43 protein-coding genes, 1 tRNA gene and 3 pseudogenes are annotated in these 52,437 nt (G+C 67.4%); 28 read left to right on the top strand and 19 right to left on the bottom strand.

Going from position 1 to position 52,437, the window contains the following annotated elements; all coding sequences use genetic code 11:
* From BN3906_RS13595 to BN3906_RS13575, 5 genes are all read right to left on the bottom strand, one after another.
* A partial coding sequence (locus BN3906_RS13595; RefSeq protein WP_147593024.1) for a DEAD/DEAH box helicase occupies window positions 1-2,711 on the bottom strand: 2,711 nt, incomplete at its 3' end.
* A 9-nt stretch (window positions 2,712-2,720) separates the two neighbouring features.
* Window positions 2,721-4,373, bottom strand: a complete 1,653-nt coding sequence (locus tag BN3906_RS13590) for a glycosyltransferase family protein (protein ID WP_066590156.1) — start codon at window positions 4,371-4,373, stop codon at window positions 2,721-2,723.
* Window positions 4,373-5,815 (bottom strand): glycosyltransferase, encoded by a 1,443-nt coding sequence (locus tag BN3906_RS13585; protein WP_066590155.1) that lies wholly within the window; start codon window positions 5,813-5,815, stop codon window positions 4,373-4,375. Before BN3906_RS13585 ends, BN3906_RS13590 begins: the two co-directional genes overlap by 1 nt.
* Window positions 5,812-7,326: a hypothetical protein gene (locus tag BN3906_RS13580; RefSeq protein WP_066590154.1), complete on the bottom strand. Its 1,515-nt coding sequence runs from the start codon at window positions 7,324-7,326 to the stop codon at window positions 5,812-5,814. Before BN3906_RS13580 ends, BN3906_RS13585 begins: the two co-directional genes overlap by 4 nt.
* Window positions 7,323-9,356, bottom strand: coding sequence for a cellulose biosynthesis cyclic di-GMP-binding regulatory protein BcsB (locus BN3906_RS13575; RefSeq protein WP_066590153.1), 2,034 nt, complete (start codon window positions 9,354-9,356; stop codon window positions 7,323-7,325). The genes BN3906_RS13580 and BN3906_RS13575 overlap by 4 nt, the downstream gene beginning before the upstream one ends.
* Before the next feature lie 233 nt (window positions 9,357-9,589).
* On the opposite strand from BN3906_RS13575, the gene BN3906_RS13570 reads away from it, so the two are divergent.
* The 3 genes from BN3906_RS13570 (at window position 9,590) to BN3906_RS13560 (ending at window position 11,769) form a co-directional block, all read left to right on the top strand.
* On the top strand, window positions 9,590-10,360 hold the full coding sequence (locus BN3906_RS13570; RefSeq protein WP_066590151.1) for a 3'(2'),5'-bisphosphate nucleotidase CysQ: 771 nt from the start codon (window positions 9,590-9,592) through the stop codon (window positions 10,358-10,360).
* Window positions 10,361-10,540: 180 nt separating this feature from the next.
* The gene (locus tag BN3906_RS13565) at window positions 10,541-11,152 is read left to right on the top strand and encodes a TetR/AcrR family transcriptional regulator (RefSeq protein ID WP_078057542.1); all 612 of its coding nucleotides are present in this window, start codon (window positions 10,541-10,543) and stop codon (window positions 11,150-11,152) included.
* A complete protein-coding gene (locus BN3906_RS13560; protein WP_066590147.1) occupies window positions 11,149-11,769 on the top strand; it encodes a DUF2020 domain-containing protein in 621 nt (206 codons plus the stop codon). The genes BN3906_RS13565 and BN3906_RS13560 overlap by 4 nt, the downstream gene beginning before the upstream one ends.
* Window positions 11,770-12,052: 283 nt before the next feature.
* Here BN3906_RS13560 and BN3906_RS13555 read toward each other — a convergent pair whose 3' ends face one another.
* Window positions 12,053-14,701 (bottom strand): collagen-binding domain-containing protein, encoded by a 2,649-nt coding sequence (locus BN3906_RS13555; protein ID WP_187119952.1) that lies wholly within the window; start codon window positions 14,699-14,701, stop codon window positions 12,053-12,055.
* 240 nt (window positions 14,702-14,941) lie between these two features.
* Window positions 14,942-15,778 (bottom strand): class E sortase, encoded by an 837-nt coding sequence (locus BN3906_RS13550; protein ID WP_066590216.1) that lies wholly within the window; start codon window positions 15,776-15,778, stop codon window positions 14,942-14,944.
* A gap of 801 nt (window positions 15,779-16,579) precedes the next feature.
* Here BN3906_RS13550 and BN3906_RS13545 point away from each other — a divergent pair.
* From BN3906_RS13545 to BN3906_RS13515, 7 genes are all read left to right on the top strand, one after another.
* Window positions 16,580-17,266, top strand: a complete 687-nt coding sequence (locus BN3906_RS13545; RefSeq protein ID WP_078057540.1) for a TetR/AcrR family transcriptional regulator — start codon at window positions 16,580-16,582, stop codon at window positions 17,264-17,266.
* A 98-nt stretch (window positions 17,267-17,364) separates the two neighbouring features.
* Window positions 17,365-18,201 carry a thymidylate synthase gene (locus BN3906_RS13540; RefSeq protein WP_066590144.1) on the top strand — a complete coding sequence of 279 codons (837 nt, stop codon included), beginning with the start codon at window positions 17,365-17,367 and terminating at the stop codon, window positions 18,199-18,201.
* Window positions 18,202-18,233: 32 nt separating this feature from the next.
* Window positions 18,234-18,869, top strand: coding sequence for a dihydrofolate reductase (locus BN3906_RS13535; RefSeq protein ID WP_390620354.1), 636 nt, complete (start codon window positions 18,234-18,236; stop codon window positions 18,867-18,869).
* 11 nt (window positions 18,870-18,880) lie between these two features.
* Window positions 18,881-19,159, top strand: coding sequence for a mycoredoxin (locus BN3906_RS13530; protein WP_066590142.1), 279 nt, complete (start codon window positions 18,881-18,883; stop codon window positions 19,157-19,159).
* Between the two features lie 421 nt (window positions 19,160-19,580).
* On the top strand, window positions 19,581-19,943 hold the full coding sequence (locus BN3906_RS13525) for a DUF485 domain-containing protein (protein ID WP_066590140.1): 363 nt from the start codon (window positions 19,581-19,583) through the stop codon (window positions 19,941-19,943).
* 9 nt (window positions 19,944-19,952) lie between these two features.
* Entirely contained in the window at window positions 19,953-21,569 is a 1,617-nt protein-coding gene (locus tag BN3906_RS13520) for a monocarboxylic acid transporter (RefSeq protein ID WP_066590137.1), read from the top strand.
* Between the two features lie 80 nt (window positions 21,570-21,649).
* Window positions 21,650-21,722 (top strand) — tRNA-Arg (locus BN3906_RS13515).
* 22 nt (window positions 21,723-21,744) lie between these two features.
* Here BN3906_RS13515 and BN3906_RS13510 read toward each other — a convergent pair.
* The 5 genes from BN3906_RS13510 to BN3906_RS13490 all read right to left on the bottom strand — a co-directional run bounded on the left by BN3906_RS13510 (window position 21,745) and on the right by BN3906_RS13490 (window position 27,880).
* Window positions 21,745-22,452 carry a CE1759 family FMN reductase gene (locus BN3906_RS13510; RefSeq protein WP_066590135.1) on the bottom strand — a complete coding sequence of 236 codons (708 nt, stop codon included), beginning with the start codon at window positions 22,450-22,452 and terminating at the stop codon, window positions 21,745-21,747.
* Window positions 22,452-23,630 carry a CE1758 family FMN-dependent luciferase-like monooxygenase gene (locus tag BN3906_RS13505; protein ID WP_066590132.1) on the bottom strand — a complete coding sequence of 393 codons (1,179 nt, stop codon included), beginning with the start codon at window positions 23,628-23,630 and terminating at the stop codon, window positions 22,452-22,454. Before BN3906_RS13505 ends, BN3906_RS13510 begins: the two co-directional genes overlap by 1 nt.
* A 35-nt stretch (window positions 23,631-23,665) precedes the next feature.
* Window positions 23,666-26,104, bottom strand: a complete 2,439-nt coding sequence (locus BN3906_RS13500) for an HAD-IC family P-type ATPase (protein WP_078057538.1) — start codon at window positions 26,102-26,104, stop codon at window positions 23,666-23,668.
* Between the two features lie 5 nt (window positions 26,105-26,109).
* Entirely contained in the window at window positions 26,110-26,835 is a 726-nt protein-coding gene (locus BN3906_RS13495; RefSeq protein WP_261797046.1) for an enoyl-CoA hydratase, read from the bottom strand.
* Window positions 26,836-27,013: 178 nt separating this feature from the next.
* Window positions 27,014-27,880 carry an aldo/keto reductase gene (locus BN3906_RS13490; RefSeq protein WP_066590127.1) on the bottom strand — a complete coding sequence of 289 codons (867 nt, stop codon included), beginning with the start codon at window positions 27,878-27,880 and terminating at the stop codon, window positions 27,014-27,016.
* A 154-nt stretch (window positions 27,881-28,034) separates the two neighbouring features.
* Between BN3906_RS13490 and BN3906_RS13485 the strand changes: the two genes are divergently transcribed.
* The 5 genes from BN3906_RS13485 to BN3906_RS13465 all read left to right on the top strand — a co-directional run bounded on the left by BN3906_RS13485 (window position 28,035) and on the right by BN3906_RS13465 (window position 31,793).
* A complete protein-coding gene (locus BN3906_RS13485; RefSeq protein WP_066590125.1) occupies window positions 28,035-28,310 on the top strand; it encodes a helix-turn-helix transcriptional regulator in 276 nt (91 codons plus the stop codon).
* Complete coding sequence (locus BN3906_RS13480) at window positions 28,307-28,936, top strand: hypothetical protein (RefSeq protein WP_066590124.1); 630 nt, start codon at window positions 28,307-28,309, stop codon at window positions 28,934-28,936. The genes BN3906_RS13485 and BN3906_RS13480 overlap by 4 nt, the downstream gene beginning before the upstream one ends.
* Entirely contained in the window at window positions 28,936-29,853 is a 918-nt protein-coding gene (locus tag BN3906_RS13475) for an ABC transporter ATP-binding protein (RefSeq protein WP_066590119.1), read from the top strand. The genes BN3906_RS13480 and BN3906_RS13475 overlap by 1 nt, the downstream gene beginning before the upstream one ends.
* Window positions 29,850-31,031, top strand: coding sequence for an ABC transporter permease (locus BN3906_RS13470; protein WP_066590117.1), 1,182 nt, complete (start codon window positions 29,850-29,852; stop codon window positions 31,029-31,031). Before BN3906_RS13475 ends, BN3906_RS13470 begins: the two co-directional genes overlap by 4 nt.
* A gap of 198 nt (window positions 31,032-31,229) precedes the next feature.
* On the top strand, window positions 31,230-31,793 hold the full coding sequence (locus BN3906_RS13465) for a 2-oxo-4-hydroxy-4-carboxy-5-ureidoimidazoline decarboxylase (protein WP_066590115.1): 564 nt from the start codon (window positions 31,230-31,232) through the stop codon (window positions 31,791-31,793).
* 76 nt (window positions 31,794-31,869) lie between these two features.
* Here the strand turns inward: BN3906_RS13465 and BN3906_RS13460 are convergent, their stop codons facing one another.
* Together BN3906_RS13460 and BN3906_RS13455 are read right to left on the bottom strand one after the other, a co-directional pair.
* Window positions 31,870-32,229 (bottom strand): FKBP-type peptidyl-prolyl cis-trans isomerase, encoded by a 360-nt coding sequence (locus tag BN3906_RS13460; RefSeq protein ID WP_066590210.1) that lies wholly within the window; start codon window positions 32,227-32,229, stop codon window positions 31,870-31,872.
* Window positions 32,230-32,525: 296 nt separating this feature from the next.
* Window positions 32,526-33,821 carry a citrate synthase gene (locus tag BN3906_RS13455; protein ID WP_066590113.1) on the bottom strand — a complete coding sequence of 432 codons (1,296 nt, stop codon included), beginning with the start codon at window positions 33,819-33,821 and terminating at the stop codon, window positions 32,526-32,528.
* A 386-nt stretch (window positions 33,822-34,207) separates the two neighbouring features.
* On the opposite strand from BN3906_RS13455, the gene serC reads away from it, so the two are divergent.
* From serC to BN3906_RS15545, 3 genes and pseudogenes are all read left to right on the top strand, one after another.
* Complete coding sequence (serC, locus tag BN3906_RS13450) at window positions 34,208-35,341, top strand: phosphoserine transaminase (RefSeq protein ID WP_066590111.1); 1,134 nt, start codon at window positions 34,208-34,210, stop codon at window positions 35,339-35,341.
* A gap of 128 nt (window positions 35,342-35,469) precedes the next feature.
* On the top strand, window positions 35,470-36,519 hold the full coding sequence (sepH, locus tag BN3906_RS13445; RefSeq protein ID WP_066590109.1) for a septation protein SepH: 1,050 nt from the start codon (window positions 35,470-35,472) through the stop codon (window positions 36,517-36,519).
* A 3-nt stretch (window positions 36,520-36,522) separates the two neighbouring features.
* A pseudogene (locus BN3906_RS15545) lies at window positions 36,523-37,077 on the top strand (DUF6928 family protein); the annotation flags it as partial.
* 228 nt (window positions 37,078-37,305) lie between these two features.
* Here the strand turns inward: BN3906_RS15545 and BN3906_RS13435 are convergent.
* The 3 genes and pseudogenes from BN3906_RS13435 to BN3906_RS13425 form a co-directional block, all read right to left on the bottom strand.
* A pseudogene (locus BN3906_RS13435) lies at window positions 37,306-37,998 on the bottom strand (TrmH family RNA methyltransferase); the annotation flags it as partial.
* Between the two features lie 67 nt (window positions 37,999-38,065).
* The gene (locus tag BN3906_RS13430; protein ID WP_066590103.1) at window positions 38,066-39,547 is read right to left on the bottom strand and encodes an NCS2 family permease; all 1,482 of its coding nucleotides are present in this window, start codon (window positions 39,545-39,547) and stop codon (window positions 38,066-38,068) included.
* Window positions 39,548-39,738: 191 nt separating this feature from the next.
* The gene (locus BN3906_RS13425; RefSeq protein ID WP_066590209.1) at window positions 39,739-40,578 is read right to left on the bottom strand and encodes a DUF3027 domain-containing protein; all 840 of its coding nucleotides are present in this window, start codon (window positions 40,576-40,578) and stop codon (window positions 39,739-39,741) included.
* An 18-nt stretch (window positions 40,579-40,596) separates the two neighbouring features.
* Between BN3906_RS13425 and BN3906_RS13420 the strand changes: the two genes are divergently transcribed.
* From BN3906_RS13420 to BN3906_RS13410, 3 genes are read left to right on the top strand one after another with little or no spacing between them, the layout of a single operon-like run.
* Window positions 40,597-41,496 carry a glutaminyl-peptide cyclotransferase gene (locus BN3906_RS13420; RefSeq protein ID WP_066590101.1) on the top strand — a complete coding sequence of 300 codons (900 nt, stop codon included), beginning with the start codon at window positions 40,597-40,599 and terminating at the stop codon, window positions 41,494-41,496.
* Window positions 41,493-42,899, top strand: coding sequence for an MFS transporter (locus BN3906_RS13415; RefSeq protein WP_261797045.1), 1,407 nt, complete (start codon window positions 41,493-41,495; stop codon window positions 42,897-42,899). The genes BN3906_RS13420 and BN3906_RS13415 overlap by 4 nt, the downstream gene beginning before the upstream one ends.
* Window positions 42,900-42,928: 29 nt before the next feature.
* Window positions 42,929-43,537, top strand: coding sequence for a DUF2771 domain-containing protein (locus tag BN3906_RS13410; protein ID WP_066590089.1), 609 nt, complete (start codon window positions 42,929-42,931; stop codon window positions 43,535-43,537).
* 60 nt (window positions 43,538-43,597) lie between these two features.
* Here BN3906_RS13410 and BN3906_RS13405 read toward each other — a convergent pair whose 3' ends face one another.
* A complete protein-coding gene (locus tag BN3906_RS13405) occupies window positions 43,598-43,987 on the bottom strand; it encodes a cold-shock protein (RefSeq protein ID WP_066590088.1) in 390 nt (129 codons plus the stop codon).
* Window positions 43,988-44,509: 522 nt separating this feature from the next.
* On the opposite strand from BN3906_RS13405, the gene BN3906_RS13400 reads away from it, so the two are divergent.
* Window positions 44,510-45,085, top strand: a complete 576-nt coding sequence (locus BN3906_RS13400) for a resuscitation-promoting factor Rpf1 domain-containing protein (RefSeq protein WP_066590087.1) — start codon at window positions 44,510-44,512, stop codon at window positions 45,083-45,085.
* Window positions 45,086-45,209: 124 nt separating this feature from the next.
* Here BN3906_RS13400 and BN3906_RS13395 read toward each other — a convergent pair whose 3' ends face one another.
* On the bottom strand, window positions 45,210-45,404 hold the full coding sequence (locus tag BN3906_RS13395; protein ID WP_066590205.1) for a hypothetical protein: 195 nt from the start codon (window positions 45,402-45,404) through the stop codon (window positions 45,210-45,212).
* Window positions 45,405-45,505: 101 nt separating this feature from the next.
* Here BN3906_RS13395 and BN3906_RS13390 point away from each other — a divergent pair, with 101 nt between their 5' ends.
* The 6 genes and pseudogenes from BN3906_RS13390 to BN3906_RS13370 all read left to right on the top strand — a co-directional run.
* Window positions 45,506-47,929 carry a helicase-associated domain-containing protein gene (locus BN3906_RS13390; protein ID WP_066590202.1) on the top strand — a complete coding sequence of 808 codons (2,424 nt, stop codon included), beginning with the start codon at window positions 45,506-45,508 and terminating at the stop codon, window positions 47,927-47,929.
* Between the two features lie 145 nt (window positions 47,930-48,074).
* A pseudogene (locus BN3906_RS15540) lies at window positions 48,075-48,320 on the top strand (helicase-associated domain-containing protein); the annotation flags it as partial.
* Window positions 48,321-48,329: 9 nt separating this feature from the next.
* Complete coding sequence (locus tag BN3906_RS13385; RefSeq protein WP_066590199.1) at window positions 48,330-49,976, top strand: DNA repair helicase XPB; 1,647 nt, start codon at window positions 48,330-48,332, stop codon at window positions 49,974-49,976.
* 9 nt (window positions 49,977-49,985) lie between these two features.
* The gene (locus BN3906_RS13380; protein ID WP_066590083.1) at window positions 49,986-50,624 is read left to right on the top strand and encodes a DUF3239 domain-containing protein; all 639 of its coding nucleotides are present in this window, start codon (window positions 49,986-49,988) and stop codon (window positions 50,622-50,624) included.
* Between the two features lie 130 nt (window positions 50,625-50,754).
* Window positions 50,755-51,513 (top strand): LamB/YcsF family protein, encoded by a 759-nt coding sequence (locus BN3906_RS13375; protein ID WP_066590082.1) that lies wholly within the window; start codon window positions 50,755-50,757, stop codon window positions 51,511-51,513.
* Window positions 51,510-52,437, top strand: a 928-nt coding sequence (locus BN3906_RS13370) for a 5-oxoprolinase subunit B family protein (protein WP_147593013.1), incomplete at its 3' end; no start/stop codon positions are given. The genes BN3906_RS13375 and BN3906_RS13370, both read left to right, overlap by 4 nt.

Raw genomic sequence — 52,437 nt, 5'->3', positions numbered from 1 at the left:
CACAGCGGCTGGCGGCGGCCCGGGTTGCGCCGCGGCAGGAGCAGTGACCGGGCGGCGCACTCGCGGAAACGTCCGGCGAACAGGGCGGAGGAGCCTACGGCGTCGATGACCTCGTGGACCACCTCTTCCGCAGGACCGGACAGGTCAGGACCTCCGGAGCCGGTCACCCCGGGGGCCCCGGCCGGCCGCCGGGGTACCACCGGGTCCGCCCCCTCACCGGTGAGCAGTTCGGCGCCGGGCGGGTTCTCGCTGTACGGCAGGCGCAGGACAATGCCGTCGTCACCGGCGACCGCCATCGCGTCGATACCGGACCGTCGGTTGAGTTCCGCACCGATCGCCAACGCCCAGGGAGCGTTGACAGACCTCCCCCACGGGGAATGCACGACAACCCTCCAGTCCCCCACCTCGTCGTGGAACCGTTCGATCAGTACGGTCCTCTCGTCGGGGAGTACCCGGGTCGCCTCCCGTTGCTCACGGTAGAACATGTCGATGTTGGCCCGGGTGTTGTCGTCGAGGAAGGACGCCGACCTCAGGTCCCCGTCACCACCGGTTCCCCATGACCTGCGCGCCGCCCCGATCACCGGTGCGAGTTCGGCCGGGCGCCCCTCAGCGTCCCCCACCCAGAACGGCAGTCGGCCGGTGTGGCCGGCGGCCGGGGTGACGATGACCTGGTCACGGGTGATCTCGGCGATCCGCCAGGAGGACGCCCCCAGTGTGAAGACGTCCCCCACACGCGATTCGTAGACCATCTCCTCGTCCAGTTCCCCGACACGGCGTCCCCCCGCGGTGCTGTCACCGTCGGCGGGGAGGAACACCCCGAAAAGCCCACGGTCCGGGATTGTCCCCCCGCTGGTCACGGCGATACGGCGGGCCCCGGGGCGGGCGGTGAGCTGCCCGGTGACCGCATCGTAGACCAGCATCGGCCGGAGGTCGGCGAAGTCTGTGGAGGGGTAGCGTCCGCTGACCAGGTCGATGACCCCGTCGAAGGCCTCTCTCGGCAGGGCGGCGTACGGGTGGGCCCGCCGTACCGTCCGGAACCACTCCTCGACGTCCACACCCTCCTCCCCCGCTGACTCTGCCTGCACGGCCCGCGCCACGGTCTGCTGTGCCAGCACGTCGAGGGCGTTGGTCACCACGTGCAACGGTTCGAGGTCACCGGCAAGCATGCGGTCGACGATGACGGTGGCGATCTCGGCGTCCGCCCGGTGCAGCGGATACACCGTCGACCTGGACACCGCGCCCACGGAGTGTCCGGCACGCCCGGCGCGCTGCACCGCCGAGGACACCCCGGGTGGTGCCCCGACCTGGATCACGTGGTCGACCAGTCCCATGTCGATGCCGAGCTCGAGTGATGATGTCGCCACCACGCACCGCAGGGTGCCTTCCTTCAGCCCCGCCTCGATGTCCGCCCGCTCATCCCTGGACACCGACCCGTGGTGGGCACGGGCGATGACCGCGGGCGCACCGGGCACGGCGGCGGACTGTGCCATGACCTGTGCGGGATCCCTGCGGGTGGGGGCGGCCAGGGACTCCGGGTCGTGTTCCCGGGCCCACATTTCGTTGAGGGCACCGGTGAGCCGTTCGGCGGTGCGGCGGGAGTTGACGAAGACCAGGGTCGAACGGTCCGCCATGACCTGTTCGTACACCGCGCGCTGGACGTGCGGCCATACGGACTTCTGCTGCGGCAGTGCGGATTCGCGGTCCAGTCCGGGGGCGACGCGTCGCCCGGATCCTGCGTCGGTGCCTCCTCCTGTCCCTCCCCCGGTGAGCACCGGCCCGACCGGGGCGTCGTCGCCCGGTGCCTGTCCTCCCCCGCCGTGACCGGGCACGTCACCGTCGGGGTCACCGTCGGGGTCACCGGCGGGGGTCTCCGGGGATTCGGGGGCTTCGGGCGGGTCACGGAAGTCCGGGACCACGGACCGTATCCGCACGTCCCCCAGTTTGTGCACGGGAGGGGCCACCACCGTCACCGGCCTGTCGCCGCCGAGGAAGGACGCCACGGTGTCCACCGGGTTCACCGTCGCAGACAGGCCGATCCTCTGCACCTGCCCACCGGTGCCTCCGGCACTACCGGCACGACCGTCACTACCGGCACCGGCGACGAGAGCGTCGAGGCGTTCCAGGCTCAGTGCCAGGTGCGCACCACGTTTGGTTCCGGCTACCGCGTGAACCTCGTCGACGATGACCGTGTCGACGTTGACCAGGGTTCCTGCAGCTTTCGAGGTGAGCATGAGGTACAGGGACTCAGGGGTGGTGATCAGCACGTCGGGCGGGGTGCGCAGCAGTTTCGCCCGTTCATTCTGCGGTGTGTCGCCGCTGCGCACCCCCACGGTCACCGGGGAGATGTCCGTCCCCCCGGCCGCCGCGGTCCGTGCGATCCCCGCCAACGGGACCCGGAGGTTGCGTTCGACATCCACTCCGAGAGCTTTCAGGGGTGAGATGTAGAGGACCCGGGTGCCGGCCGGTTCCCCGTCACCGCGCATCAGCCCGCGGGAGGTCAACCTGGACAGTGCCCAGAGGAAGGCCGCGAGTGTCTTACCCGACCCGGTGGGGGCGACGACGAGCGCGTGCTCTCCCCTGCTGACGGCATCCCAGGCGCGGGACTGGACGACGGTCGGCTCCCCGAACACCTCCCGGAACCAGGACGCGACCGGGGCGAAGAAACGGTCCAGGGGATCGTCCCCGGGTTCTGTGGCACGAACGTCGGTCATGGACACCAGTCAACCACGCGGGTTCTCCCGGACCCGGTAGAGGCGGAAGTCCGGCTGACCGACACCGTCGTTCGGCACGTCCAGTTCCAGGGTGGCGACTCCCGCCCCGTCCTCCCAGATGGTGGGGTACCGCAGGTTCACGGCGTCCTGTGCCCCACGGCCCTCGGGCGGGACGGTGAGCACGTAGCGCACCCCGCTGTTCCACAGGTCGTCCAGCGAGGTGACGAAATCCGGGTCCGAGGGCACGGTGAACACCGAGGGGTCCCGGGAGAACAGCACCACCGGGAAACCGAAGGCCACGTCAAGCAGGACGCTGCCCTCCGGCAGGTCCCGGGAGTCCAGGTACCCGGCGATCCGCCGCTCGGTCCCCCAGGTCCGCAGCACGGCCCGGCGGTCCTCGAGGTCCTTGGCGTCCATACCGGACGCCAGGGGCGTCGCCGCCGCGAGCGCGTACTCCTGCGGTGCGTAGGTACGCGAGGTCATCCCCCACGCTGTGGTGACCGTACCGGTGAGCGCGAGGACGACCACCCCGGTCGCCGCGAGCACCGGGTGTCCTGTCAGCGGGTGGTCACCCCTGGCCGTGGGACGCAGACCGGGACGCCGCGGGACGACCTCCCCCACCGGGTCCGGCACGAGCATCCCCAGGACGGTGGCGAGAAGAAGCGCGACGAGGAAGAACCTCAGCAGTCCGAAGGTCGCACCCGTGACCGCGGTGAGCAACTGGAACACCAGCACTGCGCCGAGGACGGCGACCGGCGCCCACATTTCCGGGGAACGCCGACGGTGCCCGAGGAGTGCCACGACGGCGACCAGGACCGGAAGCCCGGGGGCGAGCATGAGGATGCGCACCAGTGAATCCGTCGCCGCGGGGACGCCGGACCCTGTCGCGCCACTGGCCTCCAGGATCGCGGCGTTGCCGTACACCCCGCTGGTCTGCACACTCAACGTCCCGGTGGTCAGCCAGGAGGTGCCGAACCACACCAGCACCGCGACCCCGACCGGGAAGGTGAAGACCACCACGTCGGTTACCGCCCTCGCCAGGCGCCTGTCACCCCGGGTGCGCAGGTAGGTCACGGTCCCGACGAACACACCGGCCACCGCGGCGGAGACCAGTCCGTCGTAGCGGGCGAGGAAGGACAGTGCCACGGCGATACCTGCGGCGGTCAGGTCGTGGACGTCATCGGTCCGGGAGAACCGCATGAGCCGGCGGGTCGCCCACGCCACGGCGAAGAGGAACGGGGCCTCGCTCATGCCGTTGGCCCCGTACAGCACGACCATGGGGTTGACGGCGAAGATGACGGTGAGGACCACCTGCAGTGACGTCCGCAGGCCACGGTCGGCACCGGTCCGCCACACCTGCAGGACCGCTCCCGCCATGAACAGTGCGGAGACGATGACTCCAGCCAGGGCCCTGTCGCTCATCGCCGGTATCCACGGTGTCAGCGCGACCAGCGGCAGTTCCAGGAGAGTGCTCAGCGGAGTGAAGACGAAACCGATGTCCACCAGTGCCGGGGTCCGGCTGAACAGGACCGCCGCGGCGGACTGCACACGGCTGAGGGCGTCGCCGAAGAACACCCCGTCGAAGGCCGCGACGGTCCCTGCGACGAGGTAGACCACCGCTGCCGCGGTGAAGACGACCGTGTCAGAGGATCGTGCGCGCATCACTCCTCCAGTCCGTGGGCGGTCTTCTCCCAGTAGGAGGGGCGGAACACCAGCTGCCACATGCCCTTCACCGCGGCGATGCTCATCAGCAGCCAGTACGCCGGGTAGGTGAACACGGCGACCAGCGGAGCCGGTTCACGCCCTTCCCGGGCACCGACCAGGTTCATGTACATCGTCAGCGCGTTCCCGGCGACGAGGCACACCAGCGAAGGGTAGAAGACGACCGGGGGGAACAGTTCGGCGACGAAGGTGGGCTGGCCCATGATCCAGAGCAGGAACAGGTACCAGAACATCAGGTTGATCACCGCGGTGACCGGGGTGGACGCCATGAGCAGTGTGAACCTCAGGGCCGGCAGCCACCCGATCTCGCGGAGGAACCAGCCGGGACGGCGCATGTACACCAGCCAGGTCTGCAGGTACCCCTTGTACCAGCGGGAGCGTTGGCGCAGCCAGTTGATCGTGTCACTGTTGGCCTCCTCCAGGGTTTCGGAGTCCAGCACGGCCGTCCGGTAGCCGTGGGCGGCGATACGCACCCCGAGGTCGGCGTCCTCGGTGACGTTGAACGGGTCCCATGCCCCGAGTTTCTGCAGTACAGGACGCCGGAAGTGGTTGGAGGTGCCGCCGAGCGGCACGGGGGCGTTCATCTTCATGATCCCGGGGAGCATGAGTTTGAACCACACGTCGTACTCCACGGTGAACCAGGCGGTCAGCAGGTTCTGACGGACGTTGCGGAAGGACAGCCTGGACTGGATGCACACCACCTCGGGGCCCAGTCGCCGGAAGGCGGCGACCACGCGGCGCAGCTGCAGGGGGTCGGGGGTGTCCTCGGCGTCGTAGATGGTGACGATGTCACCGGTGGCGTAGTGCAGTCCGTAGTTGCAGGCCTTCGGTTTGGTCCGGGGCTCGGCGGCGGGGACCTCCACCACGGTGACCGTGGATCCTGCGTCCGGGTCCTGCGCCACGGCGGCCCGGGCGGCGGTGATGGTCGGGGCGTCGTCCTCCTCCAGCAGCAGCAGGACCTGGAGTTTGTCCGCGGGGTACTCCAGGGATCTCACCGCGCCGATGAGCTGGCCGACGACTTCGGGTTCACCGTAGGCGGGGACCAGCACCGTGTAGGAGGGCAGGTCGGCGGCGGGGAGGGCCATGGCCTCACGGTCGTCGACCCGGAGGATGGCGTCGCCGCGCAGTCCCCGTCGGAACATGATGAACCGGTCGATGAGTGCGGCGGCGTACCAGGCGACGGACAGTCCGCTGAGGATGACGAGTGTCGTCGACCTGGCGACGATGACGCCCGTGACGACCACCGCCAGCAGGACGACGACCGCCACTTTCTGTGCCCGGGTGAAGACCACCGAGGCGGAGAACTCCGGGGTACGCTCCCGCAGTCCGTGGACGGCGTCGTGCAGCGCCGCGCGGGACCGTTCGTCAGTGGTGGCGGTCATGCCGTTTCCTCTCCCTGGTTCCCCTGCCCGTTATGCCCGGTCTGCCCGGCCTGTTCCGCCGGGCCCGACTGTTTCCACCGGGCGTCGATGATGCCCCGCCCGACGGCAGCCACGACGTCGAGGTCCTTGGCCCCGGTCACGGTGCTCTGTGTCGCCGCGCCACCGCGCAGCAGCACGGTCACGATCCGTCCCGCCAGCCCGGTAAGACTGTCGGTGACCAGGGGAAACGCCGCGCCGGGCCGGTGGTCGTCGACGGCGAGGACGGACACGTGACGGACTCTGCCGTCGGGTCCGTCGTCGCGCCAGCTGAACCGGAGGAACGTCGTCGTCAGGTAGGCGTCCTCGTCGAGGACGGTGTGTACCCGTCCGGTCACACCGTGGCCGAGATCGATGTCGTACGCCGGTGACCGTCGCCCGTTGACGGAGCTGTAGAACTCCTCCTCACCGAAACGGCCGGAGGTGTCCTCGTCACCGGGGACGAGGGTGTCGACCATGACCTCCCGGTGGCGTCCCTCCCGGTCCCACGCGGGGATGACCGTGGTGGCCCGCAGCTGCTGACGGAGGTAGGTCGTTCCCGCACCGAAGTAGCGGGACGCCCAGCCGAAGGAGGTCTCACCGGTCTGTTCCCAGCCGTAGGGCAGGGGAACTCCGGCGGCGACGGCCGTCGTCCCGGGCGCGTCCTCGGTCACGGAGGTCACCGGTGGTCGCGGCAGTGGTGCGACGGCCAGGACGGCGGCGGCGACGAGCACGGGCAGGCCCGCCAGCCGTGCGGCGGGGACGGAGGGCAGACGTCTCCTGATCCTGGGCCTGGCGTGGCGGACCCGGATCTCGGTGAGGGACGCCACCACGGCCCCGGCCAGTCCCGGAAGGCAGGTCAGCACGGCGACGGCAGTATCTGCGCCACGCGTGCCTGCCCCGGGGAGCAGCTGCCCGATCAGACAGAGCAGCGCGCCGACGCCGAAGGAGATGCCGCCGACGACGGTGCGTCGACGGGCGGACCCGTCGTTGACGGCGACGAGGGCCACGGTGACCCCCAGGGTCGTGGCCAGCGCCGATCCTGCCCATCCGCCACCGCACAGCAGGGTGACCAGGGCATACACCGGGCCGTTGTAGATCACGAGGACGGCCCACGCCGCACCGAACCGGAGTGTCGACCGGCTGCCGAACAGGAGGGCCGATGCGCCGAAGGTGAACACGATGAGGCTGAGAACGTCCAGTCTCAGCAGGTCGGACCATTCGATGAGCCGGGGGGCGAGCATGGTCCGCAGACTCACCGCGAGGATGAGTGCCATGACGCCGACGATCCAGTCGACCTCCCTGTCGTGGATCGGGAGGTCCGGTCGCCTGCGCAGTTCCACGCCGAGGAACATGACCACGGCCATGGACGCGGCGGCGACCGTGTAGGCGATGCCGGTGGGAGACCCTGTCGCGAGGAGCTGGCCGACACTGTTGGCGTATCCGGTGACGCAGAGTACGAGCAGCACCAGCCAGCGCCACAGGTACCTGATCACGGACGACGCCTCCGGACGGCCACGCCCACGGCGACGAGCAGGGCGGCGACGACGACAGCTGCGACGACGGCGGCCAGGGTCGCGTTACCGGAACGGGTGGAACTGTCTGCCTGGTCGGCGGCCGGGGCGGGACGGTCGTCGGGGACGCCGATCTCGTGGACGCCACCGTCGTCCTGGCTGACCACGGCGGTGCCGCGCAGGTCGGCCCACCCGGTGCCCCGGCCGGTGTCGGTGGCCCGGTCGAGGTCGTCGATCAGCTGGTCGAGGAGTTCGGGGGAACCGGTCGACCCTGCGATGACGCTCATGCGGTGACGGTCATGGTCCCATCTGGTCTGCAGGACGCCGAGGTCGGTGGAGGTTTCCGCCTGGAGACCGTCGGCGGTGAGGACGCCGTCGGTGAAGGTGACGGGCAGCGCCTCACCGGTGGTGAGGTCTCCGCCGTCACCGTCGGCGTCGACGACGAGGAGGGGTCGCCCGGAGTCCCGGGTGCTTCCGGCGTCCTGCGGGGCGACGGGCACGGGCCGCACCCGGGCTCCGGTGGTGGACTGGAACCCGGAGAGGATCCGTGCGGCGCGGTCGACGTCCGTGGCGTCACCGTCGGTCAGGATGACGTCGACCTCGGGGAGGAGGGCGGCGGGAAGTGCCTGGAATCCGTGGGTGAGGCGGGTGGGATCCTCGGCGGCTGTACTGGTCACCGTAGTTTCAGGGTCCACCCGGAGGGTCAGGGGCGCGGTGGTTCCGCATCCCTGCACCCCGGAACCGCTGAAGGTGAGGGTGACTGAGTTGTAACGGGTCAGCAGGTCCGCGGGGATGTCCACCTCGCGGTCGAGTACTCCGGAGGCGAGGGTGCTGTCGCCGGTGGTTGTCGTCCGGTCGACGACGGTGCCGTTGACCGCGACGGTGAGCTCTCCCGGCGCATCTGCCGGCAGGGGGCTGACGCTGCCGCTGAGGTGGAGTTTCACCGAGCCTGCGAGCCTGCCGAGTTCACCCTGTCCGATGTCGAGGACGACCTGTGCGGATCCTGTACCGGTGGCGGTGAGGGCGGTGGCGCCGAGGTCGGCCAGGGTTTCTGCCCGGGGGGACAGTTCCACGGGGATGTCGCGGGCGTGCGCGTCGGTGCTGTCGAGCAGTCCTGTCAGCCCGGTGTCGGGGTCTCCTGAGGTCAGTAGCCGGGCCTGGTCGAGCAGGTCTTCGCCGGTGCCGTGGAGCACCACGGTCGCCTCGGGCGTGCCCGGGTGTTCGAGGGTGATGCCGTGCCCGTTGTCTCCGGGGATGTCGATGCGTCTGGTGAGGGCGGCGTCCTGAACCCCGGTACCGTCGGCTGCGGTGCCGTCAGCTGCGTTACCGTCGGCTGCGGTTGCGCCGGCACGGTCCCGTTCCACGACGCGGATCTCCGGCGCCTGGGAGCGGTACATCGCGGCGACCGCGGTGGTGGTCTCAAGGGCTGCCGCGGTGACGCTGGCGTCCGGCTGCGCCGGGACGGTGACGGTGAGGGACCCGAGGACGGGGGGAAGCGCTTCGGCGAGGGTGGCCGGCGGACGTGTGGTCCCGTCGTAGCTGACCGAGGCGTCACGCAGGACGGAGGTGACCGTGTCCAGTGGATCGTGGCACCAGGTTTCGTCGACAGGGTCCAGAGTGGTCCGCAGCTGGACGGTGGCCCCGTCGCCGGTGACGTCGATTCCGTCGAGCGGCAGGGTGACGGGGATGTCACCGCGGTTCTGCCCTGATTCCACGGTCGCCCGCCCGAGGACCCGGTTGTCCTGGACAACTTCCATGACCCCACGGGAGTAGGCGGCGGGGACCTGCAGCGTTCCCCGCAGCGCGGTGGGGGTCAGTCCTGTGGGGACGGGCAGCGTGACGGTCACTGTCGCGGTGCGTCCGGGGAACTGTTCCTGTTCGGGGACGCCGAGGTCGCGGAAGCTGATCCTCGGGTCAGTTGCCGCGGACGCGGGTGCGGCGACAAGGGCGGGGGTCGTGAGCAGTGCGGCGGCCGTGACAAGGGCGGCGGCGCGGGAAATTCTGGATGACATGAGCGGCTTTCGATGATGTCGCCGGCGTCTGCGGGTGGTGCCGGACCGCGGAATACTAACACCCCACCACTTTCGGACGGTAAGCGTGCACTGTTTCTCCCCCCGCCGCAACCCCCGCCGGAAAATCCGTGCGCGCTCAGCGCCGCTCCGGGGTCAGTTCCGGTACAGAACGGACAGAACTCACGGTGATCAGGACCCCGCAACTGCACTCCGCCCGGTTAGACTGTTGACCTATGACGTCCACCATCGACGACGAAACACTCGCACACCGCCTTGCCCAGGGCACCGGCGAGATCCTCAAGGGTGTCCGGAATGTCGGTCTGCTGCGTGACGGCGAACTGGGGGACGCCGGGGACTCGATCGCCCAGGAGTGGATAGCCAGGGCACTGGCGGTGCACCGGCCGGAGGACGCCGTGCTCTCGGAGGAGGCCGGTGACGATCTGGTCCGCCTGGAGCGCGAACGGGTGTGGATCATCGACCCGCTCGACGGGACCCGGGAATACGCGGGGGTGCGGCAGGACTGGGCGGTCCACATCGCTCTCGCCGTCAACGGGACGGTCACCACCGCCGCTGTCGGCATGCCTGACCTTGGGCAGGTTTTCACCACCGGGGAGGCGCGGGCGGTGCCCGGCCATCTGACGGGCAGGATGGTGATCTCGCGGACCACGACCCCGCCGGTGGCGGTCCAGATCGCCGAGCGTACCGGGATGGAGCTCACCACGATGGGTTCCTGCGGGGCCAAGGCCGTCAGCGTTCTGCTGGGGGACAATGACGCCTACGTCCACGCGGGCGGGCAGTACGAATGGGACAATGCCGCCCCGGTGGGCGTATGTCTGGCTGCGGGCCTGCACTGCAGTCGGCTGGACGGTTCTCCGCTGGTGTACAACAACGCGGACACCTACCTGCCTGACATTCTCATCTGTCGGCCGGAGCTGGCGGACACCATCCTGTCGGAGGCCGCGAAGTATTTCGGGGAGCACGGGGGCTACCGACCGTCGGAGTAGTAGCGGATTCCTGCGCCTGTCCCTGTTCGGGCAGCGGGCAGCGTTCACATATACTGAAGGCTCTTAAGCTGAAAGTTACGGGGTGAAATAATCTCATATCGCCCCTGGTTACGGGATATAACTTAGCCTTTCCACGGACGAATAGGCGTTCAAAACAAGGGACTCTTACACTCCCGCTCCATGGCAGAGAACACGACCGGCCGACGTCATCCCGGCCGACGTCCGCGGTTCACCGAAGATGATGTCACTGCCACTGCTCTACGGTTGGGCATAGGGTCGTTCAGCGTCGCGGCGATAGCGAGGGAACTCGGGGTGACCACTGCGGCGGTGTACCGCCGGTTCCCGTCCCACCAACAGCTGCTGGACGTGTGCATCGACGAGATCCTGTCGGAGGTCAATCCTGTCCCCGGGGAACTGTGCTGGCAGGACACGCTCCGGCACGCAGCTGACGAATGGTGGAAACTGTGCCTTCGTCACCCGGATCTCCCCGAGGTGGCCTCGGGATACAGCGACCCGGTATCCCGGTTCACCACAGCCCCTTTCCGAACACACTTCGAGCGCCTCATCGAACTCGGTTTTTCGCCGCGCAGGTCCTACTCGGTCGCGTCACTGCTGTTCAGTGCACTCACGGGCGCATTCCTGGTCCCCTGCGACAACACACCTCTCCTCTCAGAAGGGCTCAGGGAACTGGTTCGAGAGGACAGTGTCGAGACCATTATCGCCGGACTGGAACGGGAGTTCATAGGTTCTGGGCAAGGGGATTTCATCGCCGGAGCCAGGAGACCGGCATGAGAGTCCACCAGGCTTTCCTTCACGTCATCTCTGCCGCCGCTCTCACTCTTGCCACGGCCTGTTCACACTCCTCCCCTGCCGCACAGGAAACAGCCGTGCCGGCATCGGAACTCTCATCCGGAACGGGGCAGGGGTACGAGACAACCTGGCCCGCGGTCACGGGCTCCGAACTTCCGGTCGGCGAAGCGGCGGACCTCACCGGCCCACGGGACGCCGTCTGCCCCTACCTCGACGGCGGCGAAGTCGAACAGTCCACCGGCGAGCGGTGGACAGGAACATCCCTGGACCAGAGGTTCGACCCGCCTGCCTGCGTTTTCTGGTCTTACGGTGAAATTCCCCAGGCCGTTGTCCGGGTCCGGACCATGACGACCCACAGCGCCGCGGTGGACGAAGTGAACCACGCCGCACCTGTGGACTCCACGACGAAAGCGACGCAGCCGGAGGGGTGGTCGGGAGGTCGTGGCGGCAGTTCTGACAGTGAGTACGGGGTTCCCGGCGGCGGCGCGGTGTACGCGGTCTACCGCGACAACGTGGCTGTTGTGGTGAACACGACCCAGGACCAGTCGGTGAAAGCCCAGCGACTGGCGGAAGAGACCATCAGCCGTCTCGGACTCTGAGCAGCCGGGGGTTCACCGTTCCATACACCCCCTGACGGGCTGGCGGACCTGCCACCCGACCATGCCCGATCAAACGGGCCAGTTCCCGACTCCGTGCCGACACCGTGGCCTGCGGGTACACGCACATGCTGCTGCCCCCCGGTACACACAGCAGAGACCTCCCCGCCGGTGACCACGGCACTGATCCGTGGTCACCGGCAGGGAGGTCAACGGTATTCAGGGGCACCGCCTTCCCACCTCAAACGGCGGGAGATACGGAGGCCCCGGATGCCGGAGCCGTCGGTCAGGCTTCGCGACGGCTCCTCATCACCAGCCATGCCCCGCCGCCGACGAGGATCACGGCCAGAGCGCCCAGTCCCGCGACGCTGGCGCCGGTGTTGGCCAGTGAGCTGCCGCCGGTGGAGCCGGATCCACCGTCACCGGGGTTCACGACCGAGTAGGTGACGTCCTCTGCCTGGGGAGAATCCGGGTTGACCGGAGTCACAGGTGTGGTCGGGTTCTCGGGGAAGAGAGGAATGACGATCTGGCAGTCTCTGTCAGCCGTGACGTTGTCCAGGGTGACTTTTGCAACCTTGTTTTCGTCGAGGGTGACAGTGCCCTGCCTCGAGTGTCCGCTCTCGTCTTTCACGCCTTCACCGGACCACACGATGTCAGACCACAGCACGCCGTTGGCCGAGGAAGAAGCATTTGTCTCGGTGAGGGTGATCTCCACGCCGTGGGGAAGGTCGGAGATATCGACCGGCTCACCCGGGGTGACCGTCACCTTCTTGAATGATTCGATGCCGTCACTGCCCTTCCAGGACAGCTGGACCTCGAACGCGGCATGGGGATCAGACTCAACATCGGCAGCCCGGTCGCCGGTGACCTTCTTCACCAGTTCGATGCCGGTAGTCGGCTCGTCCGGTGTGCCAGGCTCAGTCGGCTCGGTCGTGCTGGGCGTGCTCGGCTCCGTCGTACTCGGAGTGCTGGGCTCGGTCGTGCCCGGCTCAGTCGGCTCCGTCGTGCTCGGCTCAGTCGGCTCCGTCGTGCTCGGCTCCGTCGGCTCCGTCGTGCTCGGCTCAGTCGGCTCCGTCGTGCTCGGCTCAGTCGGCTCCGTCGTGCTCGGCTCAGTCGGCTCCGTCGTGCCAGGCTCAGTCGGCTCCGTCGTGCCAGGCTCAGTCGGCTCCGTCGTGCCAGGCTCAGTCGGCTCCGTCGTGCCAGGCTCAGTCGGCTCCGTCGTGCCAGGCTCAGTCGGCTCCGTCGTGCCAGGCTCAGTCGGCTCCGTCGTGCCAGGCTCAGTCGGCTCCGTCGTGCTCGGCTCCGTCGGCTTGGTCGGGACCGTGGGTTCGTCAGCAATCACGAAAGTCTGTGCTTTGTCGTTGAGGTCCGTGTGCTTTGCGACAACCTCGGCACCCAGTGCGAGCTGCTCGGCTACCACGAGCGACTGTCCCGCGTACTTCTGCGCCTGTTCCGCGCTGACAGTGTAGGTAAGCGCAACGCTTCCCTCAACGGTGGACTCCCCCTCCTTCGCGGCAGCCGTGGTGAAGGTCACCGCCTGCCGTATGCCGGTCGGCGTACCGTCCTGGGCCGCCAGTTCGCCACTCATCGTGTACTCGGTCTCCGGCCTGAGACCTGCGAACGTGACGGTGTCCGTGATGGTCCCGCCCTTTGCAGACACCGTCTTCTGCGAGCCTTCGACCTGGCCCGCGGTGACTTCTGCCGACGTCGAGATCGTCGGGTCAACCGCCTGCCCGTCATCCTCACACGGGGTGAACTTCCCTGCGAAGGGCAGGTAGTGCTGCTCGGACCCTCCCATGTCGCCCGAGGCGACGATGATGTTGCCCTCGATATTGGCGTGATCCTTCTGGAGGTGGGCCTTCGGTGCCAGCACCGAACCGTCGATCGAGTCGCCCTCCTGTCTCACCGTGGTCGCGTCCGGGAAGTTCCACAGGGTGTAGGGCGCGGTGCTACCGTCGCCCGCATGGAGGTTGAGGGTCACCTCCTCACCCGTAACGTTGATGAACAGCGGCGTATCCGCAGACGGAAGTACTCCGTCCCGGAAGTTGAACTCGCGGATGTCCGCAAGCTCGTCTGCCGTGAGGTTCAGGATGTTCTGCTGGCCCTTCTTCAGCCAGATCCATGCCGAATTCCCCTGCATGAGATATGCGGGTGGCTCTGTCCCCTCAGGCAGGTTGTTCTGGCCTTCAGCCTTCTTGATGACGTCACCGGCCGCGCACACCTTATCGCCTGCATCAGCGAGCCCCTCGGACACAGCTTCAGCGGAGCTCCGGTCGAACAGGGAATCGTACTGTGCCGCGTCATAGCCGGTGTCAGCAGCCTGGTAGCCTCCGGCGTTGAGGCTGATCCTCGGTTCAGAACCGTAAGGCGCGCCGTCCTTCACCAGGCGCAGGTTCTGTGACTTACCGTTTTCGTCCGTATCACGCGCAGTGGTACCGCTCATCTCGACGGACAGCGGCTGACCGGTGGCACTCTTGTCCAGGTTCACCTGGTGGTTTCCGGTACTCTTCGTCCAGTCCACACCACCCTTGACCACCAACGCGGCGGGAGCGCCGGCCTGCTTCACAATGGTCTGACTGCCAGTGAAGCTGAACTTGCCGCCGACGGCGACAGGCCCTTCACTCTCGGCGGTGATGTGGAGATCACCGAGGGACACGACGTTGAAGCCGGTGTATGTGGCGAGCGGATTGTAGGGGGTGCCGGTGGCTGCACCGGCAGCCGCATCCGGTTCCGCTCCCGCCGGTGTGACGGTCACTGTCAGAGCAGTGACCACCGCCGCTGCCAGCGCCGCCCCGGATAACCTGCGGAGCCCGCGCCTCCCCCGCACCGGTGTCAGACTATTATTTCCCATTATTTGTGCTACCTTTCCGAGCATTTTCAGTTGTGCAGATCCACTGACCCACTTCGCACCTCCACGCAGTGTGGGGACAGTCAACCCGAGGTACGCTAGTAGCACATATTGGACTTCAATTAGTTACGCCCCCCGACTTCGGATAATTCACCCCGTAATTAACCGGCCTCGCCGACTGAAACGTCCCCGTAAGGCATGAGAGTCTCCACCCACGGAAAAACAACTTCCATGAGCAGAAAGAAAACACCGATTGCGACGGCAGTTGCAGTCAGTATCCGGAACAGAAGTGGCCCCGGAAGATGTCGCCAGATCCAGCCGTACATGTCACACCTCCCCGGACAGTTCAGCAGGGACTGACTCCGGTTGCCGGTCCTCGGACCGTTCCAGTACCGCGTGGACGATCAGCCGCTCCCGGTTGGAGAACTGGGGATGACAGGTCGTCAGTGTCAGCAACGGAAGATCGCCCGCCGCGACCTCCGTTGACCCGGACCCCGGTACCGGCTGAAGCACTCCGATGTCCTGCGGGTCGGTCACGTGGCTGCCCGACAGTCCCCGGTACCGCCCGGTGGAGACCTCTGTGGCAGCAGCTTCCCCGAGACACTCCGACGCGGCCTCCCTACGCTGCACCGGATCGGTACCGGGATCATCCTCGACCGGCAGGACCCGGTAGATGTACCAGGTTGTCGCTGTCTCCACCACCACCGCGTCACAGGTGCCGAGGCGTCCCAGATCATTGAAAGGGGCACCGCGCCCCACCCTGTGTCCGGCCACCGCGAAGTTCCCCGGCTGTCCCGGCAGCTGAGTGTCCACGTAGTGCCCGGGACCCCGGTCCAGGGCGTCATCGGACGTCCCCTGCACCACCGCGTAACTGAAGTCCGGGCCGAACGAGGGGATGAACATGCGTGCGAAAGCGGCACCTTCCGCATCGCGGGTCAGTGGGCGAGGATTCTCGTCCGCCCACTGCCGCTCCAGGTCCCCGGACGCCTGGGACTGCAGTTTCCCGGCCCCAATGTCCGTCCACCAGACCTGGTAGACGACGAAAAGGGCCACAATGACGCCGAGAGTCAGAAGCAGTTCCCCCGTGACCGAAGCGAAGGTCGGAGTTCTCCGTTGTGCGTCAGAGCCCGACTCGCTCTTTCTCTCCGCACTGTGCTTCGCCACCCGCGCATTATCGCCCTGTTCGACCAGACAGGCCAGCACGCGGAAGTTACAGCCCGAACTATTTACCCCCGTATCTCCGGTGCACCAGAATATAATCCAACAATAGTAAACTACGCGGAAGTTGCCGAGCCGTTTTCACCGCACCGGAAGATGAATCCCTTCCACACCATTCATGGGTAACGGAAGAGCTACTCGCCGCTACTTCGGTGACCGCGTCCGTCGCCCCACTCCCGAAATACCGCCATTCACGATCGGCATCTCCACACCGGTAGTGATTACTTTATTATCCTTCAGTTTGCGTACCACCCCCTCAAGGGGGTCACCCCACTACCGTGGGACCCTTTTCCCTGACACCCCTGAACTTGTCGACACTTACCCCTTGACAGGGCAACAACCTCGACAACAGTGAATTCAAACATCTTCCCGATGCACCCCCGAGGACAGACCTGCGTCAACTATCCACTTGTACAGATTCCGCCCGTCTGGGAAACTCCTCCATGCAGTAATTGATCATGTTTTTACTGCTCTTTTCCCTTCATCATTCATATCTACAGAAAGGATCTACCATGCTCGGTGGACTTCTTGTCGGACTCGGCGGCACTCTCGGACTTCTGGTCACCGGCCTGCTCGGCCTCGTCGGCGGCATCGCCGGTTCCCTCATCTGACATCTGAAGGCGATTCTCAACCAGATTCGCCGAAAGTGCAGATACTGTCGCACCAGACCTGGACCGGGTTCCCTGCGGGAGCCCGGTCCATCTTCTGTCCCACAGATGAAAACGACAGGCGTACTCTCTGACAACCATGGGAAGACCAACCAGCACCGGACCACGACGGGGACGCCCGTCGAAATTCAGTCCGGAAGATGCCGTGGAAGCGGCCCTGGATATCGGGGTGTCAACTTTCACGATGGCGGCGGTGGCTGAAAAGCTCGGAATCACCAGCCCCGCACTGTACCGGTGTTTCAGTTCCCGCGATGATCTTCTGGAGGCCTGCCTCCGGAAAATTTCCTCCCGGGTCACAGATCCTCCTCACTGCGAAGACTGGAGAGAATTTCTCGGCACAGTCGCTGACAGTGCATGGGACATGTTCACCAGGTACCCCTACCTGGAGGCGGTGTTCACCTCGCAGACCCGGTCACTTCGCGCCGTCTTTCCTGTGACAGATCAATTTCTGACGCAGTTGAGTGAGTTCGGTTTCACATGGAGGCAGTCGGTGTTCTCCCTGATGTACATCACTGACCTGACCACATCTGCTGTAGCCCACCTCCAGCGGCAGCTGGCGGAATTCCTCCGGGACCGTGACAGTCCCGGTGCCCGGGTCTTCAGGGGACCGGACGACGAACCACTCACCGACGGGGAGAGCCTGACCGAGGCGTCACGACGGCAGTGGAGGAGTACCGTGGACTTCTTCCTCGACCATCTCGCCGTGGTCGCCCCCAGGTGGCCCGAGTACACCGGACCTGTGGCCCGACCGCCACAGCCGCAGTGACGGCCGCAGTGGCATCCACGGTGCCAGCCACGGTGACAGCAGCCGTACAGCCACCGTGACGGAACCTTGCGCCGTCCTGTTGTCCTATCCTGGTGGGCATGAGTTCCACCACCCCTCCAGGCGCATCCTCCGGGCGTACGGTTCCCACCCCCTACGAAGATCTCCTCCGCGAGATCCTGGACCACGGCGTCCACAAGGACGACCGGACGGGGACCGGCACCCGCAGCCTGTTCGCCCGTCAGATGCGGTTCAACCTGGCGGAGGGTTTCCCCCTGGTCACCACCAAGAAAGTGCACCTTCACTCGGTCGTCGGGGAACTGCTCTGGTTCCTCCGGGGGGATTCCAACATCGCCTGGCTGCACGATCACGGTGTGAGCATCTGGGACGAGTGGGCGGACACCGACGGCGACCTCGGACCCGTGTACGGGGTGCAGTGGCGGAGCTGGCCGACACCCGACGGCCGGCACATCGACCAGATCAGTGCCGCACTCGAGACCCTGAAAACCAACCCGGACTCACGGCGCAACATTGTCTCCGCCTGGAATGTCTCGGAACTGGGCAGCATGGCGTTGCCCCCGTGCCACCTGCTGTTCCAGCTCTACGTCGCCGACGGGAAGCTGTCCTGCCAGCTCTACCAGCGCAGTGCCGACATGTTCCTCGGCGTCCCGTTCAACATCGCCTCCTACGCGATCCTGACCCATATGTTCGCCCAGCAGGCCGGTCTGGATGTCGGGGAGTTCGTCTGGACCGGTGGCGACTGCCACATCTACGACAACCACCTCGACCAGGTCCGGCTGCAGCTGTCCCGCACACCCCGGCCCTACCCCACCCTGCACCTGAAGCACGCCCCGGACATTTTCTCCTACGACTTCGGGGACATCGAGGTCACCGGGTACGATCCGCACCCCGGGATCAAGGCACCGGTGGCCGTCTGATGGGCACGCAGCCGGCATTCACCGTCCGCCCCGTGATCACGTGGGACGATCTCGGCGGATTCCCCGACGGGGTGGAGATCGGCATGATCTGGGCCCAGACCACCGACGGCGTCATCGGCGACGGCGCCGACATGCCCTGGTACCTGCCGGAGGACCTGAAACACTTCCAGACGACAACTCTCGGAACTCCTGTGGTGATGGGGCGGATCTCCTGGGAGGCCCTTGACCCCCGGTACCGTCCCCTGCCGGGCAGGGACAACCACGTCATCAGCCGGGACGCCGCCTACGACGCACCCGGAGCCACCGTGCACACCTCACTGCCCGGCGCCGTCACCGCCGCCGGACTGTCCGCCCTCGAGCTGGGAGTGTCGACGGTGTGGATTCTCGGCGGCGGCCACGTGTACCGGCAGTGCGTCCCGGTCGCCGAACGGGTCGTGGTCACCGACATCGCCTGCGGCGCGCCGGAGAGGTTCACGGTCCGGGCGCCGGACATGCGGGCGGAAACCGACTTCACGGTGGCCGACGGTCCGTGGCTGGACTCCGCCCGCGGCACCGCCCTCACGGGAGAGCACCCGCTGCGATACCGTATCTGTGAGTTCACCCGGACGACCGGGGGTCGCCGTACACGCCCCGCCCGGTCCTCCGGGTCGACCGGCACAACCCTGTGAAGGAGAAATCCATGTCCGATGCTCCGGCTCCCGCTGTCACCCTGTACACCACCACCTGGTGCCCGTTCTGCACCCGCCTCGTCGAGAACCTCGACCGTACCGGCACCCCCTACACCCGGATCGACGTCGAGGAGGACGCCGACGCCGCGGCCTGGGTCGAGTCCGTCAACGACGGCAACAGGGTCGTCCCCACCGTGAAGTACGCCGACGGTTCGTACTCCACCAACCCTCCGGCCGGTCAGGTTCGCCGCCGTGTCGCCGAACTCACCGGCACCTCGTCACAGGCCTGACGTCACAGGCCTGACACCGGCCCCCTGCACCGCTTTCCCACCGCTCCCCCGCACCGGCAGAGCCGGGATACCGCCGCTCCGGCGGTCCTCGAAACTGCCCGGGCGGGGTTGCGCATGTTTAAGACACTATCTTCGTTCCTGCCCATTTGGTCCTACCTCTGCAGGTGTCCCTGCAGTCACCCCCTGTGTATCCGGTGTCCCTGCACGTCAGCCACACGGCTGGGGGTAGAGCACGCGGACGGGGCCACCCATTTGAATTCAACATTGAAAAGACTTCGCACACTTCTGTAACTTGGCTCCCATCCGCGGCACGCCTGTGACTCCTGTCACTGACGGTCGGACCGGTCCATATCCGGTCCCGTTGCCCGCGACATGCTCGATATCCGTTTTCACAGGGATCACCGAACACGAAAGGGAGCCCATGTCGACACCCGACCCCCGGCACACACCGACAGCCGAGGAGTTCATCGCGGCACAGCAGAGCGCCGAGTTCCAGGAGCTCCGCACCAAGCGGCGCAGTTTCACCTTCCCGGTCACCATCGCAGCCATCCTGTGGTTCGTCGTGTACATCGTCACCGCGATGTTCCTCCCGGACTTCTTCTCCCACAAGCTCTGGGGGAACATCAACGTCGGACTGGTCTTCGGTCTGCTGCAGTTCCTGACGACCTTCGTCATCACCTGGGCGTACGTGAAGTACGCCGACCGTGAGCTCGAACCTCTCACCGCGGACATCCGCAACCGTCTCGAACACACCGGCCCGTACTCCGACACCCGCACCGTCTAAGGGAGCACCATGACCACGACATACCTCGCGGCCTCCAGTTCGGAAGCCGGAAACCCCGTCCTCAACATCATCATCTTCGTCGCGTTCATCGTGGTGACGATGACCATCGTCACCAGGGTCGGCAAGAAGACCTCCACGGCGTCCGACTTCTACACCGGCGGCGCCAGCTTCTCCGGAACCCAGAACGGTCTGGCCATCGCGGGCGACTATCTTTCGGCGGCGTCCTTCCTCGGCATCGTCGGCTCCGTCGCACTCACCGGCTACGACGGATTCCTGTACTCGATCGGCTTCTTCGTGGCATGGGTCATCGCCCTCCTCCTCGTCGCCGAGCCGCTGCGCAACACAGGCAAGTTCACCATGGCGGACGTCCTGTCGTTCCGGCTCAAGCAGCGCCCCGTCCGCCTGGCCGCATCCTTCGCCACCCTGGGTGTCACCCTGTTCTACCTCATCGCACAGATGGCCGGAGCCGGTGCACTGGTCTCCACCCTCCTCGACATCCACAACAAGGGCGGGCAGGCCCTGGTCATCGCCATCGTCGGCGTCGTCATGATCGCCTACGTCCTCATCGGCGGAATGAAGGGCACCACCTATGTCCAGATGATCAAGGCCGTGCTCCTCATCGCCGGCGTCTTCATCATGGTCGTCATCGTCTTCGCCGCCTACCGCGGCAACTTCTCCCACCTGCTGGACAAGGCCGTCGAAATGCACGGCGGGGACACCGCCATCCTCGACCCCGGCATGAAGTACGGGGTGGACACCGCCCACAAGCTCGACTTCATCTCCCTCGGACTCGCACTCTGCCTCGGCGTCGCCGGCCTCCCCCACGTCCTCATGCGCTTCTACACGGTCCCCACAGCCCGGGAAGCCCGTAAGTCCGTGGTCTCCGCCATCGTCCTCATCGGCGTGTTCTACCTCATGACCCTCGTCGTCGGATACGCCGCCGCAGCCTACGTCGGACCGGAACGGATCTCGAACTCCGCCGGCGGCGCCAACTCCGCCGCACCACTGCTGGCCCTCGAACTCGCAGGACCGGTGTTCATGGCGCTGATCTCCGCCGTCGCCTTCGCCACCGTGCTCGCCGTCGTCGCCGGCCTGGCGATCACCGCCTCAGCCTCGGTGGCGCACGACCTGTACCACTCGGTCATACGGCGTGGTGAGTCCACGGAAGAAGAGCAGGTGAGGGTATCGAAGATCACGGTGGTGGTTCTCGGCGTCATCTCCATCGTCCTCGGAATCCTGGCCATGGACCAGAACGTCGCCTTCCTCGTCTCCCTCGCGTTCTGTGTCGCCGCCTCGGCCAACCTCCCGACCATCCTGTTCTCGCTGTACTGGAAGAGGTTCAACACCACCGGTGCCGTCTGGTCGACCTACGGTGGTCTGATCTCCGCCCTCGTCCTGCTCATCTTCTCCCCCGCCGTCTCCGGCGCCAAGGACTCGATGATCTCCGGCGTGGACTTCTCCTGGTTCCCCCTGACCAACCCGGGGCTCATCTCCATCCCCGTCGGATTCCTCCTCGCCGTCCTCGGTACCTACCTCGGCAAGCCGGACCACAAGGAGGCCCTGCAGGCGGAGATGGAGGTCCGCTCGCTGACCGGTGTCGGAGTCGAAGCTCCGGTCCAGCACTAGAACCGGATCACGTGCCCCGGCTCCCTAAAGCGGGGTGCGCTTTTTGCCCGTGGCAGGCACACGCTACACTGTCACGGTGCGCCCCAGTAGCTCAGGGGATAGAGCACCGCTCTCCTAAAGCGGGTGTCGGCAGTTCGAATCTGCCCTGGGGCACAATACAGACCGTCACTGCAGGTCAGGAGCCGCTGTGACCGGCGAGCAGGGAGGCGAAACCACCTTCCGGGACGCGGAAGTCCGCCCCTCCGTCCCCCTGCAGCGCCTCCCCCGCCACCGGACGGGAATTCCGGGGCTTTCCGGCGGAGGCTGCCCCGTCCGGTGCACCACTGTCACCCGTGAACCCGCGGACTCCCCGGACAGCCGTGAGTTGGCGGGCGAGTTCGCCCGCGGCCCGCTCGATACGGGCGGACAGTCCGCTGTCCGCACCGAATTCGGCGGTGTCCGCGAACACTCCGGTCGGCAGCACCAGGGCGTGGAGGAACGACAGCAGCGGCCGTACCGCGTAGTCGAGCACCATCGAATGCCGGGCAGTCCCCGCGGTGGCGACCATCGTCACCGGCACCTCTTCGAGGGAACGCATCTCCAGGGTGTCGAAGAACATCTTGAACAGGCCCGAGTAGCTGCCCTGGAACACCGGGGTCGCCACGATCAGCCCGTCCGCGGCGGAGACGGTGCGCCTGGCCCGGTCCAGGGCCTCCGAGGGAATGTAGGTGGTCATGTACGTGGCCAGGTCGGAGGCGAGGTCGCGCAGGTCGATCCGACGGACCTCCAGCCCCTCACCTGCCGCCGTGACCCGGCGCACGACGGCGTCCCCGACCCGCTCGGCGACCTGGCGCGTGGTGGACGGGTCGCCGAGACCGGCGTTGACGATCACAAGGCTCTTCATCACTTCTGCTCCTCTGCAGCGCCGGCTTTTCCGGCCGCTCCTGCTGCACCGGTTGTGTCCGCCGTCTTCCCCGCGGGTTCGATGAGGTGGATCGGGGCGTCCTTACCCTCCCTGACCAGCGACTCGTGCGTCGGAGGATCCGAGGGGACATGAGCGGGACGCCGTGCCTCGAGTTCTCGCCGGAGCACCGGGACGACCTCGCGGCCGAGAATCTCGATCTGTTCGAGGACGACCTCCTTCGGCAGTCCGGCGTGGTCGACGAGGAACAGCTGGCGCTGGTAGTCGCCGACCTTGTCTGCGTAGCCGAGGTAACGGTCGATGACCTGGTCGACGGTCCCGACGGTCAGGGGTGTCATCTTCGTGAACTCCTCCATCGACGGGCCGTGACCGTAGACGGGCGCGTTGTCGAAGTAGGGCCGGAAGAACTTCTCCGCCTGTTGCGTCGTCTCCCCGATGAACACCTGCCCTCCGAGGCCGACGACGGCCTGGTCGGCCGCTCCGTGACCGTAGTGTTCGTACCGTTGACGGTAGAGCCTCACCATGTGCTGGGTGTGTTCGATGTTCCAGAAGATGTTGTTGTGGAAGAAGCCGTCACCGTAGTAGGCGGCCTGCTCTGCGATCTCCGGGGAACGGATGGAACCGTGCCACACGAACGGCGGGGTGTCGTCCAGGGGCCGCGGGGTCGACGTGAACCCCTGCAGGGGCGTGCGGAACTCGCCCCTCCAGTCGACGTTCTCCTTGCGCCACAGGGTTCTGAGCAGGTGGTACTTCTCGACTGCCAGGGCTATTCCCTGGCGGATGTCGGCCCCGAACCACGGGTACACCGGTCCTGTGTTGCCCCGTCCCAGCATGAGGTCGAGGCGTCCTCCGGCGAGGTGCTGGGCGTAGGCGTAGTCCTCCGCCAGGCGGACGGGGTCATTCGTGGTGATGAGGGTGGTGGCGGTGGAGAAACGGATCCGGCTGGTCCGTGCGGCCAGGTAGGACAGCAGAACCGGGGGATTCGCCGGTGCCGCGAACGGTGGATTGTGGTGTTCACCGGTGGCGAAGACGTCCAGTCCGACCTCTTCCGCCTTCTGCGCGTACTCGACCGTCGCGGTGATGCGCTCGTGTTCGGTGGGCGTGACACCGGTGGTGGGGTCGGTGGTGACGTCGCCGATGGTGAAGATTCCGAATTCCATGGTTCCATTATGGACCCATCTAGTTGACGCGTCAATTACTTTCCGTTGCGGCGGGCGGCCACAGCACGCAGTACCCGGTGAACCACCTCGATGACAGCGGCACCGCAGACGCCCACGACCGCACCCACGGTCATCAGACCGGTGTCCCCCGGCTCCAGCAGCACAAGGTCACGCAGGAAGGGGACGGTGAAGATCACCACGTACCCGAGCACACACCCGCACAACAGCAGGACCTTCCACCACACCAGCGGACGGGCCACGATCCCCAGCACCCACAGGCCCATGATGATCAGGGCCAGCAGCACCGCGGTACCCGCCCGGTCCCGCTCAAGGGCGGGGGCATCGCCGCCCGGGTAGACCGCGATCCACATCCCCACCGCGATCCCCCCGATCAGCAGTCCCGAGGGCAACGCCAGAGACAGCACCCGGCGGACGAAACCGTCCTTCGGCCGTTCCGTGTTCGGAGCCAGGGACAGGACGAAAGCCGGGATCCCGATGGTGAACCACCCGGTGATCGTCACATGGATCGGCTGGAACGGGAAAGAGATGCCGAGGACGCCGACCACCAGAGCCAGCACCACCGAATACACGGTCTTCGTCAGGAACAGGTTCGCCACCCGTTCGATGTTCCCGATCACCCGACGTCCCTCGGCGACGACACGGGGCAGAGCCGAGAAACGGTTCGTCAGCAGCACCAGCTGCGCCACCGACCGTGTCGCGGGAGACCCTGACCCCATCGCCACCCCGATGTCGGCCTTCTTCAGTGCCAGGACATCGTTGACCCCGTCCCCCGTCATCGCGACAGTGCGCCCGGCGCGGTGCAGGGACTCGACCATCTCCTGCTTCTGTTCCGGACTCACCCGACCGAAGACATTGGCCCGGGCGATCTCCGCGTCGAACTGATCTTCGGGGAGTCCCACCAGGCTCCTGGCGTCCACGGCGACGAGCTCCCTGTCCGTCGCCCCGGCCGCCACCGCCTTGACCGAGTCCGGGTTGTCCCCGGAGATGATCTTGAGGTCGACATTCTGGGCCGCGAAGAAGTCCAGGGTCTCACGCGCATCCGGCCGCAGCTGCTGGCGCAGGGTCACCAGGCAGGGGTCCTCCAGCACCGGGGCGTCCTGCATCGTGGCGTCCTCCCCCGGTACCGCCAGGTCACCGTCGACCCGGCCGAAAGCGAGGACGCGCAGCCCCCGGTCACCGAGACGCTTCGCCGTCCGCGCCGCAGTCCCGTCCTGCTCCAGAAGGACGTCCGGGGCACCCAGGATCCACGCGTCACCGGAGGTTCTCACCCCGGAGAACTTGTAGCGGGAGTTGAACGGGATCTCGGCGGAGTCCGGGAACGGCTGCGCGTCCGGCATCGCCGCGAGAATCGCCGCAGCCGTGGCATTCCGGTCCTCCTGGGAGGCGACGAGCCGGCCCAGCACCTCCCGCGCCCTGTCCGGCGCAGTGGAGCCGTCAGCCGCGCACACGGCGTCCAGTTCCATCTCATTGGTCGTCAGCGTCCCGGTCTTGTCCGTGCACACCGTGTCGACCCGGGCCAGTCCCTCGATGGCGACCAGTTCATTGACGAGTGCCTTGTAACGTCCCAGGCGTATCACTCCGGCGGCGAAGGCGATGGATGTCATCAGCACCAGGCCCTCCGGAACCATCGGCACGATCGCCGCGGCCATGGACAGGATCGACTCCTTCAGGTCGGTTCCGGAACGGGCGAGCTGGGTCCAGATCGTCAGGATGCCGGTGGGGATCAGCAGCCAGGTGATGACCTTGAGGATGCTGTTGATCCCGTTCATCAGCACCGAATCCGTCAACGAGAACTCGCTGGCCTTCGCCGCGAGCTGCGCCGCATAGGCCTGTGTGCCGACCTTCTCCGCCCGGTAGACCGCATGACCGGAGGTCACGAAGGAGCCCGAACGCAGCTCCTCCCCCTCCTCCTTGTGCACCGGGTCCGACTCCCCGGTGAGCTGGGACTCGTCAACGGACATTGCCCCGGAGACCACCGGTCCGTCCACCACGATCTCGTCACCGGAGTGGAGGACGACCAGGTCCCCCTCGACGACCTCGGTCTGGTGGACGGTGACCCGCTCACCGTCACGGATGACTGTCGGGAGGGTCTCGCCCACGATCTTCAGGTTGTCCAGGGTCCGGCGCGCGCGAAGTTCCTGGATCACACCGATCGCGGAGTTCGCGATGATCAGCAGGCCGAAGGCCGCGTTGATCACCGACCCGGTGGACAGGACAATCGCGCACAGGACGCCGAGGATGGCGTTGACCCGGGTGAAGACGTTCGCCCTGATGATCTGTCCGACACTGCGGCCCGTACCGCGGCCGGTGACGTTGGCGCGCCCCTGCCTGGTGAGTCTCTCCACCTCTGCGGAGGTCAGGCCGGTGAGCGCCGGAGCACCCGTGCTCTCTGCCTGGTTTCCGGTCGCGTTCCCGGTCGTGTTCCCGGTCGTGTTCTCCGGTGTGTCCGCCACGGTGCCTACCTTCCCTCGAAAACCGGCGCCCGGTGTCCGGCGCGTGCCTCCCGCGCCTCTTTCACGTCCCTGCTGGACCAGCAGGCTGCGGCCTCCCGGGCCAGTGCGGGGTCACCCGGACGGTTCAGGGCCTTCTTGAACCAGGCTGTCGCCAGGGGTGCCTGGGCGGCGACCTCCCGGGCAAAGGCCAGGGCGTCCCCGGGGGTCCCGGCCCGGGTGGCGAAGCCGGTGGCCGTGATCTCCCTGGCTCCGATCCTCTCGCCCGCGATGAGCATGTTGCGGGCGACGGACCCTCCGAGCAGTTCGACCGCACGGGAGACCGTCCAGGGGTCAAGGGCGAACCCGTGGTCCACCGCGGGAATCCACAGCTGTGCGCCCGGTCCTGTCACCCGCAGGTCGCAGGCGAGTGCGAGCTGGCAGCCGGCTCCGACCGCCGGGCCCTGGATGTCGGCGATCACGGGCACCGGCAGTTCGGTGACGGTGGTCAGCATTTTCTCCAGTGCGGTGAAGAAATCGTCCTCGTAGACCCCTCCGTTGAGGTTCGCCCCGGCGCAGAAGGCAGGCCCTTCTCCGCGGAGCAGGACCGCCCGGGTACCGGGCCCGGTGCCGGACAGGGCCGCTGTGACGGCGGTGCAGACCTCCGCGTCCAGGGCGTTCCTGCGCTCCGGCCGGGTCAGGGTCACCAGGGTCACCGGTCCGTCGGTCTCCGACTTCAGCACGTCTCGAGTCATGGGGACCATTGTCTCTCACCTTGTGACGGCGTGCTGTGACGGCGTGCTTCGACGGTGTGTCACGAACGCGTGTCGTGCAGGTGTGCTGCCGTCCCCCGACCCGGGCCTCTCCTGCCCGTGCCTGTCCGACCCGGGCCTCTCCTGCCCGTGCCACTTCCGGTCCGGGCGGGTCCTCTGCTCAGGCCAGGGGGGTACCGAACACCGCGTCACGGGGGTCGGCGCCGATGCGGCCGGAGTAGTCGGGGTCGTCGTCGATGGCGGTGATGGCCTCGACCTGGTCCGGGGTGAGGCTGAACCCGGCGACGTCGGCGTTCTCGGCGACTCTTTCGGGGCGGCGGGAACGCGGGAACACGATCAGCCCCTGGTCGAGGTGCCAGCGGATGACGACCTGGGCCGGGGTGACACCGTGTTCCGCGGCGATCTTCTCTATGACCGGGTGTCCGAGCACGCCCCGGCCCAGCGGGGACCAGGATTCGGTGGCGATGCCGCGTGACAGGTTGTCGGCCCGCTGCTCCTGCTGGGAGAATCCGGGGTGGATCTCGATCTGGTTGACCGCGGGGGTCACGCCGGTGGCGCGGACGATCTCGTCGAGTACCTCGGGGTAGAAGTTGGAGACTCCGATGGACCGTGCCCTGCCCTCCTCCCGTGCGGTGACGAAGGCCTTCCAGGTGTCGACGTAGCGGTCCCACTTCTCGACGGGCCAGTGGATGAGCCAGAGGTCCACGTGGTCGAGTCCGAGGTTGTCCAGGGAAACTCCGAGTGCTTCGAGTGCGTCATCGTAGCCCTGGTCGGCATTCCACAGTTTCGTGGTGATGAAGAGGTCGTCGCGGGTGACCTCGCCGTCGGCGACGGCGTCCGCGACGGCGCGTCCCACTTCGGCCTCGTTGCCGTAACCGGCGGCGGTGTCGATGTGGCGGATGCCCGCGGCGATGGCCGCCCTGGTCGAGGAGTACGCCTCCTCGGGGGTCAGTTCCCACACCCCCAGTCCGAGCTGGGGGATGGTGTGTCCGTCATTGAGTGTGATCGTGTCGGTGGGTGCAGTCATGGGTCCCGTTGTACGCGAATTTTCTCCGTCCGTCGCGGAAGGGGTTCGGCGTCCCCGTCGAGGGTATGCGCGTGGACGTGTCTTCCAGATGTATTCAACATATATTTTGCTTGTTTTGTTGACACTTCGTTGCTTTTATACAACACTTGTTGTTGTGTCACCACGGAAGAAACCTGCCGCCCCGATCCACAACCGGATCAGGGTGCTGCGCGCCGAGCGGAACATGACCCGGGCGGCTCTCGCCGATCTGCTCGACGTGAACCCCCAGACGGTCGGCGCGCTCGAACGCGGTGACCACTACCCGAGTCTCGATCTCGCGTTCCGCGTGTGCGAGGTCTTCGACCTCCCCGTCGAAGCGGTGTTCAGCCGCACGGAGTTCCCTCCCCTGTCCTCGGAGATCTACCGGAACACCAGGAAGGACGCCCCTTGAACCCCGTCACAGCCTTCTCCTCCCGAATCAACGTCCGGCTCCGGGACCGCAGCGAACGCTGGCGCCGGCGCAGCGACGCAGTCTCCGCCCGGCTTTCCGGCTGGAGGACGCCGCACCGCACCCGGCTGCTTGTCCGCACCTACCTGGGATCCCTGGCACTGGGCACGGTGATCAGCGTGATCCAGGTCTTCTGGCCGCCCGTCATGTTCGCCTGGCTTCTGTTCACTGTGATCTCCTTGGCCAACTGGACCATGCTGCGCACCGTCATCAATATCCGCGATGTCGCTCCCGAGGAGGAACTCGACGAGTACGAACTGGAGGTCCTGAGGACCTGGCAGGTCACCGCCTACGGATGGCTCGTGATCCTCGCCATGGTCACCTCGACCTTCATGATCATCCTCGGCGCCTCCGACATCGGCAGTCTGGACAGGTGGATGTACACCGGCGGCCTGTTCACACTGCTGGGTGTTCTCGCCGCCGTCGCCATGCCGACCATCGCCTACGCCACGACCTTCGGCCCGGTGCCGCCGGACCGGACCACCGACCCCACCAGCGAACCGTCAACTGAACCGTCAACCGACTCAGCAGCACCGCAACTGCCCGACAACGACCAGAGGAGCACCTGATGCCCACCCTGGAACTGGACCACCTGTCCAAGACCTTCAGCACCGGCGGATCCACCGTCCGGGCCCTCAACGACCTCACTTTCACGGTGAACCCGGGGGAGGTCTACGGATTCGTCGGCTCCAACGGCGCCGGAAAGTCCACCGCGATGCGGATCACCCTCGGCGTCCTCTCCCCTGACTCCGGCGAAGCCCGGGTCGACGGCACCCCCGTCAACGACGACATCCGCCGGGCCATCGGATACATGCCGGAGGAACGCGGACTGTACGACAAGGAACGCATCGCCGACCAGCTGGAGTTCTTCGGCAGACTCCACGGACTGACCAGGGCGTCCGCCCGCAAAACCACCGCAGGGCTCCTGGAACAGCTCGGACTGGCGGACCGCGCCGACTCCAGGCTCGAGGAACTGTCCCTGGGCAACCAGCAGCGGGTCCAGCTCGCCGCGAGTCTGGTCCACGACCCCGCCCTGCTGATCCTGGACGAACCTTTCAGCGGTCTCGACCCGGTCGCGGTGTCGGTCATGAGTGAGATGCTGCTCGCCAAGGCCGCCGAAGGGGTACCGGTGCTGTTCTCCTCGCACCAGCTCGACCTCGTGCAACGCCTCTGCGACCGGGTCGGCATCATCACCCGCGGTGAGATGCGCGCCGAGGGCACGGTCGACGAGCTCCGCGGCCGGGGTCCGGTCATCTTCGAGATCAGGACCCCCGCCCGCGACTGGTACCCGCCGGGAACGACAGTCACCGGGGTGACCGGGGGCGAAGGCGGTCCCGGCGACGACGGCTCCACTGTTCTCCTCGACGCCGGTGGTGTCGACGACCAGACCATCCTCAACGCCGCTCTCGCCGCGGGCCCGGTGCACGGGTTCACCCGTCGCGTTCCCGATCTCAACGAACTGTTCAAGGAAGTGGTGGCGTCATGAGCTCCCGGTACTCTCATCTCGACGCGGTCCGCACGGTCGCCGGCCGCGAGATCCAGGTCGCCCTGCGCAGCAGAAGTCTGATCATCTCGACAGCCATCGTCTTCATTGTCGTCGTCGGCGGGGTGTTCATTCTCAGCTGGCTCAGCGACCGTGGTGAGGACCGTCCGTCACTGGTCGTCTCCGGAGTCGACACCGCCACCGTGTCGACCGTCACCGGCGACGGGATCGAGGTGACTGCGGCAGCCGACCTCGCGGAGGCGACCGCGGCGGTGAAGGACGACGGAAAGGACGCCGCTCTCGTGCGCTCTGACGGGCGGTTCGAACTCGTCAGCGACGGTGCCCCTGACCCGGCACTGTCCGCCGCCGCCGGGGCGGTCGTCGCCACGGTCACTCAGGCCGAGGCACTTGACGCGGTCGGCGTGGACCCCGCGGACTTTGCGGCGGCGATGCCGGACGCCACCCTCCACACAGTCGACGTCTCCGACTCGGATTCCGGGGACACGGCCCCTGCCGTGGTCACGACCATGCTGGGCACGATGGTGATCGTCACCTTCATCATGATCTTCTCCGGCAATGTCGGGGGCCGGGTCACCGAAGAGAAGTCGTCCAGGGTCGTCGAGATCATTCTCGCGACCATCCGGCCGCTCGACCTGCTCGCCGGCAAGGTGCTCGCGATGCTGGTCATCGGTTTCGCCGGCACCGCCGTCATCCTGGGGTCCGCGGTGGCCGCCATGTCCGCCACCGACCTGCTCGGCGAGGTGGATCTGGATCCGTTGACACTGGTGGTGCTGCTGGTCGCCTTCGTCCTGGGCATGCTCTTCTTCAGTTCGCTGTACGCCGCCGCAGGGTCTCTGGTGAGCCGGGCTGAGGACCTCAGCAGTACGCAGATGCCGGTGATGCTGCTGCTCTTCGCGGCGCTGTACCCGCCGGCGTTCGGGTTCTCGGCGTTGGACACCCCGGTGATGCAGGTGCTCACGTGGGTGCCGCCGGTGTCGATGGGGGTGGCACCGATGCAGTTCGCCGCAGGTAACCTGTCCGGGGTGGGGCTGGTCGCGTCGTTCCTGCTGTTCGCCGTGGTCACCACCCTGGTCCTCGTGGTTGTCGCGAGAATCTACCGGGCGTCGATCCTCCACAACGGCCGGAAGCTCGGCTGGATCCAGGCACTGCGGCGACGGTGACGGCCCGTGAGCCGGACGGGAGTGCCTGCCGGGGAAGCCCGACGGGGGGACGGCAGGACCTGACAGGTCCGGACCTGCCGCCCCGAAAGGGGGTGAGTTAACGGCGACTACTGTCAGTTAACTGCGCTGACGGAGGGTTAACGTTCGGGGTCACCGCCCCGTAACAGGGCGGAAACGACGACAGGGTTTCCTGGGTACATGACTGAATCACAGGCCATCGCCGAGAACTCCTCAGACTCCGAGCTCATCGCCCCGACCCGGACCGCCACGCCGTTCCACACCACCCTCGCCGAGCTGAACCGGATGACGCCTGCCCAGATTTCGGCGATGATCGGCGACCTGCTCTACAACCCCACTCTCGGGGAAGAGGTCGCCGCAGCCGCCCCGTTCCGGAACCTGGAGCACCTCCTGGATGTCGCACACCGCGAACTGCTCAGAATGCCGCGGGTCGAGGTCCTCGACAGTATCCAGGCTCACCCGGTCCTCGGTGAACAGACCTCCGACATCTACTCCAGGGAAGAGCAGTCATTCATCCTGGAATCTCCACCTGAGGTCCTCAGCGAGATCGCCGACCTGTGCCGGCGCTACGAGGAGCGCTTCCACCACCTGTTCCTCGTCTGTGCCCAGGGGATCGGCGGTCACGAGGTCCTCCGACTGCTACGCCGCCGGCTGGAGAACCCGACCGTCACGGAATGGGAGACGACGGTCCGGGAACTGGGCAGGATCAACACCCTGCGTCTCCGCAGCGTCGTGAAAGGCTGACTGTCGTCAGAAGCTGACCACAGTCCCACCGGTGTGGATACCGGTTCGCACCACCGGTTCGCACTACCCGTTGGCGCTACCGGGCGTCGACGAGGTCGATGATGAACACGAGGGTACGGCCGGCCAGGGGATTGCCGCTGCCGACAGGGCCGTAGGCCAGTTCCGGGGGAATGGTCAGCTTGCGGCGTCCTCCCACCCGCATGCCGGGGATTCCGTCCTGCCATCCCTGGATAAGCCCGGCGAGGGGGAATTCGATGGTGGTTCCACGGTCCCAGGAGGAGTCGAACTCCTGCCCGGTCTCGTAGTCGACGCCCACGTAGTGGACCTCGACCATGCCGCCTGCCACGGCCTCGGCGCCGTCACCGACGGTGATGTCCTCGATGACCAGTTCTTCAGGGGCCGGCCCCTGTTGGGCGTCGATCTGCGGCTTGACCATCTCGGTCACACTCCTCTTCTCGTCGGATACAACCGCGCCAGTCTACCAGCTGCACGCGGAAAACCCCGGTCGAGGCAGGAGCGCGAACTCCCCGACCCCGTCCGGGAACCGGTGTGACCGGGGGAAGGCCGGAGGGGAACAGTCAGGGCGGAAGGAGGGGAACCGGCAGGTCAGGCGATGGAGACCCCGGATATGACAAGCCCCGCCGACCGCTGTTCATGCGGGGCGGGGTGACAGCTGCCGGCGGCAGTGACGATGGTGACCCGGTTCCGCGTGGGGCGGCACCGGGTACGGTGTCAGCGCTCGGAGCGCGGGGTGACCTTGCGGAGGGTCTCGCCGGTGTAGATCTGGCGGGGCCGGTTGATCTTCGCGGTCGGGTCGTTGACCTGCTCGAGGTAGTGGGCGATCCAGCCCGGGAGCCGGCCCATGGCGAACAGCACGGTGAAGAAGTCCGTGGGGAAGCCCATGGCCCGGTAGATCAGACCGGTGTAGAAGTCGACGTTCGGGTACAGCTTCCGGCTGATGAAGTAGTCGTCGTTGAGGGCGATCTCCTCCAGCTTCATCGCCAGGTCCAGCAGGTTGTCGCCACCGAGGTGGTCCAGGATCTCGTGCGCGGACTCCTTGACGATGGCGGCACGGGGATCGTAGTTCCGGTACACGCGGTGACCGAAGCCCATGAGCTTGACGCCCGGCTCCTTGTTCTTCACCCGGGCCATGAACTCGGTGGCGTCGTCACCGTTGGAGTGGATGTCCTCGAGCATCTCCAGGACCGCCTGGTTGGCTCCACCGTGCAGCGGGCCCGACAGCGCGTTGACGCCGGCGGCGATGGAGGCGTAGATGTTCGCCTGGGAGGACGCCACCATGCGGACTGTCGAGGTCGAACAGTTCTGCTCATGGTCGGCGTGAAGGATGAGCAGCTTGTCGAGGGCCCTGGCGACCACCGGGTCGATCTCGTACTCCTCGGTCGGGTAGCCGAACATGTTGCGCAGGAAGTTCTCCCGGGCGTTCAGCGCATTCGAGGGGTACATGTACGGCTTGCCCTTGGACGCCCGGTAGGCGTACGCGGCGAGCATCGGGACCTTGGCCATGAGCCGGTAGGTGTTCTTGAGCTGGAAGTCCTTGTTGAGAGGGTCTAGCTCATGCTCGTAATAGGTCGCAAGGATGTTGACCGAGGACGCGAGAACGTTCATCGGGTGCGCATTGCGGGGGAAGATCTTGAACTGGCTCTTGAAGTCCTCGTCCAGCAGGGTGTGCTTGCGGATGTTGTGGTTGAAGTCCTCGAGCTGGGTCTCGTTCGGGAGTTCACCGTTGATGAGCAGGTAGCTGACCTCGTTGAAGCTGGCGTTGTTGGCGAGGTCGGCGATGTCGTAGCCGCGGTAACGCAGGATCCCGTTGGCTCCGTCGATGTAGGTGATCTGCGACTTGGTGGAACCGGTGCTCACGTACCCGGGGTCGAACGTCGTGTAACCCGTCTCGGCGAGGAGCTTACCCAGTGCGAAACCGGAGTTTCCTTCGGTCGCCTTCACGATCGGCATCTCGTACTCGCCACCGGGGTAGTGGAGAACGGCCTTGTCCTGGTTCTCGGAAGCCATTGACATCCCTTTCGATGTTTTCTCAAGTTCTCGGTTACGTCCACAGTCCGATCGCCACCAGTGATGGCGGCCCGGAGGAGGGCACACGGCCGGACTGACCGGACCGCGGGCGGTCGTGGGATAGGACACACTCTACAGAATTCCCGACACAGGCAACACGCCGGTACCGGATACTCCGCGCCACGGGTACCCCCAGACTCTCCCCCTTATGAAACGGTACCCGGTACGGCGGGTGCGCCCTCGACCGCGCACCCGCCCCTGCGGCCCCCGGTAGTCGTTCCCTGTTGTTCCGGACGGGCCGTCCACAGGTTAGGCTGATGCGTGGCACACTCCGGGATCACCACAAGATCCGGGGACGACAAGAAGAAAGCGGACAGTACCTCACCATGAGCGATCAGTTCCTGACCCTCCCCGAGAACCTCCTCCCCTCCGACGGCCGGTTCGGCTGCGGTCCCTCCAAGGTCCGGCCGGCCCAGATCGACGCGATCGTGGCCGGAGGCCGGGACATCATCGGGACCTCCCACCGCCAGGCGGCCGTCAAGAACGTCGTCGGTTCCGTCCGGGAAGGCCTGGCGCAGCTGTTCCAGCTTCCCGAGGGCTACGAGATCATCACCTCACTGGGCGGGGCCACCGCCTTCTGGGACGCCGCGGCCTTCGGCCTCATCCGCGAACGCTCCGCCCACCTGACCTACGGCGAGTTCTCCGGGAAGTTCGCCACCGTGTCCACGAAGGCACCCTGGCTGGCCGACCCGGAGATCCACGCCTTCGAGCCCGGCACCGCCCCGGCGTCCTCCGAACTGGACGGCACCGACGCCGACCTTGTCGGCTGGGCCCACAACGAGACCTCCACCGGCGCGATGGTGGCCGTCCACCGGCCTGCGACGGACGCCCTCGTCGCCGTGGACGCGACCTCCGGTGCCGGCGGTCTCCCCGTGGACATCTCCGAGACCGACATCTACTACTTCTCCCCGCAGAAGTGCTTCGCCTCCGACGGTGGCCTCTGGTTCGCAGCCTTCTCCCCCGCCGCGCTCGAGCGCGTCGAAGAGATCAAGGCCTCCGGCCGCTACATTCCGGCGTTCCTCGACCTGAAGACCGCCGTGGACAACTCCCGGAAGAACCAGACCTACAACACTCCGGCCGTCGCCACCCTGCTGATGATGGCTGACCAGGTCGGATGGATGAACGCCAACGGCGGGCTCGAGGGAATGGTCGAGAGGACCTCCGAATCCTCCGCGATCCTCTACAACTGGGCCGAGTCCCGTGCCGAGGCCACCCCCTTCGTCTCCGACCCTGCAGGACGGTCCCTGGTCGTCGGCACGGTCGACTTCGACGACTCGGTGGACGCCACCGTCATCGCCAAGACCCTGCGTGCCAACGGGATCCTGGACACCGAGCCCTACCGCAAGCTGGGACGCAACCAGCTGCGGATCGGTATGTTCCCCGCCATCGAGCCGGAGGACATCCGTACCCTGACCAGGGCCGTGGACTACATCCTCGACGCCGGCGTCGCCTCCCGGTAACAGCCGCACCGCCCGGGATCTCCGGAACCGGTCCGTGGAGGGGAACAGCCCGTCATTCCGACGTATCTGTGCAGGTGTGCGCTACAGTCGCAGGCGAGAGAGCTTTCACTACCACCACGGAGGTCCCGATGCAGGAACTGGAGTTCGTCCCCGGCGACAGTGACGCCACCTCCCTGGTCCTGCGCGTCCCCGGTTCCGCAGAGGACGGTGAGCGCTTCCTGCTGGAGGTCACCGGCCCGCTGAAGGAGATCCTCACCGCCTCCCCCACCACCGGCGGCACAGAATCCGCAGGTGCCGGACAGGCTGCCGACACGACCCCCACCTCAACCGGACCCGCCGTCCGCCCCCTCTCCGGGGCAGCCGACGGTCGCGGCGGAGGCACTGCCCCGAAGGAGCGCAGGGAGAAGGTCCGTCTGCGTCCCCGGGACATCCAGAAACGCCTCCGGCACGGGGCGACCGTCGCCGAGCTCGCCGCGGAAACCGGCGAACCGGAGTCCCGTCTCCTGCCGTACGCCCACCCCATCGAGATGGAACGGCACCGTATCGCCCAGCTGGCCAGGGACGCCTACCCCGTCCGCGCCGACGGTCCGGCGGAGCACACGCTCTGGGAGGTCCTGGCCACCGCGTTCGGTGCCCGGGGGGAGGATGTCCGAGCCGCCGAGTGGGACGCGGCCATGGACTCCTCCGACGCCTGGATCGTCACCGTGACCTGGACCCGGGGCAACAGACGGGGTGCCACCCAGTTCGTCGCCGAGTTCCGCTGGGTACCCGCCCGGACGCCTGGAGCCGGACCGTCCACGGTCGAGCCCGCGAACTCGGTCGCCGGCGACCTCATCGACCCCCGGTTCAACCGGCCGGTCCGCAGTGTCACCCCCGTACCCGGGGCCGGAGAGCCCGGTGACGGGTTCGACGGGAACGGTGACGTCGTCGACGACGTCTTCCCCACTGACGGAGACGCCGCCGGCAACGGCGGTATCGGCGACAACGGGGCCACCGGCGCGGACGGTGATACCGGGGTACCGGGCCCCGCCAGGCGTGACGGGTCGACCGTGGACCTGTTCGGCGATGCGGTCGGCAGATCCCCGTCCCACCCTTCCCGACGCAGGAAGGGCGCTGCAACCCCGCACTGGGAGGATGTGCTGCTCGGGGTCCGCAACCCACCCCGGCGGAGGAAATGACGGATGGGGTCACAACAGGTCGTCACCCTCTGGTTCATCACCGCGGCGGATCCGCGTGCCGTTCTCGCCGCGGAGCCTGCAGCCGACCGGGGATACGCGCGGAAGCTTCTCGCCCAGCTCAATCCGGCCTGGCCGCTGACCCACATCGGTGACTTCGACATGAACCGGTCCGCACCCCCCGGCGACGGAGAGTTCTACATCGGCGGATACCGGGGACTCACTGTCGTGCAGACCGTCCTTCCGGATGTCCCGCACAACTGGTCACTGTCCGGCCTGCCCCAGCTCACAGAGCCTTTCGCACCTTTCGCGTCCCTGACCCGGATGATCCCCACCGCCGACCTGCTCGTGACGGTGCACACCCCTGGCAACCGTGACGGCCTGGGCGGTTTCGCCCACTGGGTGGGCGGTCGGATGACCCGCTGTTTCTACGCGACCCGGGAACACATCATCGAGGACACCGGACTCCCGCTGCCCGCCGAGGCGGCTTTCTGGGAGGGGGACACCGAGGCACACGGAATCGAACTGCCGTTCCGTCCCTCCGAGATGGCTGCCGCCGCTGTCACCCACTGGCTGGGCTTCCGGGTCTCCGACGAGATCGACATCCCGGTCGCGGCCTTCGCCATCGACGGGCGCCCTGAGGTCCGCACGGGGCGGCCCGGTGACCTCCCGGTGCCTGCCGTGCCGGCCGGTCATCGGGAACTCGTCGGTGACGTGGACGTACTTCGGGATCTTGTAGCGGGCCAGTGTGCCCTCGCAGAACTCACGGATGTCCCGGGCGGTCAGCGGTGCGGCAGGGTTGCCCTCGGCGTCCTCCAGGGTGGTCTCCGTGTTCGGCGTCATCGCCACCACCCGGTAGCCACGGTCACGGAGGTCCGACAAACCTCTCTGCCAGGTGGTTGTCTTCCCCGGCATGTGTGCGAACGGCACGCGGAGAACATGCCCCATGGACACCCTCACGACCCGCCGGTACAGCGGGTCGGAGCAACCGGCACCGAGAAGCACCGCACCGACACCCAGCCCCGCCGCATTGCGGAACAGGGCGCCGATGTTCTCGTGGTCCCCCACACCTTCGAGGACGCCGATGACGCGGTTGCCGGGGTCCAGTCCGTCGAGCACCTCGGTGACGGTGGGCTCGGGTACCCGGTCGGCGGCAGCGACGAGGCCGCGGTGCATGTCGAATCCGGCGACGTCGGCGAGTGTCTCCCGGTCCACCTCGTAGAGAGGGACACCGGAGAGACCTGCCGCGACAGCAGGGTCGGCGGCCGCGGCGTCCACAAGTTCGGCCAGGCGCCGCGGGAAACCCACCACGCAGCGCACCGGGAAGCGTGAGGAGATCAGCCGCGGGACAACGAGGTTACCTTCGGCGATGACGAGGCCCCTGCCTCCGGGGAGGTCGGGACGGCGGTCGGAGGAGTTGAGGTCCCGGACGTCGTCGAGGCGGGGGTCCAGGGGATCGGATATGACGGTCACAGGTTCCACCCCGTCAGCCTAGCGGGTGGGCCGGGGCGGTCGGCCGCCGAGTCCGGTCCCCGGATCGGGGTCCTGCTCAGCCGATGGCGTCCTTGATGGGGTCGATCCCGAAGTAGACGGCGAAGAGCACCGCGACGAGGTACATCAGCGGGTGGACCTTCCGCCAGTTGCCGGTCCCCAGCTGCAGTACGACATAGGCGACGAAACCGATGCCGATGCCGTTGGCGATGGAGTAGCTGAACGGCATCATGACGATCGTGAGGAATGCCGGCAGGCCCGTGGTGAGGTTGCCGAAGTCAATGTCCTTGACCTGCGCCATCATCATCGCACCGACGATGACGAGAACCGGGGCGGCGGCCTCGATCGGCACGATCTCGTAGAGGGGGGTGAGGAACATGGCTGCGAGGAAGATGAGACCGGTGACGATGTTCGCCAGCCCGGTCCTGGCACCGTCGCCGATACCCGCGGCGGAATCGACGAAGACCGTGTTGGAGGACGCCGAGGCCGCGCCACCGACAACCGCACCGGCGCCCTCGACGATCAGGGCGGTGCGCATGTCGGGCAGGACGTCATTCTTGTCGACCAGGCCGGCCTGCTTGCCGAGGCCTGTCATCGTGCCCATGGCGTCGAAGAAGTTCGACAGCACAAGGGTGAAGATGAGCAGGCAGGCGGAGAGGAAACCGACCCTGGTGAAGGCGCCGAAAAGGTCGACGTTGCCGATGAGGCCCAGGTCCGGCAGACCTCCGAGGGAGTCCGGGACGGCCGGGACAGCCATGTGCCATCCCGTGGAGGGGGAGTCGTCAGGGTCCCCGGCGACCGCCTGGACGATGACGGCGAAGACGGTGGTCGCGACGATACCGATGAACAGGCCCCCGCGGACCTTCCGTGCGGCAAGGATCCCGCAGATCACCAGGCCGACGACGAAGACGACGCCGGACCAGCTGACGATGGAGCCACCGACCCCGAAGCTGACCGGGACGGTGGTGTTCATGTCGTCGGTGTTGCGGGTGACGAAGCCGGCGTCCACGACACCGACGAAGGCGATGAACAGTCCGATGCCGACGGTGATCGCCGACTTCAGGGATGCGGGGATCGCGTGGAACACGGCTTCCCGGAATCCGGAGACCGCCAGTGCCACGATGATGACACCGTCAATGACGACCAGGCCCATTGCCTCGGGCCAGGTCAGTCCCTCGGTGGCGACGAAGGTCACCGCGACGAGGGTGTTGATGCCGAGGCCGGCGGCGATGCCGAACGGATACTTCGCGAAGATGCCGAAGGCGATCGTCATCACGCCGGCGGCGAAGGCGGTGACGGCGGCGACCGGGGAGATTCCCAGCACATTGCCGTCACGGTCGGCGACGGTGCCCAGGATGAGCGGGTTGAGCAGAATGATGTAGGCCATCGCGAAGAACGTGACCACGCCGCCACGGACCTCGGTGCCGACTGTGGAGCCGCGTTCGGTGATGTGGAAGTAGCGGTCGAGGAAGGACCGCGGTTCCGCACCTGCGGGGGTCTTCAGTCCTGTCGGCCCTGCAGGCCCTGTCGGGGTTGCCATATGGAACCAGCTTTCAGTTCAGGAAACGTCAGATGGGACGTCCCAGTTTCTCCCGTCGGCGCGGTGCGGGCAACCTGAGCCGCAGTGAGTACGGTGAGGACGGTGAGAACAGTGGGGGAAACGGAGACTGTCGAGGCCTGCGGGCGTACCGGAAATTCGCGGCACCTCTTAAGTACCTCTTCAGTACCTCTTCAGTACCTCTCGGGGCCGCCGTCGTCGTACGCGGTCCGGGAGGCGCTGCCCTCACCTGCTTCACGGGGGGTCTCGGAGTGTGCGCCGCAACCGTAGTCGGATGCCACGACCCTGCCGTCCGCGGAGAATTCGTTGGCGCACACACCCACCTCAGGAATACCGGCCTGTCCCGCCCGACCGGCCTTTCCCGCCCGACCGCCCGACCCTGCTGCCCCGGTACGCACGTGCCGCTGCAGGGGGAGCCAGAAGGCACAGCTGTCGCAGGAGCGTTCCGCCAGACCGGCGAACTCCGGGTCCGGGGCGTCCTCGCCGGTGGTCCAGCGCCGCACCGCCGCCTCCCAACCTGCCCGCGTGAGACTGCGACGGGCGCCCGGGTTACGGGGGACACCGTCGGCAGAACCGGCAGAACCGGCAGTACCGGCAGGGTCGTCGGGGTCTGTCACGCGGGGGTCGTCGGTCTTCAGGGGCAGACGGTCCCCGGGCCGCAGGTCCCCCGGCCGGATCCTGTCCTCGTAGGGCACCCAGGCGGGTGCGGCGAGGGCGTGGTCTCCTGCGTGGAGTGAGACCTCGTTGACCGTCACATGCTCGGTCCCCGGCGCGCAGGCGATGACAGCTATCCACTCCCAGCCCCGGTATCCACGCTCGCGGCATTCGAAGCGGTGTGCCGCACTGTCCGGGCCCACGGTCGTGGCACCGAGATGACGGCCCACCGCTTCCGGCCCGGCGATCTCGACGACCGCTTCCTCGGCGACCTCCTCTCCCCTGGCAGAGAGCAGGACGCCGCGACCGGCCCCCCGCCGGTCATGTGTCCGCTTTCCCCCGTGTCGTCGATTGCTCACACTCCCCATTATGGCAGCATGGAGCCCATGGTCCTGTATCCGTCCAGCTCACCCCGCCGTTCCGGGCCCTTGTACCGCGGGGCTCCCGTGATTGCCGTCCTTTCGGTCCTGGCACTGGCCGGATGCTCGTCGGGGGGTGGAGGGGACACGCCCGGGTCGGCGTCCGGACAGGGGGCGGGGGACGCCGCGACCCTCACCGCGGAGGTTGTCGCGGAGTACCCCTCCGACCCGACGTCCTTCGTCCAGGGTCTGGAGGTCATGCCGGAGGGGGACCTGCTCGTCTCCACCGGACGTGAGGGGAGTTCCCGGATCTACCGCACCCCGCTCACCGGCGCCGTGTCGGTCGGCGACGGTGCCGGCCCGACCGGGGCTCCCGTACCCACGGTGTCCGTCGACCTCGACCCGGAGTTCTTCGGTGAGGGATCGACACGGCACGGTGACACGGTCTGGCAGCTGACGTGGAAGGACGGGGTCGCGGTGAAACGGGACGCCGCGACACTGCAGGAGACCGGCCGGGTGCAGTACCCCGGTGAAGGATGGGGCCTGTGCACCAACGGCGAGCGGCTGGTGATGTCCGACGGTTCGTCGACGCTGACCTTCCGAGACCCGGAGACCTTCGGGGAGACCGGACGGGTCGAGGTGACACTCGACGGTGAACCGGTGACACAGCTCAACGAGCTCGACTGTTCCGACGGTGAGGTGTGGGCGAACATCTGGCAGTCCGACAGGATCGTGCGGATCAGCCAGGCCACGGGCGAAGTCACCGGCGTCCTCGACACCTCCGGCCTGGACCTTCCCGCCCGGGACCGTCGGGGAGCGGACGTGCTCAACGGGATCGCCCGGGTACCCGGGACCCCGGACCACTACCTTCTGACCGGGAAGCTCTGGGACACCGTGTACGAGGTGACCGTCCGGTGAGCAGTGACCGTCCCGGTCCCACCCACCGTCTGGCGGCGAAAGTCTGGGGAATGCTCGGCGCGGACGGGGCCAGAGAGTCCGGTCTGACCGCGCTGATGTACGCCACGATCGCGAACTTCGCCGTGGACGCTGTCCTGGCCGTCGCACTGGCAGGCACCCTGTTCTTCTCCGCGGCGACCGGCGAGTCGAAGAGCTCTGTCGCCGCGTACCTCCTGGTCACCATCGCGCCTTTCGCAGTTCTCGCCCCTGTGATCGGCCCGGTCCTCGACCGGATCCGCACCGGCCGTCGCCTGGCCATGTCACTGACTTTCGCCGGTCGTGTCATCCTCGCGGCCGTGCTGCTGCAGAACTTCCACTCGTGGCTGCTCTACCCTGCCGCACTCGGGATGCTGGTGCTGTCCAAGGCGTACGGCGTCCTGAAATCCTCTGTCACCCCCCGGCTGGCGCCCGAGGGACTCGACCTGGTGCGCGCCAACGCCCGGCTGACGATCACCGGACACATCGGCGGTTCCATGGTCGCCGGCGGGCTCGCGGCGGCCGTCGCCTTCGTCGAGGATCCGCAGGCGGCACTGTGGCTGCTGCTGGTCTGTGCCCTGGCGGGAATCTACCTGTGCGCTCTCATGCCGGACGCCGCCGAGGGCAGTGCGGACGAGGTGTACGCCGATCCTTTCGCCCCCACAGAGGTCATCGCCGCTCCCCGGGGTGAGCGGACCTCCGACGCCACAGCCGTGACACGTGACATGCCCGCACCGCAGGGGCATCGTCCGCGCGGTTCACTGGTCAGGCAGTGGCGCCGGTCAATGTCCGTCCGCTTCCCCGACGCCACCCGCACAGCCATGTGGGGTACCGCCCTGCAGAGGCTGGGGACGGGGTTCATGACGATCTACATCGCCTTCGTCGCGAAGTCCTCCCACGGTCTGTCCGGCACCGAGCAGCTGGCCCTCCTGGGCGTCGTCGGGGCGGCCGGTGGTGTCGGTACCTTCCTCGGCAATGCGGTCGGTTCCCGGGTGAGGTTCTCCCGTCCGAGGTCGACCGTCATCGTGCTGGGCGTGGTCTCTCTGGCGTCGGTGGTCTTCGCTGCGGTCGTCGACGGTGCTGCCACGGCTGCGCTGGCCACCGCGGTGCTGTCCGTGGGAAGCGCGATCTCGAAGTCCTGCCTGGACGCCACGATCCAGGAGAATCTCGACCAGTCCGCCCAGGCGTCGGCGTTCGGTATCTCGGAGACGACACTGCAGCTATCCTGGGTCCTGGGCGGCACTCTGGGGCTGCTGCTGCCGACCGAGCTCACCGTGGGTATGTCGGTACTGGCAGCCACCGGTACAGTGTTCTTCGTCAACGTGATCGCGGCGTCCCGCGGCATCGGTGTGGGATCACTCATCGGCCGTGTCCGGTCACGGTCCTGACCGCAGCACCGAGACGGAAAGCAGGCCCCATGTCGGACGAGTCCCCGAAGCAGACGAAGAAGCAGCGGCGAAAGGCCGCACAGCGCCGCCAGCTGCTCACGTTCCTGGGGATTGTCGTCCTCGTCGTCGTTGTCGCCGGGGTTGTCCTGGGGGTCCAGAGGTACCGGTCCTCGCAGGCGCACACCTCCCCCTCCGACCTCCGGGTCACTGTCACCACCGCAGACGGCGACATGGAACTGGCACCGTATTCGGTGTGCGGCTTCGACGACACCGACTGCAGCGGCGGGCAGTCCTCGAGGATTCCGCTTCCCGCCGACGGCGAGGTGACGGTCAGGCTGCCGCAGGACATCTACGACCATGACTGGAAACTCGTCCAGATCTACGATGATCCCGCCGCGAACACGGAGAACTCCTACTCCGCCAACGAGCAGAAGGAGTTCACTCTTCAGGGCTCCTCCCCTGCCGAGGACGCCGAGGGCAACCGGCCCCGGCTGGCTGTCGCGGAGATCCAGACGCTCCTCGTCGAAGGCTCCGGTGACGACGAGGAACCTGTGGCGGCGGTGTGGTCGCTCACTCCGGACGATGTCGCCGAAGACGCGACCGGCGCCACGAGCACCACAGACGCCGCCGACCGGTAGTCACCTCCTCGCACCGGGGAAGCACCGGGGAATCGCCGGGGCGGCACCGGGGTTTCTGCCTCAGGCGTCGAGTTCGCGGGCGATTGTCCGCAGGATCTCGGCCACCTGGTGGCCTTCTTTTCGCCCGGGCCGTCGTCCGGCCTCCAGCGCCGGCTGGATCCTGTTCTCCAGCAGCGAGACGGTGTCCTGGACCAGTCCGTGGAGTTTCTCGGGCGGGTACCTGTGCGCTGCGCGGCGGGGCCCCTGGTCGAGCACTGTGACGCGCAGTGCCTCCGGGCCACGGCCGCGCAGGCCGGTGGCCAGGTCGTATTCGATGCGTTGACCCTGGACGAGTTCGGTGACTCCCTCGGGGAGCACCTGACGTCCCACGTAGACGTCCTCCTGGCCGGGGTTTGTCACGAATCCGTAGCCCTTGTCGGCGTCGAACCATTTCACCTTGCCGGTCGGCATGTCTTCTCCGTGTCCTTTCCTGTGGTCGGCATCCGGCGTCGCCGGGTGCACGGGGAACCGATGACTTTATCAACCGGACCCCTCCGAATCACAACTGCCCCAGTTGTCCCGCTAGTCCCACGCTGCCAGATATGTGACCAAGATCACTATCCCACTCAATCCACAGCATCACATTTACATAACGACCCAGACACGGATTGATAACGGGGCCGCTGAGCAGGAGCTCCGTCCTTCTCCCCGCCCCGCAACCTCCACCAGCGCCTCCGGTCAGACCACTGTCCGGCGCCGGGTGACGGACCCGGACGACCTCACTGAGCGTGACTAAAACGTGACCGGACGTTACGCTGTCCACCGAACCGAGCGGGGACGTCCCCGCTTGCAGACAGAGACAACGACGGAGAACGACGGAGAACGACGGACAGCGGCGGACCGGTCACCGACCCCGCCCCACCTACTCCCTGCTTTGCCCTGCTTTTCTCCCTCCCCGTTCAATGAAATGCACATCTGAGAGGCACACGTGTCATGAGCACGACAGTCACACCCAAACCAGAGGGGATCGACCTCACCTCCGGTGAGTTCCCCAGAATCCCCGTCGCAGAGGCGCGGCGCGGCGCCACCCTGGCCTTCTTCGCCTGGACCCTCGCCGTGTACGACTTCATCCTGTTCGGCACCCTGCTGCCGCGCATCAAAGAGAGCTTCGGCTGGTCCGAAACCACGGCCCTGCTCGCCAACACCCTCGTCTCCGTGGGCGTGTTCATCGTGGTCATNCCGTCGGGGGAGCCAGGGGCGCGTCCCCCGCTCCCGCGGCGATCTTCCGGGCCGTGGACTAGACCCTGGATTGCTCAACAATCCGACAATGCGGCGTCCCGCAGGCTCTCTCTTATACAAACCTACAAGCGTATAAGAGCCACCCTCGACACCGTGTTCGCGCAGATCTCGGCACTGTTCGAGGCCGCCGGCTACCCGGTCCCCCAGCAGATCACCGACGCCTACAACGAGCACCGCGAGGAACTCGACGGTGCCTACCGTGCCGGGACCGAGAAGCTGGGCCAGGCTGTCGACGGCATCACCGCCGCCGCCGGTGCCCTGAGGTTCTGACACGGCACGCCGGAAGCTACCGGGGCCGGGTCACCGACACCTGCCCCGTCCACGGCGAAGGCCCCGCAGAACAGCTGTTCTGCGGGGCCTTCGCCGTGCATCGGTCACCGGGACCGCGCAGAGACTACTTCGCGCGGTTGATCACGGTGAACGGGTGGACATAGGGCAGGGTTTCCGCGGGAACCGGGAGATCGATGTCACCGTAGGGGCTCAGGGCACCGGCGTCCCCTGCGATGAGTTCGCTGACGGCGTGACGACCCTCCGGGACGTCCTTCGGCCAGCCCGGATCAACGTAGTGCTTCTTCTCAACATCAGCCATGTGACCCATCATTCCACACCTGACCGGGCGTGCAATACCTGAAGACCCCGGACGGGCGCGACCCCACCCCCGGCACCCGTCCGGGTAAAATCGACGGAATCATGCCCGACAACGATTCCAGGACGGATCCCTCCACCACTCCCCCGTTCCCGACGTACGGTGAGTGGCTGGCCGACCACGGTGACTCCACCCTCGTGGACCTGTTCTGGCGCCTGCGTGCCTTCCACAGCCCGTTCATGCCGTCAGCGGGTTCCGGGACAGCCGGATCCGCCCGTGGCACCGCGCCCTTGCCGACGGTGACCGACGTCGGGGCGCTGCGACAGCTCGACGCGGCCCACCTGGCGGTTCTCCATGCCCTGGTCCGGGCCGGTGCCACCCACCGTCCGGTGGACCGCGGCGAGCTCCGGTCCGCACTCACCGGGCTCTTCGACACGGCCGGAACACCGGAGCACCGACGCCTGCCCGCAGAGGAACTCCCCGGGCTGCTGACCTCCCTGGCACACCTCGCACTGGCCTACGGGCCGGGACTGCGTGTCGACGGGGCAGGCGACGCCGAGACCTTCCCTGTGGCGGTGCCCGGCAACCTCCGGTCGCTGTTCGGCCCCGCCACCGACATTCCGTGGGCCCTGGTCGACGGCTACCGTTGCCCCGTTCCGACCCGGGACATGCCCGACGTCCTCGGAAAGCTCCCGGAACGACAGCGGCGGCTCCTCGACACCCTGTCGTCGGCCGGCGGTATCGGACACTCCACCAGTCTCGACGATCCGGAACGGCCGCTGGCGCGCATGATCGCCGCCGGCCTGCTGGACCGCATCGACGCCGGGACGGCGCGACTGTCGCCCCGGGTGGGTGCCTTCATCTCAGGCCGGATCGTCCCCGCGCCCGGCGGCGACTTCACCGTCGCCGTCCCGGTTCCGGTCACCGGCGCTGTCGACAGTGCCGGGGCGGCACGCGCGGTGGAGACCCTGCGTCGGGTGACAGACCTGCTCACCGATCTGGCGACTGCACCGCTGCGTCCGCTGACCGCGGGAGGGGTCGGCGTCCGGGAACTCACCCGGGTCTCCCGCAGCACCGGGGCCACCGTCGGGGAGGTCACGGGCACGCTGCTGCTGTGCAGGCACGCGGACCTGGTCTCCCGGGGTCTGCCCGTGCCAGCTCCCGAGGTGGACGCGGCCGGTCCTGACGGCGACGTCTGGGGGGTGACCGACCGGGGGGCGGAGTTCCTGTCCGCGGACACCGCCCGTCGCTGGGCACTGCTGCTGTACGGCTGGTCGTCCAGCCCCCACGCCCAGTGGGAGGCGGCGACGACCGGTGCCCACCTGCTCGAGGACTCCCTGGACAGCCCGCGGATCACCGCCCTGCGCCGGATCACCGCCGAGCTGGTGACCGTGCTCGACGGTGGGACGGACGCCGCGGAGAAGCTGTGGCAGCTGCGCCCCTCCCTCGCCGCCCGTACCGGAGTCGACGCCCTGGACGCCGTGCTCGGTGAGGCGGAGGAGCTCGGTCTCCGGGTCGACGGCAGTCCCACCGGTGCCGCCACCGCACTCGCCACCGCACTCGCCACCGCGCTTGACGCGGATCCCGGCCCGGGTCCCGCTTCCGCCGACCCTGTCGACGCCCTGACGGAGGCACTGGCCCGTGTACTGCCCGATCCGGTGCACACCCTGCTCATCCAGGCAGACCTCACGGTCCTGGCGCCGGGGCTGCTCGATGCCCCGACCGAATCCATGCTGCGCCGTATCGCGGACGTCGAGTCCACCGGCATGGCGAGCGTGTGGCGGATCTCCACCGGATCACTGAAGAGGGCGGCGTCCTACGGGGAGTCCGCGGAGAGCGTCCGGGGGTTCCTGTCCGGAATGGCCGCGGAGATCCCCCAGGGCCTCGACTACCTCATCTCCGACACCTTCCGGGACACCGGATCCGTGACAGCGGGGACGGCCTCGACCGTGCTCACAGCACCGGACGCGGCCATGATGGATCTCGTCCTGGGGCAGCTCACCGACGCGGAGGCGGACCGCGCCGGGCTGCGCCGGATCGCGCCGACTGTGGCGGTCAGTCGGTCACAGCTCTCGGTCGTCGTCGACGCACTGGACGCCTCGGGCGCCAGGGTGAAAGTCGAAGGCGATTCCGGTGCCGTCGCCCACGGACCGGTCCTGTCCCTGGTTCCTGACCCGGACCCGCCCGTGGTCACCCGGGACGACGTCGCAGGCCAGCTGGAAGCGGCGGTCGAGACCCTGCGTCGCTCACAGGAGACGCGTCCCGACGATCCGGACGGCTCGGGGACAGTTCCGGGGGTCGAGACGGTCCGCGAGCCGCGGGCGATCATGGACGCCCTGCGCACCGCGTACGACCGGGGCACCCGGGTGGAGATCAGCTATGTCGACGCCGACGGCTCTGCGGTCCGGGAGTGGATCTCGGTGGTGACGATGAGCCCGGTGAAGATCGTCGGGGTGACGGAGTCCGGGGGAACGTCACTGGGGATCCGCCCGCACCGCATCTCCTGGGTCGGAGTTCCCGTGGGCTGAGCACCGTCTGCTGCAGGAGCCGGATCCGGACTAGACTGGTCCGGTTGCGGTCTGCAGCAGCAGACCCGTCCCGGCCGGCACCGCCGCGGGCCCCACCGCCCGCCACCGCCGCCTGCCACCACAGTCCCCGTTGTTAGGAGTTCCCGTGCCACTCGGCGACGGACCACTGATCGTCCAGTCCGACAAGACAGTCCTGCTCGAGATCGACCATCCGGCGGCAGCCGAGGCGCGCAACGCCCTGGCCCCGTTCGCGGAGCTCGAACGCGCACCCGAACATGTCCACACCTACCGGATCACTCCGCTGGCCCTGTGGAATGCACGGGCCNCGGCCGGCACCGCCGCGGGCCCCACCGCCCGCCACCGCCGCCTGCCACCACAGTCCCCGTTGTTAGGAGTTCCCGTGCCACTCGGCGACGGACCACTGATCGTCCAGTCCGACAAGACAGTCCTGCTCGAGATCGACCATCCGGCGGCAGCCGAGGCGCGCAACGCCCTGGCCCCGTTCGCGGAGCTCGAACGCGCACCCGAACATGTCCACACCTACCGGATCACTCCGCTGGCCCTGTGGAATGCACGGGCCGCCGGGCATGACGCCGAACAGGTGGTCCATGTCCTGGAGACCTATTCGCGATTCCCGGTACCGCAGCCGCTGCTCATCGACATCGCGGGGACGATGGACCGTTACGGTCGGCTGACCCTGGCCACGGACCCCGCCCACGGGCTGGTACTGGAGTCGAAGGACCCGGCGGTGCTCGCCGAGATCCGGAGGCACCGGAAGATCAGCCCCATGCTCGGTGAGCAGCTCGACGCGGACACCGTCGTCGTGCACCCGTCCGAGCGGGGCCGGATCAAACAGGAACTGATCAAGGTCGGTTGGCCCGCCGAGGACCTCGCCGGGTACGTCGACGGGGAGGCCCACCCGATCGCACTGTCCACGGAGACTGAACCGTGGGAGCTGAGGGACTACCAGGAGATGGCCGCGGACTCCTTCTGGTCCGGCGGGTCCGGCGTCGTCGTTCTGCCCTGCGGTGCCGGTAAGACCATGGTGGGGGCTGCGGCGATGGCGAAGTCGCAGACCACCACCCTGATTCTCGTGACCAACACCGTGGCAGGACGCCAGTGGCGTGACGAGCTCATCCGCCGGACCACCCTCACCGCCGACGAGATCGGCGAGTACTCCGGGGAGAGAAAGGAGATCCGTCCCGTCACGATCGCCACCTACCAGGTCGTCACACGCAGGACGAAGGGCGAGTTCCGTGCTCTGGAGCTGTTCGACTCCCGTGACTGGGGACTGATCATCTACGACGAGGTCCACCTGCTGCCCGCCCCGGTCTTCCGGATGACCAGTGACCTCCAGTCGCGTCGCAGGCTGGGGCTCACCGCCACCCTGGTGCGTGAGGACGGACGCGAGGACGACGTCTTCAGCCTCATCGGGCCGAAACGTTATGACGCCCCGTGGAAGGACATCGAGGCCCAGGGGTTCATCGCGCCCGCGGACTGTACCGAGGTGCGCGTGCAGCTCGGTGACAGTGAGCGCATGGTCTACGCGACCGCAGAGCAGAACGAGAAGTACCGGCTGGCCGCCTGTTCCCCGGTCAAGACCCCGGTCGTCAAGAGGATCCTGGAGAAGCACGCGGGCGAACCTGCCCTGGTCATCGGCGCGTACATCGACCAGCTCGAGGAACTCGGGGAGGAGCTGGACGCCCCGGTCATCGACGGCAAGACACCGAACCGGCGACGCGAGGAGCTCTTCGACGCCTTCCGTGCGGGGGAGGTCGGCGTCCTCATCGTCTCGAAGGTCGCGAACTTCTCCATCGACCTTCCGGGTGCATCGGTCGCCGTCCAGGTGTCCGGCACCTTCGGGTCACGGCAGGAGGAGGCGCAGCGTCTGGGCCGTATCCTGCGGCCGAAGCCGGACGGGGGTGCGGCGTTCTTCTACTCGGTGGTCGCCCGTGACACACTGGACGCGGAGTATGCGGCGCACCGCCAGCGGTTCCTTGCGGAGCAGGGGTACGGCTACCGCATCATAGATTCTGTAGACCTGTAGGGGATCACCGTGACCGAGTTCAATTTCACCGTCGACGAGAGCTTCGCCCGCACCCACAACGAGTTCTTCCGGGACGCCCGGCGCTTCCAGTGGTCGGCGGGGATCCTGGGTCTCCTGTTCCTTGTCGCCACGGTTGTACTGGTGCTGGTCGGCACCGGTCTGACGGTCACTGTCGGTGTGGCCTGCGGGATCATGGCCCTGCTGTGTCTCGTGATGGTGCCTGTGCTGCCGCGGCAGCTGGGCTCACCGCAGTCCTACTACGACCGTTACGACCTCGTCCCCGCGGTCGTGGCGAAGGTGAACCCCCGCGACGTGGTGCTGCTCGCCCTGGTGGACACGGCCGTCGACGGCACCGGTGAGCCCTCCACCCCGGCCCTTGCGGTGCGGACGGTGACCTCGGTCCCGGGCATCCGGCGGGTCGTCGGTGAGCACGTGCCGTCGATGGCCGTGACAGGGATGCGCACCACCCGCAACCGGAACCACTGGGAGGAGATCTCCCCGATGCCGGTGGCGTGGGGGACGAAGGACCGTGCGGTCATCGACGCCGCGGACGGCGCCGTCCCCGCCGGGCGGTGGCGGAAGCTCGAGGGACTGGTCGGCCGGGTCGACGAGGTCGAGGCGACGAGGCGGAGACTGCTGGAACTGTAGCCGGGGGCGCAGGGACCGTCGGGGGAGCCAGGGGCGCGTCCCGTGTTCCTGTGGTGATCTTCCGGGCCGTGGACTAGACTCTGGATTGTTCAACAATCCGACAATGCGGCGTCCCGCAGGAGACAACCCGATGACAGCAATCGACCTCAACGCAGATCTCGGCGAAACATACCGTGGCGTTCCCGTCGCCGACGACGCCGCCATGATCGGACTGGTCAGCAGCGCGAACATCGCCACCGGATTCCATGCCGGCGACCCGCACTCGATCGCCGGGACGGTGGAGGCGGCCGCGCGACGCGGCGTCACCGTCGGGGCACACATCGGCTACCGGGACCCGGAGAACTTCGGCCGTACCTTCATCGACATCGACCCCTCCCGCCTCGCCGATGAAGTCCTCTACCAGATCGGGGCACTCGACGCCCTCGCCCGCCGGTACGGCACCCGGGTGCGGTACGTCAAACCCCACGGCGCCCTGTACAACACCATCGTCCACGACACAGAACAGGCCCGCGCAGTCATCGACGGCGTCCACGCCTTCTCCGCGGACATCCCCGTCATGCTCCTGCCCGGCGCAGTGGCCGCCGACATCGCCGGGAAGAAGGGCCTCCGCGTCATCCGCGAGGCCTTCGCCGACCGCAACTACAACCCCGACGGCACCCTCGTCTCCCGTGACCGGCCGGACGCCGTCGTCCCCGACCCCTCCTTCGTCGCCGACCGCGTACGCCAGGTCGCCACCACCGGTACCGTCACCGCAGTCGACGGCACGGTCATCAGGGTGGACGCCGAATCCGTCTGCGTCCACGGTGACTCCCCCGGCTCGGTGGCACTGGCGCGCAGCATCGTCGAAGAACTCGCACGCGACGGCATCACCGTCCGGAGCTTCCTGTGACCGCCCCGACCCCGCAGTCCGTCCCCGTCCACCGCGTCGGCACTCTCGCACTGCTCGTGGACCTGCCCGACCTGGCGACCGCGATGGCGTGGCACGCCGCGCTCAGCGCCGACCCCCTGCCCGGCCAGACCGAGGTCGGCGCCGCCGCAGGCACCGTCCTCGTCCGCTTCAGCTCCCCCACCCACGCGGCCTCGGCGCGACACATCCTCCCCGGGTTCACACCCGGGCGCACGACCCTGCCCGACCCCCGTGAAGTCACCGTCGACGTCGTCTACGACGGGGAGGACCTCGATGACCTCGCCAACGGTCTCGGGATGAGTACCGCGGCGCTGGTCGACCTGCACTCCTCCACGACGTGGGTCGCCGCGTTCGGCGGCTTCGCCCCGGGTTTCACCTACTGCGTGCCGCAGGGGGACCCCCGACTGCCGGAGATTCCGCGACACCGGTCCCCCCGGACAACCGTCCCCGCCGGATCGGTGGCCCTGGCCGGGGAATTCTCCGCGGTCTACCCCCGCACCTCCCCGGGCGGCTGGCAGCTGATCGGGACGACCACCACTCCGTTCTGGGACGCCGCGTCCGCCCACCCCGCCCTGCTCTCCCCCGGTGACCTGGTCCGCTACCGGCCGGTGACACCCCGGGCCGAAGTCGGCCCCGCACAGGCACCGGGAAAGGTCACGTCACCGGCGTCCTCCCCCACAGGACCGCGCAAGAGCGTGGCCCGCCCCCTCCCCCCCCCGCCCCGCCGCCCCGTGCTGCAGGTCGACGACCCGGGCCTGCAGACCCTCGTCGAGGACCGGGGACGCCACGGGTACGGCGACCTGGGAGTCCCCGGATCCGGTGCCGCCGACCTCGGCGCCGCCCGGGCCGCGAACGATGCTGTCGGCAATGCACGCGACGCCGCCGTCCTGGAGAACATCGGCGGGC

The sequence above is a fragment of the Corynebacterium provencense genome (assembly GCA_900049755.1).
GTDB lineage: Bacteria > Actinomycetota > Actinomycetes > Mycobacteriales > Mycobacteriaceae > Corynebacterium > Corynebacterium neomassiliense.
The sequence above is the reverse complement of the archived record's forward strand: the minus strand, read 5'-3'. Positions and strand labels throughout refer to the sequence as shown.

Bases quoted from the DNA above. Each gene is read 5' to 3' on its own strand.
- BN3906_RS13545 (WP_078057540.1), top strand. From the start codon at position 16,580: ATGGGAAGACCAACCAGCACCGGACCACGACGGGGACGCCCGTCGAAA.
- BN3906_RS13455 (WP_066590113.1), bottom strand. From the start codon at position 33,821: ATGGCTTCCGAGAACCAGGACAAGGCCGTTCTCCACTACCCCGGTGGC.
- BN3906_RS13470 (WP_066590117.1), top strand. From the start codon at position 29,850: ATGAGCTCCCGGTACTCTCATCTCGACGCGGTCCGCACGGTCGCCGGC.
- BN3906_RS13560 (WP_066590147.1), top strand. From the start codon at position 11,149: ATGAGAGTCCACCAGGCTTTCCTTCACGTCATCTCTGCCGCCGCTCTC.
- BN3906_RS13530 (WP_066590142.1), top strand. From the start codon at position 18,881: ATGTCCGATGCTCCGGCTCCCGCTGTCACCCTGTACACCACCACCTGG.
- BN3906_RS13520 (WP_066590137.1), top strand. From the start codon at position 19,953: ATGACCACGACATACCTCGCGGCCTCCAGTTCGGAAGCCGGAAACCCC.
- BN3906_RS13420 (WP_066590101.1), top strand. From the start codon at position 40,597: ATGGAGCCCATGGTCCTGTATCCGTCCAGCTCACCCCGCCGTTCCGGG.
- BN3906_RS13405 (WP_066590088.1), bottom strand. From the start codon at position 43,987: ATGCCGACCGGCAAGGTGAAATGGTTCGACGCCGACAAGGGCTACGGA.
- sepH (WP_066590109.1), top strand. From the start codon at position 35,470: ATGCAGGAACTGGAGTTCGTCCCCGGCGACAGTGACGCCACCTCCCTG.
- BN3906_RS13505 (WP_066590132.1), bottom strand. From the start codon at position 23,630: ATGGAATTCGGAATCTTCACCATCGGCGACGTCACCACCGACCCCACC.
- BN3906_RS13475 (WP_066590119.1), top strand. From the start codon at position 28,936: ATGCCCACCCTGGAACTGGACCACCTGTCCAAGACCTTCAGCACCGGC.
- serC (WP_066590111.1), top strand. From the start codon at position 34,208: ATGAGCGATCAGTTCCTGACCCTCCCCGAGAACCTCCTCCCCTCCGAC.
- BN3906_RS13575 (WP_066590153.1), bottom strand. From the start codon at position 9,356: ATGTCATCCAGAATTTCCCGCGCCGCCGCCCTTGTCACGGCCGCCGCA.
- BN3906_RS13510 (WP_066590135.1), bottom strand. From the start codon at position 22,452: ATGAAGAGCCTTGTGATCGTCAACGCCGGTCTCGGCGACCCGTCCACC.
- BN3906_RS13430 (WP_066590103.1), bottom strand. From the start codon at position 39,547: ATGGCAACCCCGACAGGGCCTGCAGGGCCGACAGGACTGAAGACCCCC.
- BN3906_RS13390 (WP_066590202.1), top strand. From the start codon at position 45,506: ATGCCCGACAACGATTCCAGGACGGATCCCTCCACCACTCCCCCGTTC.
- BN3906_RS13565 (WP_078057542.1), top strand. From the start codon at position 10,541: ATGGCAGAGAACACGACCGGCCGACGTCATCCCGGCCGACGTCCGCGG.
- BN3906_RS13375 (WP_066590082.1), top strand. From the start codon at position 50,755: ATGACAGCAATCGACCTCAACGCAGATCTCGGCGAAACATACCGTGGC.
- BN3906_RS13525 (WP_066590140.1), top strand. From the start codon at position 19,581: ATGTCGACACCCGACCCCCGGCACACACCGACAGCCGAGGAGTTCATC.
- BN3906_RS13570 (WP_066590151.1), top strand. From the start codon at position 9,590: ATGACGTCCACCATCGACGACGAAACACTCGCACACCGCCTTGCCCAG.
- BN3906_RS13460 (WP_066590210.1), bottom strand. From the start codon at position 32,229: ATGGTCAAGCCGCAGATCGACGCCCAACAGGGGCCGGCCCCTGAAGAA.
- BN3906_RS13465 (WP_066590115.1), top strand. From the start codon at position 31,230: ATGACTGAATCACAGGCCATCGCCGAGAACTCCTCAGACTCCGAGCTC.
- BN3906_RS13495 (WP_261797046.1), bottom strand. From the start codon at position 26,835: ATGACTCGAGACGTGCTGAAGTCGGAGACCGACGGACCGGTGACCCTG.
- BN3906_RS13410 (WP_066590089.1), top strand. From the start codon at position 42,929: ATGTCGGACGAGTCCCCGAAGCAGACGAAGAAGCAGCGGCGAAAGGCC.
- BN3906_RS13490 (WP_066590127.1), bottom strand. From the start codon at position 27,880: ATGACTGCACCCACCGACACGATCACACTCAATGACGGACACACCATC.
- BN3906_RS13540 (WP_066590144.1), top strand. From the start codon at position 17,365: ATGAGTTCCACCACCCCTCCAGGCGCATCCTCCGGGCGTACGGTTCCC.
- BN3906_RS13590 (WP_066590156.1), bottom strand. From the start codon at position 4,373: ATGCGCGCACGATCCTCTGACACGGTCGTCTTCACCGCGGCAGCGGTG.
- BN3906_RS13585 (WP_066590155.1), bottom strand. From the start codon at position 5,815: ATGACCGCCACCACTGACGAACGGTCCCGCGCGGCGCTGCACGACGCC.
- BN3906_RS13395 (WP_066590205.1), bottom strand. From the start codon at position 45,404: ATGGCTGATGTTGAGAAGAAGCACTACGTTGATCCGGGCTGGCCGAAG.